The 57,119-nt window shown below is 68.7% G+C and carries 48 protein-coding genes; 37 read left to right on the top strand and 11 right to left on the bottom strand.

The annotated features are described in order from the left end of the window. Positions 1-180 precede the first annotated feature (180 nt). The 23 genes from pilA to HNV26_RS12440 all read left to right on the top strand — a co-directional run bounded on the left by pilA (position 181) and on the right by HNV26_RS12440 (position 30,437). Positions 181-828 carry a type IV pilin protein PilA gene (gene pilA / locus HNV26_RS12550; RefSeq protein ID WP_171441008.1) on the top strand — a complete coding sequence of 216 codons (648 nt, stop codon included), beginning with the start codon at positions 181-183 and terminating at the stop codon, positions 826-828. A 93-nt stretch (positions 829-921) separates the two neighbouring features. Beyond that, positions 922-1,842, top strand: coding sequence for an ABC transporter (locus HNV26_RS12545; protein WP_253816508.1), 921 nt, complete (start codon positions 922-924; stop codon positions 1,840-1,842). Continuing rightward, a complete protein-coding gene (locus HNV26_RS12540) occupies positions 1,839-2,813 on the top strand; it encodes an ABC transporter ATP-binding protein (protein ID WP_171441007.1) in 975 nt (324 codons plus the stop codon). The genes HNV26_RS12545 and HNV26_RS12540 overlap by 4 nt, the downstream gene beginning before the upstream one ends. Next, a complete protein-coding gene (locus HNV26_RS12535) occupies positions 2,813-3,580 on the top strand; it encodes an ABC transporter permease (protein WP_171441006.1) in 768 nt (255 codons plus the stop codon). Before HNV26_RS12540 ends, HNV26_RS12535 begins: the two co-directional genes overlap by 1 nt. A 23-nt stretch (positions 3,581-3,603) precedes the next feature. After that, positions 3,604-4,611, top strand: coding sequence for a prepilin peptidase (locus tag HNV26_RS12530; protein ID WP_171441005.1), 1,008 nt, complete (start codon positions 3,604-3,606; stop codon positions 4,609-4,611). Between the two features lie 16 nt (positions 4,612-4,627). Next, positions 4,628-5,749 carry a sensor histidine kinase gene (locus tag HNV26_RS12525; protein ID WP_171441004.1) on the top strand — a complete coding sequence of 374 codons (1,122 nt, stop codon included), beginning with the start codon at positions 4,628-4,630 and terminating at the stop codon, positions 5,747-5,749. 73 nt (positions 5,750-5,822) lie between these two features. Then, positions 5,823-7,247, top strand: coding sequence for a sigma-54-dependent transcriptional regulator (locus HNV26_RS12520; RefSeq protein WP_171441003.1), 1,425 nt, complete (start codon positions 5,823-5,825; stop codon positions 7,245-7,247). A 214-nt stretch (positions 7,248-7,461) separates the two neighbouring features. Further along, a complete protein-coding gene (gene pilM, locus HNV26_RS12515; protein WP_090490332.1) occupies positions 7,462-8,544 on the top strand; it encodes a type IV pilus assembly protein PilM in 1,083 nt (360 codons plus the stop codon). Positions 8,545-8,571: 27 nt separating this feature from the next. Then, complete coding sequence (locus HNV26_RS12510; RefSeq protein WP_141254836.1) at positions 8,572-9,249, top strand: PilN domain-containing protein; 678 nt, start codon at positions 8,572-8,574, stop codon at positions 9,247-9,249. A gap of 15 nt (positions 9,250-9,264) precedes the next feature. Beyond that, positions 9,265-9,891: a type IV pilus inner membrane component PilO gene (locus HNV26_RS12505; RefSeq protein ID WP_141254837.1), complete on the top strand. Its 627-nt coding sequence runs from the start codon at positions 9,265-9,267 to the stop codon at positions 9,889-9,891. A gap of 43 nt (positions 9,892-9,934) precedes the next feature. After that, on the top strand, positions 9,935-10,498 hold the full coding sequence (locus HNV26_RS12500) for a pilus assembly protein PilP (protein ID WP_171441002.1): 564 nt from the start codon (positions 9,935-9,937) through the stop codon (positions 10,496-10,498). 57 nt (positions 10,499-10,555) lie between these two features. Beyond that, a complete protein-coding gene (locus HNV26_RS12495) occupies positions 10,556-13,270 on the top strand; it encodes a type IV pilus secretin PilQ (RefSeq protein ID WP_171441001.1) in 2,715 nt (904 codons plus the stop codon). 39 nt (positions 13,271-13,309) lie between these two features. Further along, positions 13,310-13,972 carry a hypothetical protein gene (locus tag HNV26_RS12490; RefSeq protein ID WP_253816507.1) on the top strand — a complete coding sequence of 221 codons (663 nt, stop codon included), beginning with the start codon at positions 13,310-13,312 and terminating at the stop codon, positions 13,970-13,972. Positions 13,973-14,032: 60 nt separating this feature from the next. Beyond that, on the top strand, positions 14,033-14,395 hold the full coding sequence (locus HNV26_RS12485; RefSeq protein ID WP_011555721.1) for a roadblock/LC7 domain-containing protein: 363 nt from the start codon (positions 14,033-14,035) through the stop codon (positions 14,393-14,395). Between the two features lie 134 nt (positions 14,396-14,529). Continuing rightward, the gene (gene efp / locus HNV26_RS12480) at positions 14,530-15,108 is read left to right on the top strand and encodes an elongation factor P (protein ID WP_141593732.1); all 579 of its coding nucleotides are present in this window, start codon (positions 14,530-14,532) and stop codon (positions 15,106-15,108) included. Between the two features lie 43 nt (positions 15,109-15,151). After that, positions 15,152-15,751: an acetyl-CoA carboxylase biotin carboxyl carrier protein gene (accB, locus tag HNV26_RS12475; protein WP_171440999.1), complete on the top strand. Its 600-nt coding sequence runs from the start codon at positions 15,152-15,154 to the stop codon at positions 15,749-15,751. A gap of 73 nt (positions 15,752-15,824) precedes the next feature. After that, entirely contained in the window at positions 15,825-17,210 is a 1,386-nt protein-coding gene (gene accC / locus HNV26_RS12470) for an acetyl-CoA carboxylase biotin carboxylase subunit (protein ID WP_140865974.1), read from the top strand. A gap of 188 nt (positions 17,211-17,398) precedes the next feature. After that, on the top strand, positions 17,399-20,557 hold the full coding sequence (gene sgmX / locus HNV26_RS12465; RefSeq protein WP_171440998.1) for a type IV pili formation protein SgmX: 3,159 nt from the start codon (positions 17,399-17,401) through the stop codon (positions 20,555-20,557). Between the two features lie 27 nt (positions 20,558-20,584). Then, positions 20,585-21,529 (top strand): ExeA family protein, encoded by a 945-nt coding sequence (locus tag HNV26_RS12460; protein ID WP_171440997.1) that lies wholly within the window; start codon positions 20,585-20,587, stop codon positions 21,527-21,529. A gap of 5 nt (positions 21,530-21,534) precedes the next feature. Then, positions 21,535-25,464 carry a translocation/assembly module TamB domain-containing protein gene (locus tag HNV26_RS12455; RefSeq protein ID WP_171440996.1) on the top strand — a complete coding sequence of 1,310 codons (3,930 nt, stop codon included), beginning with the start codon at positions 21,535-21,537 and terminating at the stop codon, positions 25,462-25,464. Between the two features lie 14 nt (positions 25,465-25,478). Beyond that, complete coding sequence (locus tag HNV26_RS12450) at positions 25,479-28,562, top strand: POTRA domain-containing protein (protein WP_171440995.1); 3,084 nt, start codon at positions 25,479-25,481, stop codon at positions 28,560-28,562. 17 nt (positions 28,563-28,579) lie between these two features. Then, entirely contained in the window at positions 28,580-29,095 is a 516-nt protein-coding gene (locus HNV26_RS12445) for a hypothetical protein (RefSeq protein ID WP_171440994.1), read from the top strand. A 22-nt stretch (positions 29,096-29,117) separates the two neighbouring features. Beyond that, positions 29,118-30,437: a lysophospholipid acyltransferase family protein gene (locus HNV26_RS12440; protein WP_171440993.1), complete on the top strand. Its 1,320-nt coding sequence runs from the start codon at positions 29,118-29,120 to the stop codon at positions 30,435-30,437. Here HNV26_RS12440 and HNV26_RS12435 read toward each other — a convergent pair. The 7 genes from HNV26_RS12435 to HNV26_RS12405 form a co-directional block, all read right to left on the bottom strand. Then, a complete protein-coding gene (locus HNV26_RS12435) occupies positions 30,428-31,696 on the bottom strand; it encodes a spinster family MFS transporter (RefSeq protein ID WP_171440992.1) in 1,269 nt (422 codons plus the stop codon). The two genes, HNV26_RS12440 and HNV26_RS12435, sit on opposite strands and share 10 nt — an antisense overlap. Beyond that, complete coding sequence (locus HNV26_RS12430) at positions 31,693-32,628, bottom strand: Ppx/GppA phosphatase family protein (protein ID WP_171440991.1); 936 nt, start codon at positions 32,626-32,628, stop codon at positions 31,693-31,695. Before HNV26_RS12430 ends, HNV26_RS12435 begins: the two co-directional genes overlap by 4 nt. 14 nt (positions 32,629-32,642) lie before the next feature. After that, complete coding sequence (locus tag HNV26_RS12425; protein ID WP_171440990.1) at positions 32,643-33,827, bottom strand: aminotransferase class V-fold PLP-dependent enzyme; 1,185 nt, start codon at positions 33,825-33,827, stop codon at positions 32,643-32,645. Between the two features lie 97 nt (positions 33,828-33,924). Next, entirely contained in the window at positions 33,925-35,217 is a 1,293-nt protein-coding gene (tolB, locus tag HNV26_RS12420) for a Tol-Pal system beta propeller repeat protein TolB (protein WP_171440989.1), read from the bottom strand. Next, the gene (locus tag HNV26_RS12415; protein WP_171440988.1) at positions 35,214-36,002 is read right to left on the bottom strand and encodes an energy transducer TonB; all 789 of its coding nucleotides are present in this window, start codon (positions 36,000-36,002) and stop codon (positions 35,214-35,216) included. The genes tolB and HNV26_RS12415 overlap by 4 nt, the downstream gene beginning before the upstream one ends. Positions 36,003-36,005: 3 nt before the next feature. Further along, positions 36,006-36,473, bottom strand: a complete 468-nt coding sequence (tolR, locus tag HNV26_RS12410; RefSeq protein ID WP_140794764.1) for a protein TolR — start codon at positions 36,471-36,473, stop codon at positions 36,006-36,008. Positions 36,474-36,485: 12 nt separating this feature from the next. Further along, positions 36,486-37,196 (bottom strand): MotA/TolQ/ExbB proton channel family protein, encoded by a 711-nt coding sequence (locus HNV26_RS12405; protein ID WP_011555704.1) that lies wholly within the window; start codon positions 37,194-37,196, stop codon positions 36,486-36,488. 194 nt (positions 37,197-37,390) lie between these two features. On the opposite strand from HNV26_RS12405, the gene HNV26_RS12400 reads away from it, so the two are divergent. Both HNV26_RS12400 and murI read left to right on the top strand, forming a co-directional pair. Beyond that, entirely contained in the window at positions 37,391-38,392 is a 1,002-nt protein-coding gene (locus tag HNV26_RS12400) for a hypothetical protein (RefSeq protein ID WP_253816506.1), read from the top strand. Positions 38,393-38,497: 105 nt separating this feature from the next. Then, positions 38,498-39,313: a glutamate racemase gene (gene murI / locus HNV26_RS12395; protein WP_171440986.1), complete on the top strand. Its 816-nt coding sequence runs from the start codon at positions 38,498-38,500 to the stop codon at positions 39,311-39,313. Positions 39,314-39,388: 75 nt separating this feature from the next. Here the strand turns inward: murI and carF are convergent, their stop codons facing one another. Further along, entirely contained in the window at positions 39,389-40,234 is an 846-nt protein-coding gene (gene carF / locus HNV26_RS12390) for a plasmanylethanolamine desaturase (protein WP_171440985.1), read from the bottom strand. A 226-nt stretch (positions 40,235-40,460) separates the two neighbouring features. On the opposite strand from carF, the gene HNV26_RS12385 reads away from it, so the two are divergent. The 10 genes from HNV26_RS12385 (at position 40,461) to HNV26_RS12340 (ending at position 51,570) form a co-directional block, all read left to right on the top strand. Beyond that, entirely contained in the window at positions 40,461-41,027 is a 567-nt protein-coding gene (locus HNV26_RS12385; protein WP_090490308.1) for a RomY N-terminal domain-containing regulatory protein, read from the top strand. A gap of 160 nt (positions 41,028-41,187) precedes the next feature. Next, positions 41,188-41,880 (top strand): cell division ATP-binding protein FtsE, encoded by a 693-nt coding sequence (gene ftsE, locus HNV26_RS12380; RefSeq protein ID WP_011555699.1) that lies wholly within the window; start codon positions 41,188-41,190, stop codon positions 41,878-41,880. Beyond that, on the top strand, positions 41,877-42,779 hold the full coding sequence (locus HNV26_RS12375) for a cell division protein FtsX (RefSeq protein ID WP_171440984.1): 903 nt from the start codon (positions 41,877-41,879) through the stop codon (positions 42,777-42,779). Before ftsE ends, HNV26_RS12375 begins: the two co-directional genes overlap by 4 nt. Continuing rightward, positions 42,776-43,909, top strand: a complete 1,134-nt coding sequence (locus HNV26_RS12370) for a murein hydrolase activator EnvC family protein (protein ID WP_216612155.1) — start codon at positions 42,776-42,778, stop codon at positions 43,907-43,909. The genes HNV26_RS12375 and HNV26_RS12370 overlap by 4 nt, the downstream gene beginning before the upstream one ends. Positions 43,910-43,978: 69 nt before the next feature. After that, positions 43,979-44,839 carry an alpha/beta fold hydrolase gene (locus HNV26_RS12365; protein ID WP_171440982.1) on the top strand — a complete coding sequence of 287 codons (861 nt, stop codon included), beginning with the start codon at positions 43,979-43,981 and terminating at the stop codon, positions 44,837-44,839. A gap of 57 nt (positions 44,840-44,896) precedes the next feature. After that, positions 44,897-46,273 (top strand): S41 family peptidase, encoded by a 1,377-nt coding sequence (locus tag HNV26_RS12360; RefSeq protein ID WP_171440981.1) that lies wholly within the window; start codon positions 44,897-44,899, stop codon positions 46,271-46,273. A 69-nt stretch (positions 46,274-46,342) separates the two neighbouring features. Beyond that, positions 46,343-48,157 carry a PEGA domain-containing protein gene (locus HNV26_RS12355; protein ID WP_171440980.1) on the top strand — a complete coding sequence of 605 codons (1,815 nt, stop codon included), beginning with the start codon at positions 46,343-46,345 and terminating at the stop codon, positions 48,155-48,157. A 35-nt stretch (positions 48,158-48,192) separates the two neighbouring features. Further along, on the top strand, positions 48,193-48,501 hold the full coding sequence (locus tag HNV26_RS12350; RefSeq protein ID WP_253816505.1) for a hypothetical protein: 309 nt from the start codon (positions 48,193-48,195) through the stop codon (positions 48,499-48,501). A 239-nt stretch (positions 48,502-48,740) separates the two neighbouring features. Further along, positions 48,741-49,721, top strand: a complete 981-nt coding sequence (locus HNV26_RS12345) for a D-alanine--D-alanine ligase (protein WP_171441023.1) — start codon at positions 48,741-48,743, stop codon at positions 49,719-49,721. A 325-nt stretch (positions 49,722-50,046) separates the two neighbouring features. Further along, a complete protein-coding gene (locus HNV26_RS12340) occupies positions 50,047-51,570 on the top strand; it encodes a cellulose synthase family protein (protein ID WP_171440978.1) in 1,524 nt (507 codons plus the stop codon). A gap of 68 nt (positions 51,571-51,638) precedes the next feature. Here the strand turns inward: HNV26_RS12340 and HNV26_RS12335 are convergent, their stop codons facing one another. Continuing rightward, positions 51,639-52,163, bottom strand: a complete 525-nt coding sequence (locus tag HNV26_RS12335; protein ID WP_171440977.1) for a hypothetical protein — start codon at positions 52,161-52,163, stop codon at positions 51,639-51,641. 83 nt (positions 52,164-52,246) lie between these two features. Between HNV26_RS12335 and HNV26_RS12330 the strand changes: the two genes are divergently transcribed. Further along, a complete protein-coding gene (locus HNV26_RS12330; protein ID WP_171440976.1) occupies positions 52,247-53,296 on the top strand; it encodes a PEGA domain-containing protein in 1,050 nt (349 codons plus the stop codon). Between the two features lie 51 nt (positions 53,297-53,347). On the opposite strand, the gene HNV26_RS12325 is transcribed toward HNV26_RS12330, so the two are convergent. Next, positions 53,348-53,944: a hypothetical protein gene (locus HNV26_RS12325; protein ID WP_171440975.1), complete on the bottom strand. Its 597-nt coding sequence runs from the start codon at positions 53,942-53,944 to the stop codon at positions 53,348-53,350. A gap of 53 nt (positions 53,945-53,997) precedes the next feature. Here HNV26_RS12325 and HNV26_RS12320 point away from each other — a divergent pair, with 53 nt between their 5' ends. Further along, a complete protein-coding gene (locus tag HNV26_RS12320; RefSeq protein ID WP_171440974.1) occupies positions 53,998-55,812 on the top strand; it encodes a M1 family aminopeptidase in 1,815 nt (604 codons plus the stop codon). Between the two features lie 9 nt (positions 55,813-55,821). On the opposite strand, the gene ftsY is transcribed toward HNV26_RS12320, so the two are convergent. After that, a partial coding sequence (gene ftsY, locus HNV26_RS12315) for a signal recognition particle-docking protein FtsY (RefSeq protein ID WP_171452799.1) occupies positions 55,822-57,119 on the bottom strand: 1,298 nt, incomplete at its 5' end.

Below are 57,119 nucleotides of genomic sequence, written 5' to 3'. Positions count from 1 at the left end.
CGACAGTTCTCGTCAGAAGCACTGCCGAATTTTGTCAGCCCTGCACCTGAATCGCGTTGCTGGAATCTCCAACTCTTGAAATTCAGCGGTGTTAGCGTGTGCCAGTGGTCTGGCACATCGTGTGCTAACGCTATCCGCGGGCGCAGTGCCCCCCTGTCGCAACCTTCCTTGAGGACTCCCATGCGCGTCTCGCGATTCAACCCCCGCAACCGTGGCTTCACGCTCATCGAGCTCATGATCGTGGTCGCCATCATCGGCATCCTGGCCGCCATCGCCATCCCGAACTTCATCAAGTTCCAGGCCCGCTCGAAGCAGTCCGAGGCGAAGACGAACCTCAAGGCGCTCTTCACCGCGCAGAAGTCGTTCTTCTCCGAGAAGGACCGTTACTCCAACTTCGCCAATGAAATCGGCTTCTCGCCTGAGCGCGGCAACCGCTACGGCTACATCATCAGCGTTGGTGCCGCTGGTGCCGCTGACGAGATTCGTAATGCTGCCGACATTGCCCCTCCGGGTGGAGGCATCGCTAGCATCTCCTACGACTCCTTCCGCTTCAACGGGGCGGCGGCGGCGCCGACCTTTGATGTCACGAACTTTGCTGCGGTTGGTGCTGGTGGCTGGGATGGCACCGTGTTCGGCGTGCAGGAGGAGTGCCCGAACTGTAACTTCCTCGCTGGCGCCTCGGGCAACGCGGACAATGAGCCGGGCCTGGACAACTGGGTGATCGCTGGCTTCGAGGGTGATGGTCAGCTGTCGGCCTGCTCCGAGGATTCCACTGTGTCCTCTGGTACGCCGTACAACGACAACAATGACGTGGCCTGCGACGAGTAGTTTCGCCTGACGCGGAATGGGCGGTGGTTGAACCACTGTTCTTCGGGCCGCCTTCCTGTGCAGGAGGGCGGCCTTTCGCAGTTCTGGAACCCCATGTTACTGACGCGGCTCGTGGTGTTGGTTCTGGCAGTAGGCTCTATCGCCTGGATGGCGGAGAAACCGGCCAGGCCCTTGCGGACCCAGGATGGTCCCATCCTTCCTCGCAGGGAGTTGCTTGAAGTCCTGGGCGCGGCGCAGAGGCCGCTGCTGGCGGACTTCTATTGGATTCAAGCCATCCAGCAGGTGGGGCGCGCCAATACGGCCGCTGAGTATCGCGACGTGTTCTTCTACTCGGACTTGGCGACCGACCTCGACCTGCGGTTCCGGTACGTCTATGAGTGGGGCGCCATCAGCACTCCCTTCAATCTGGGGCGGGAGCAGTGGGTGAACGTGGACCTGTCGTCCCGGTTGCTCACCAAGGGGCTGACCGCGTTCCCGGATGACCGTCGCTTCTTGTTCCAACTCGCCTATAACAAGATGGCGTACGACAAGGAGTACAAGATCGCCGCCGACCTGCTCATGCGGCTGTCGAAGTTTCCGGATACGCCGCGCCATCTGCCCCAACTCGCGACGCGTCTCTATGCCCAGGCAGGTAACTTCGACACGGGCCTTCAAATGGCGGAGATGCTGCTTGAGAGCGCGGAGGACGAGGAGTCGCGTGCCTTTTATGCGCACCGGATCAAGGAAATCCTGCGTGAGCGTGTTCTGACCCAGATTGACGCAGCCATCACTGCATATGAGAAGGAGCGCGGCGCGCGTCCGAAGAAGGTTCCTGACCTGGTCATCACGGGGTATCTGAAGCAGATGCCCGAGGACCCTCTGGAGGGGCAGTTCTTCATCGACAGGCACGGGCGCGCACGCTCGACATCGGGACTCTACAGGTTGGAGATGTACGACCACGCGAAGAAGCAAGAGTTGAGGGAAGATCTCGCGGCGGGGGGAATCCAAATCGATGAGACGGAGGATTCTCCATGACGGCGACACCTGCTTTGAGTCTCCCTGTATCCATCCGTGGGTTGTCCAAGACGTACCGGGTGGGCTTCTTCCTCAACAAGCACGTCAAGGCGCTTCAGGGGCTGGACCTGGAGATCGCGCCCGGGCAGGTCTACGGGTTGCTGGGGCCGAACGGCGCGGGGAAGTCCACCACCATCAAGATTCTCATGGGCCTGGTCCGGGCCTCCGAAGGGCAAGCGCTGCTCTTTGGAGAGCCCCCGGATCGGCCGCACGTGCGGCGGCAGGTGGGCTTCCTCCCTGAGAACCCTTCCCTCTACGAGTACCTCACCGGGCGGGAGTTCGTGACGCTGGCCGGCCGCATCTTCGGCATGAGCGGGCATGACCTCGACCAGCGTGTGGAGCGCGTGCTCGGTGAGGTGGGAATGGGCAAGGCCTCCGACCTGCAGATTCGCCGTTACTCCAAGGGCATGGTGCAGCGTACGGCGCTGGCCCAGGCGCTCATCAGTGGGCCTCGGCTGCTGGTGCTGGATGAGCCCACCTCCGGTCTGGATCCCCTGGGCCGCAGGCAGATGCGCGACCTCATCCTGGCCGAGCGGAAGAAGGGGACAACCATCCTCTTCTGTACCCACATCATTTCCGACGTCGAGTCCCTCTGTGACCGCGTGGTGGTGCTGGTGGGAGGGCGGCGCGTTCAGGAAGGGAGCGTGCAGGAACTGGTGTCCGCGAAGGCTCCCTCCGTGGAGATGGTCGTGCACGGGCTGCCGCTGGAGCAGCTCCAGTCCCTGGGGTTCACGTACGAACAGGCGCAGCAGTTGGACAGCCGCGTCCTGCTACGGGTTCCGGACGCGGAGTCCCACAGTCTGCTCCAGGCGGTCATCAACAAGGGCGGGCGCGTCAGCCGCGTGCAGCCCGCGCGTTTCTCGCTGGAGGACCTCTTCCTGGACGCGATGAAGCAGGCCGGTGATCAGATGGTCGGCGGGGAGATTCAGTGATGAGTGCCTTCATCGCCATGGCGTGGAACGGGTTCCGCGAGGCACGCCGCAACCGGGTAACGGTGCTGGTGGGGGCCTTCGCCCTCCTGCTGCTCTTCGCCACGACGCTTGTCACCGAGGTCACTGTCAGCACCTTCGACCGGGTGGTGACCGACTTCGGACTCGGGGTGATGAGCCTGCTGCTCGTCTTCCTCTCCATCTACCTGTCGTCCGGACTCATCAGCCGGGAAATCGAGCGGCGGACCATCTTCTTGATGGTCTCCAAGCCGATGTCCCGGACCCGGTTCCTGCTTGCGCGGCTCGCGGGCAACATGCTCACCCTCGGGGTGTTGCTGCTGGCCATGACGCTGCTGTTCTGGGTGGAACTGGTGCTGCATCGCTCGCCCATCACCCAGCCGCAGTTGGCTGCGTTGTGGGGGCTCTACCTGGAGCTGTTCGTTCTCACCTGCGCGGGCTTCCTGATGTCCACCTTCGCCAGCCAGCTCGTGTCTGCTCTCGTGACGACAGGGCTCTACTTCGCGGGCCACCTTTGCTCGGACATCTACAACCTCGGCGTGAAGTCAAAGGTCGAGCTCGTGCAGTGGGTCAGCAAAGCGACCTACTACTCGCTGCCCAACCTGGAGCGGCTCAACTTCCGGCCTCGCGCCACCTATGCCATCGACGTGACGGCCGCCGAGTTGGGCACCGCCACGCTCTACGCATTGGGCTGGGGGGTGTTCTTCTGCGTGCTGGCTTCAATCGTGTTCGAGCGGCGCGACTTCCGCTGAAGCTCGGGTAGGATGCGTCCCCTGTGACGCATTCCTCCCTGCCGGGATACTTGGGGCCCTTGTTCGCCGTGTTCCTGTTCGTGCTCGGCTTGTGCGTGGGCAGCTTCCTCAACGTCGTCATCGCCCGGGTTCCGCTGGACCAGAGCATCGTTCGCCCGCGTTCGCGCTGCCCCAGGTGCGGGCACGTCCTGGCCTGGTACGAGAACATCCCGCTGCTGTCCTGGCTGGCACTGCGGGCGCGTTGCCGAGGCTGTGCCGCGCCCATCTCCGTGCGCTACCCGCTGGTGGAGCTGCTGACAGGGCTTCTCTACTTCGCTTGCCTGCGCCGCTTTGGCTGGACGTACGAGCTGCTCCCGGCGTTGGTGCTCGTGTCGCTGCTGGTGCCGCTCGCCTTCATCGACCTGGACCACTGGATACTGCCGCTGTCCATGACGGTGTCGGGCATGCTGGCAGGGCTCGTCCTCTCGCTCCCGCTGGGAATGGAGACCTTCCGTGACGCGCTGATTGGCGCAGCGGTGGGTTTTCTTTCGTTCCGGCTGATGGAGTACGTGGGCTGGAAGGTGTTCCAGCGGGAAGCCCTGGGCGCGGGGGACAAGTATCTCGTTGCCATGCTAGGGGCGTTCCTGACGTGGCGCGCGCTGCTGGGGGTCCTCTTGTTCGCCTCCATGCAAGGGGCCGTGGTGGGCATCCTGATGCTGCTGCTGACGGGGCGTGCGGGGCCTCGTGCTGAGAATGCGCAGGAGGAACCCGAGGGGGAACTTCCCCCGCTCACGATGACCTGGGAGTTCATGCAGCCAGGTCTCCCGCTCTGGAAGCGATTGCTGCTGGTCCCCTTGTGCATCCTGGTTCAGCCCATCCCCGACGCCCCTTTGGACGAGGCGGGAGAAGAGGAAGAATGGGTTCCCGAGCGCACCAGCATTCCCTTCGGGCCATGGCTGGCCCTCGCAGGGCTGGAGCTTCTGCTGCTGGGGCCTTGGCTGTCACGTGTCCTGCCCGCGGACATCGCCATGATGCTGGGCGGCCTGCCATGACGGGAGCGGGGGCGCGATGAAGTGGCGGATTGCCAGCGTCGCGTTCCTGTTGGGCTCTCTGTCGTCGGGGCTCACCTGGTTGTCCGTGCAGCCAGTGCTCCTCCGTCTGCTGGACGCGCTCCGTCGCTGGGTGCCCGAAGGGAGCGCGGAGGACGAGGCCCTGTCGCGGGTTCGAAGCATCCTTCCCTGGGTGTTGGGGCTGGACCTGGTTGCGTTGACGGTCCTCACCTACGTGGTGTTGGACCTGATGGTGGGACGCCCCCTGCGCCGCACGGAGGCGGTGGTCGAGCAATTCGGACGGTTGGAGTGGGAGCCGCACCTGGTTCCGACTCAGGGCGGTACGCTGGTATCCCGCATCCAGCGCGCGCTGAATCGGATGGCGGAGGCACTCCGTGAGGAGCAGGCGCTCACGCGCGCACAGATGGCGTCACTCCGTGAGTCCAACGCGCAGTTGGCTCGTACTCAGACGGAGTTGGTGGCCTCGGAGCGGTTGGCGACAGTCGGACGCTTGGCGGCCGGCGTCGCGCACGAGGTGGGCAACCCCCTGGCAGGAATCCTCGGCTACGTGTCCTTGGCCCGGGCCAAGGCGCATACGCCCGAGCTGAAGGACTTCCTCGAGCGTATCGACCATGAGGTGCAGCGCATCGACCGCATCATCCGGGGCTTGTTGGACCTGGGGCGCCCTGGCACGGCCGCGCTGGGCCCGGTGGATACTGCCGCAGTGGTGGAGACCTGCGTGCGCCTGGTCCGCGCCGCACCGGAGCTGACGGGGGTGACCGTGGAGTTGGCGTTGGAGCCCGGGTTGCTCGCCAGGGCGGATCCCGGACCGCTCTCGCAGATCGTCATCAACCTGCTGCTCAACGCCGCCCAGGCCATGGGGGGGCAGGGGGTCGTACGGGTTTCCACGCGGACCGCGGCTGGCGAGGTCCGGCTGCACGTGGAGGATTCTGGCACAGGCATCCCCGAGGACGTGATGCCACGCCTGTTCGAGCCCTTCTTCACGACCAAGGGGCGCGAAGGAACGGGACTGGGACTGGCGGTGTCGCAGCGGCTGGCGCAAGTCATGGGGGGCCGGCTCGAAGCCGAGAACGTCCCGGGTGGAGGAGCCCGCTTCACCGTGTGCTTGCCCGTACTCTGAGGAAAAGGAGTGGCTGTGCCGGTCAGGAGCTATCGGCCCCTTCTCGGGTGGGGGATGATACGCGTAGACGGCCATGCCCCTGTTCCGCACCATTCTCGTCGCCGATGATGAGCCTTCCATCCGGCACATCCTTACGTTGGTGCTTACCGGCCACGGCTATGAGGTGCGCGCGGTGGCCGATGGCGAGGACGCGCTGAAGGAGCTCGCCGCTCGTGACTACGACGTGCTCCTGTGTGACGTGCGCATGCCGAGGAAGGACGGACTCTCGGTCCTGCGTGACGCGTTGGTGGCACACCCGGCGCTCACCGCGGTGGTGATGAGCGCCTATGGCTCACAGGAACAGGCACTCCAGGCCGTCGCCGCCGGCGCATTCGACTACGTCCAGAAACCCTTCAAGCCGGACGAAATCGTCTTCGTTCTCCGAAAGGCAGAGGAGCGGGAGCGGCTGGTCCGCGAGAACCGGCGGCTGAAGCAGGCCAAGCTGCCTTCAACACCCGACGGGCACATTCTGGGAGAGAGCCCCGCGCTGCACGCACTGTTGCGCCAGGTGGCGCGGCTCGCGCCGGTGGACACCACCGTCCTCATCAGTGGCGAGAGCGGCACGGGCAAGGAGCTCATCGCGAGGGAGCTCCACGTGCGCAGTCCCCGCGCGCCCATGTCGTTCGTGGCGGTCAACTGTGGCGCCATTCCTTCCGGCCTCATCGAGAGCGAGCTGTTCGGTCATGCGAAGGGCGCCTTCACGGACGCGCGCACCGCCAAGCGAGGCCTCTTCGCGGAGGCGGATGGGGGCACCCTCTTCCTGGATGAAGTAGGAGAGCTCCCTCTGGCTGCCCAGGTGAAGCTGCTGCGTGTCCTCCAAGAGGGGGAAATCCGCCCGGTAGGGGAGAACCGCGTCGAGAAGGTGAACGTGAGAGTGGTGGCTGCAACACTGCGCGACCTGTCCCGCCTGGTGGCGAAGGGAGAGTTCCGCGAGGACCTGTACTACCGCCTCAACGTGGTGAACCTTCGCGTTCCACCTCTGAGGGAGCGGCGTGAGGATGTTCCGCTGCTGGCCCGGGCCTTCATCTCTCGTTTCAACCGCGAGTTGAACCGCGAGCCTCCCGTTGCGGGGCTCACCGCGGAGGCCGAAGCGCTCCTGCAGTCGTACGCGTGGCCGGGAAACGTTCGCGAACTGGAAAACGCCATGGAGCGTGCCGTATTGCTGGCGGACGAGCCGCTCATCCTCCCGGCGAACCTGCCCGAAAGGCTGTGGGCCACGCCCCCACCTGGGGCTCAGGGGGCGATGCCTCAAGGGGAGCAGGTGCTACAGGATGGTGGCGACCTGTCGCTCAAACGCGCCATCCGGGAGCTGGAGGAGACCTACATCCGGGCCGCCCTCCGGAAGACGAAGGGCAACCGTACCCGGGCCGCTGAGTTGCTGGACATCAGTCACCGAGCGCTCCTCTACAAAATCAAGGAGTACGGCATCGATCCGGACGCGGAGGCGGAGCGTGGGTGAGCTGCGGGGTCGGTCTGGAACCTGGGCCCACCTGCCGACATTTGACGGAACGCGCCGGAGGCCGGAAAATCGGGCCTCCGCGACGGTGTTGAGGGGCCCGGCGCTGTAGGTGGTGCGAGGCTCCCGTTCGTCCGGAGGGCAGGCGGGTTCCAGGCACTTTTTAGGAGGGGTTGACGGCCAGTGCTACGCTGGCTGCCTCTCGACGGAGTCACGCATGGCGAAGGGCAAACTGGTACTCGGCCTGGATATCGGATCGACGTCCATCAAGATGATTCTCCTCAAGGAGCAGCGCAAGCGTGGCGAGGTCATCTACGCGCTGCAGAGCTTCGGGATGAAGCCACTGCCGCCAGAGGCCATCGTCGACGGCGCGCTGATGAACTCCACGGCCATCGTCCAGGCCGTACAGGACCTGATGTCCGAGCTGAAGGTGAAGGGCAAGGACGTGGCCATCGGCGTGTCCGGCCACTCGGTCATCATCAAGAAGATTCAGATGCCCCGCATGTCCCAGGACGAGCTCGAGGAGAGCATCCAGTGGGAGGCGGAGCAGTACATCCCGTTCGATGTGAAGGACGTGAACATCGATACGCAGATCCTGGATGGCGGCGGCAACGACGCCACGGGCCAGATGGACGTGCTGCTGGTGGCCGCCAAGAAGGACATGATCAACGACTACACCACGGTGGTCTCCGAGGCGGGCTTGGCTCCGGTGGTGGTGGACGTGGACGCCTTCGCCGTCCAGAACATGTTCTCCGTCAACTACGACGTGCCGGACCGCGAGACGGTGGTGCTCATCAACGCGGGCGCCTCGGTGGTGAACATCAACATCATCTCCAACGGCGCGACGGTGTTCACGCGCGACGTCACCATCGGTGGCAATCAGTTCACCGAGGAGATCCAGAAGCAGCTGAACGTCTCCTACGAGGAAGCCGAGGCGCTGAAGATTGGTGGCAACGGCGCGGACGCGGACGCCGTCGTGCCCCAGGACGTGGAGCGGGTGCTCTCCAGCGTGGCGGAACAGGTCGCGGGTGAAATCCAGCGCTCGCTCGACTTCTACGCGGGTACTGCCGCCGACTCGAACTTCAGCAAGGTCTACCTGTCGGGCGGCACGGCGAAGATTCCCGCGCTGTTCAAGACCATCGAAGCTCGTACGGGCGTGCCGGTGGAGATCCTCAACCCCTTCCGCAAGATTGAAGTGGACAACCGGAAGTTCGACCCCGCGTTCATCATGGACGTGGCGCCCATGGCCGCGGTGGCCGTGGGATTGGCGCTCCGGCGCCCGGGCGACAAGCTGGCCTGACCGGACCACCCACTGGAGACGACGCACATGATGATTCGCATCAACCTGCTGCCCGTCCGGGCGGTGAAGAAGCGCGAGATGGGCCGGCAGGTGCTGGTCCTCTTCGCGGTGGTCCTGATTGGCGCTGGGGTTGCCAACTATCTCTGGTACGACAACCGGGAGAGTGAGCTCGTGGCGCATCAGCAGAGCGTCGCGGCGGCCAAGGCCAAGATCGCCGAGCTCGAGAAGATCATCGGCGAGGTGAAGAACATCAACACCCGCAAGGCCGAGGTGGAGAAGAAGTTGGCCGTGCTGGATTCGCTGCGCAAGGGGCGCAACGGCCCCGTTCGCATGATGGACGCGCTCGCGTCCGCCACGCCGAAGAAGGTGTGGGTGAGGACCTTCGCTGAAAGCAACAACGCAGTGGCCATCGACGGTTCCGCGGTGAGCCACGATGAGGTCGCGGAGTTCATGCGGGGGCTCAACAGCGTTGTTTGGACGCCCAAGGGCATGGGCCGCCTGGTGGACCGGCGGCGAGAGACCAAGACCTCGCGAGTGGAATTGCTGACCGCGGAAGCGACCATCGAAGAGTTCCCGGATGCGCAGGTCACGCCATTCTTCACGAACATCGATTTGAAGAACGCCACGCAGACCAAGGCGACGCAGGCCGGTATGCCTGTGCTGGTCGATTTCAAGATCACTCTGAAGTCCAACTACGCCATCTGAAGAAGGCCGCTCGCCATGGACAAGTACCTGGATCAATTCGTCAAGGCGCCACCGGCCATCAAGTTCGGTGGGTTGGCTGCCGCCGTGGTCATGCTCACCGCCGCCAACTTCTTCATGGTCATCCAGCCGACGGAGCAGGCCATCGAGGCCACCATCGCCCAGCGGCGGAAGCTGGACATGGAACTGGCAGACAAGAGTGAGATCGCTCAGAACCTCAACGAGCGTCGGCGAGAGATGGACGTCCTCGAGCAGAAGCTCTCGGAGGCCCTGACCGAGTTGCCCGAGCAGCGTGACATCGAAGAGTTGCTCGCGCAGATCAACGACATCGGGAAGAAGAGCGGCCTGGAAATCGCCAGCGTGACGCCGGACAAGGAGTCCGTCGGGGGCGGGGAGTTCTTCGCGCGCATCCCCATCAAGATGACGGTGAGCGGCAACTACCACGAGATTGCCCTCTTCCTTCAAGAGATGGCGAACATGCGCCGCATCGTCAACGTCAACAACATCAAGCTCGATTCGGCTGCGCTCAAGAACGAGAAGGTCGTCCTCCAGAGCAGCTTCCTGGCCACGACGTTCCGGTTCGTGGACCAGAAGAGCGTTCCCGCAGCTGACGCGAAGACCAAGAACGTCAAGGCGAAGAAATAGAAACTTGATCCGCCCAAGAAGTAGGGCGACAAGGGGATTGAGGATGAAGACGTTCAAGGCCACCATGACCACCGCAATGCTCGCCTTGGCGCTTGCTGCCTGCGATGAGGCGCCCCCCCCGGCGCGCGCGGCCGCGAAGCCCAAGGTTGCAGTACCCGCGCCGGTGAAGGCCGTCACGCCGGAGCCCCTGGCTCAACAGCTTCCGGCAGTCACCTACACGTACAATCCGGTGGGAAAGCGTGACCCGTTCCGGAGCCCCATCGAAGACATTGGCCCGGTGAACGCGAACCCGGTCTCTGCTTGCAACGAGCCGCTCTGCGCTTTCGACCTGGACCAACTGAAGCTCGTGGCTGTCGTCACTGGGGATGCCAGTCCGATGGCGATGGTCGAGGACCCGGCAGGGCGTGGGCATATCGTGCGTCGTAACACCCGGATGGGGCGTCAGGGCGGCAAGGTGACGCAGATCCTCCGTGACTCGGTAACGGTGACAGAGGTGTTCTCGGGCAACGGCGAGATCATCAAGAATCCGGTGATGTTGCAGCTGAAGCCTGATGCGAAGCAGGACCCCGCCTACAACATGATGACGGGCAGGAACTTCGGAGAGTAGCGCCCTCCAAGGCGCTCCCGCGGGCGGTGGCCCGCTTCCAACTTGTTGAGGGGACGCATGCTCGAGGAGAGCGCTGTGACGAGGGGCAAGTGGCTTTTGGCGACCGCGTGGGCGGTCGTTCTTGTGGGCGCCAGGGTGCATGGCGCCGAGCTGAATACACTGCGGGGACTGGACGTGTCCCGCACGGGTTCGGGCGCCCAAGTGGTGGTGACCGGCACCCGGCCACCCACCTTCACCGTATTCCGGCTGAGTGGGCCGGAGCGCCTGGTGGTGGACCTCTCGTCGGCGGATGCGACGGGGATCAAGGGCCACCACGATGGTTCGGGGCCGGTTTCCGGAGTCGTTGCCTCCCAGTTCTCGGACGAGCGCGCGAGCGTGGGCCGGGTGCTGCTGGCGCTCGACAAGGCCTCCCAGTACGACGTCCGCGCGGACGGCAACCGGGTGGTCATCTCGGTGGACGGTGCGTCTCAGGTTGTTCCCGCCGCCGCAGCGGAACAGCGCGCGGAGGCTCCGGCAAAGCCGGGCGTCAACACCACGTCCGTGGACGTGAAGCCGAGTGCTTCCATGGTGTCCTCTCCGTCGGAGCCGAAGCGGGCTGATGTCGTGGTTGCGAAGACGGCTCTGCCCGAGAACGTCGTGGCCGCGGAAGCGGATGAGCGCGAGGTTGCGAACCCGGCCCGACGCATCACCGCCATGTCGTTTGCCAACGACACGCTGCGAATCCGGGCAGACGGTGAGATTGCCCGGTACGAGGTCCTTGAGCTCGCGGATCCGCCTCGACTCGCCGTGGACTTGTTTGGCGTGGGGCTGGCGACTCGTGCGCCGCGAGTGAACTCGGGCGCTCTGCGCGAGGTCCGCGTGGGCGCGCACTCCGACAAGGTGCGCCTGGTCCTCGACGTCCGCGGGACGATGCCTGCCTATCGCGTTGACCGCGCCAGCCGTGGCCTCGAGGTGGTGCTTGGTGGCACGGTGGCTCGCAATGCCGGGCCGGTGCCTGCCGCGGAGGTGGCTGTTGCGTCTGTCACGGAGGTCGAGCCGCTTCGTCAGGCGCCGGTGAAAGCCGAGTCCTCTTCCCTGGTGGAAGTGAAGGACCTCCGCTTCGAAGAGAGCAGCGCTGGCGGCCGTGTCGTGATGAAGCTGTCGGGGACGGCGGCCTGGAAGGTCGATCGGCCGGACCCTCGCAGCGCGGTGTTGACGCTGGATGGTGCCCGTCTGCCCAAGAAGCTGGAGAGGAGCCTCGACACCAGCGCGCTGGAGACGCCGGTGAAGATGATCAGCGCCTTCAGCGTGCCGGGTGAGGGCAGCAAGGTTCGTCTGGTGGTCGCCGCCGACGGTGCCATCGAGGAGAAGGTCTCCCAGAGTGGGCGCACGTTGACGTGGCGTCTCGATGTGAAGGGCGTGAAGACGGAAGAGGTCGCGGTCGCTCAGCGGACTGCGGGTTTCACCACGGAGGCTCCGGCATACGCCGCTGAAGGCGCACCGCAGCAGGCTCGCTACCGTGGTAAGCGCGTGTCCTTTGAGTTCAAGGACATCGACATCCAGAACCTCCTGCGTGTCATCGCCGAGATTTCAAAGAAGAACATCGTGGTCGCCGACGACGTGAGTGGCAAGGTGACCATCCGGCTGCGCAACGTTCCCTGGGACCAGGCCCTGGACCTCGTGCTGCGCACCAAGGCGCTGGGTAAGGAAGAGTTCGGGAACATCATCCGGATTGCTCCGCTCAAGACCTTGGAGGAGGAGGCCCGGCTGCGCCAGGAGCGAAAGAAGTCGCTCCAGCAGCAGGAGGACCTGATGGTCAACCTCATCCCGGTCAACTACGCCGTGGCCTCCGAAATGGCGGCGCGGGTGAAGGATGTGCTGAGCGAGCGAGGCTCTGTGACGGTGGATCAGCGGACCAACGTCCTCATCGTCAAGGATGTGCGCTCCAGCACGGAGCGGGCCCGTTCGCTGGTCCGTAGCCTGGACACGCAGACGCCGCAGGTTCTCATCGAGAGCCGCATCGTGGAGGCGAACACGTCCTTCAGCCGCTCGCTGGGTGTTCAGTGGGGTGGTCAGGCCCGCGCGGGGCAGGCCACCGGAAACTCCACGGGCCTCATCTTCCCGAACAACCTGGCCGTGACGGGCGGATCATCTGGTTCCGCACCCGGCCTCCCGGACAATCCGAACTTCGCGGTGAACCTGCCAGTGGGTGTTGGGCAAGGCGCTGGTGGCGCCATGGGCTTCACGTTCGGCTCGGCGGGTGGTGCGCTTCAGCTCAACCTGCGTCTGTCCGCGGCGGAGAACGAGGGCACGGTGAAGACCATCTCCGCGCCCAAGGTGACGACGCTGGACAACAACACGGCGCGCATCAGCCAGGGTGTGTCCATTCCCTTCAGCCAGACGTCCGCGCAAGGTGTGAACACCACGTTCGTGGAGGCGCGGTTGTCGCTGGAAGTGACGCCGCACATCACGCAGGACGGCAGCGTCCTGATGTCCATCAACGCGTCCAACAACCAGCCCGACCCGTCCAGCACGGGTGCCAACGGTCAGCCTTCCATTCAGCGCAAGGAAGCCAACACCCAGGTGCTGGTGAAGGATGGAGACACGACGGTCATCGGTGGCATCTATGTCCGCCGCGGCGCAACGCAGGTCAACGCGGTGCCGTTCCTGTCGAGGATCCCGGTGCTGGGATTGCTCTTCAAGAACAACTCGGAGGTCGACACCCGGCAGGAACTGCTCATCTTCATCACGCCCCGCATTCTCAACCGGCAGACCATTGCGCAGACTCTGTAAGGGTTTCCCTTGCGTCCTCTTGCAGGAGAGCGTTCGCTCATGAAGAACTTCTATCTCGCGGTGCCGTTGGCACTGGCCATGACTGGATGCGTTGACAGTGCCCCGGACATCCAGCTTTTCAACGCGTTCATTCCGGATGCTTCCTGTGCGGTCAACCAGTCCGGGGTCGCCAGTCCTGGCGGGTCACTGGACCTCGCGACGTCGGGCCGTTACCTGGCTGCATTCCAGGTCCGGAACAGCCTCTCGACTCAGGAGGTCGTCGTTGGTGAAGCCCCCGTTACGGGCGGTGGCGACGAGTCTTCCATCTACGTCAACAACGTCGAGTTGAACTACGAAACGCAAGGCACGGGGCCGACGCTCAGGAGTGACGTCTACCCCTACTACTTCAACCTGCCAGCGAACGCGACGCAGAGCAGCAGCGCGGTCCTGGATCTGCTGGGGGCCAATGCGAGCGCTGACCTCGCCGCCTATTTCGGCGGTGGCGGCACTGCGCCCGTAAGCGTCGTCGTTCGGCTGAAGCTGATCGGAAAGACCGTCAACGGCAAGTCGACCGAGTCGAACGAGGCCACGTACCCCGTTACGTTCTACAATTCGGGCTTCACCTGCCCGGCAGGAACGCAGCTCGAGCCCACTGGGCCCTGCGGGCTTCCGGGTGGGCAGGATGGCTTCCCTCCCGAGTGCACCGAGCCCGAGGAAACGTAGTCCCAATGTCCGCCGGGGCCCTTGACCGGGCCCCGGCCGTTTTTCTAAGAGCCTCTGCCCATGTCCTTCCGCACGCACCTCGAGTCGGTGGTCAACCAGGTCGAAGGAGCCCTCGCGTGCAGCGTGATGGGCTTTGACGGCATCTCCGTCGACACCTTCCAGAAGGATGAGAGCGCCGAACTGGACCTCAACGGCGCCTGGGTGGAGTACGCCAACCTCCTCACCCAACTGCGCAACGCCGCGGAGACCCTGAAGACGGGCACCGTGAGCGAGGTCAGCGTCAACAGTGAGAAGGTGCTGACCGTGATGCGGCTGGTGTCACCGGACTACTTCCTGGTGCTCGCCCTTCACGCGGATGGCAACTTCGGCAAGGGGCGCTACGTGCTGCGCGTCACCGCTCCCAAGGTGCGTGCCGAGCTCTAGTCGGGCGCCCGTCCAGCAGTCATCCAGGCGACGCTTCCGCCGCTGCTTTCCCCTTCCATGGAAGGGGCGCATGGGCTAGACACCCCGGACTTTTCAAGCTTTCGCTGCTGCGAGTCTGTAAGGAGTCGGTCCCCATGGCCGGTGTCATCGATACGTCCGAGTTCCGCAAGGGTCTGAAGATCGAAATCGACGGTGAGCCGTTTGAAATCGCCGATTTCCAGCACGTCAAGCCCGGGAAGGGCTCCGCGTTCGTGCGCACCACGATTCGCAGCCTCCTGACGGGCCGCGTGCTCCAGCCCACGCTGAAGTCCGGTGAGAAGGTGGGCAAGCCCGACATCGAGGAGAAGGACATGCAGTACCTCTATGTCCAGGGCGAGGAGTTCTACTTCATGGACACCCGCAACTACGAGCAGACCTTCCTCGGTGAGAAGGTGCTCGGAGAGGCGAAGAACTTCCTGAAGGAGAACATCAACGTCAGCGTCCTCTTCTACAATGGCAAGGCCATTGGTGTGACGCTGCCGAACTCCGTGGACCTCAAGGTCACCCAGTGTGACCCGGGCATCCGCGGTGACACCGTCTCCGGCGCGTTGAAGCCCGCCGTCCTGGAGACCGGCTACACCGTCAACGTCCCGCTCTTCATCGAAGAGGGTGACGTGCTGAAGATCGATACGCGCGACGGTAAGTACCTGACGCGCGTGGCCACCAGGGGCTAGTTCGCAGCTCGGCAGCGACGCCGGAGGGAAGGGGACGCGAGATATGGCAACGAAGCGCAAGTCGACCCGGGCCCAGGCGCCCGCTCGGACGGAGGCCGCCTCGAGCGGTCCCGCTGACACGGGTGGCACGTCCCTGGACGTGGATGCCCTGCGGCAGATCGTGGAGATCCTCGAGTCCTCGGACGTCACGAGGCTGGTCTGGAAGCGCGGCGAGGAGAAGCTCTTCATCCGCCGCGGCCAGGGCCCCGAGACGACCATCGTCCACCACGCCGCGCCGGCTCCCGTCGCCGCGAGTGTTGGGGTGGAGTACACCGCCCCGGCCGCTCCTCGCGTTGTCGCTCCGCCGTCGGCCGCTGCTCCCGCGGCGCCGGCTCCGGCCGCCGAGAAGCCGGTGGAGAAGCCTGGCCACCAGGTGACGAGCCCCTTCGTGGGGACGTTCTACCGGACCCCCGCGCCGGACCAGCCTCCCTTCGTGGATGTGGGCTCCATCGTGAAGAAGGGCCAGGTGCTCTGCATCATCGAAGCGATGAAGCTGATGAACGAGATTGAGTCCGAGGTCTCCGGCCGGGTGGCGGAAATCCTCGTGGAGAACGGCCGGCCGGTGGAGTTCGGTCAGGCGCTGTTCCGCATCGAAGTGGCCTGAAGATGAGGCTGGCGCGCCGCCCGTATCCCACGGGCGAGCCGCTCCTCATGACGGCCCTGACGGAGACACCCACGTGTTCAAGAAGGTGCTGATCGCCAACCGCGGGGAGATTGCCCTGCGGGTCATCCGCGCCTGCCGGGAGTTGGGCATCGCCACGGTCGCGGTGCACTCCACGGCGGACGCCAACGCGCTCCATGTCCGCTTCGCAGACGAGGCAGTGTGCATCGGCCCGCCGGCGTCCAAGGAGAGCTACCTCAACGTCCCGCAGCTGCTGTCCGCCGCCGAAATCACCCGCGCGGACGCCATCCACCCGGGCTACGGCTTCCTGTCGGAGAACGCCGAGTTCGCGGAGGTCTGCGAGAACTGCAAGATCCGCTTCATTGGCCCCCGGCCGGAGATGCTGCGGATGATGGGCAACAAGGTGCGCGCCCGTCAGGCCGCGCGCGAGGCTGGACTGCCGCTGCTGCCCGGCAGTCCTGGCACCGTGAAGGACCCGCGTGAGGCGGAGGCCTTCGCCCGCGAGATTGGCTTCCCCGTCATCCTCAAGGCGGCCGCCGGTGGCGGCGGCAAGGGGATGAAGATCGTCCGCGAGCCCGGTGCGCTGGCGCAGGCCTTCTCCACCGCCCAGGCGGAGGCCGTGGCGTCGTTCTCCAACGGCGACCTCTACATCGAGCGCTACGTGGAGAAGCCGCGCCACATCGAAATCCAGATTGTGGCGGACGAGCACGGCAACATCGTCCACCTCAACGAGCGCGAGTGCTCGGTGCAGCGACGGCACCAGAAGCTCATTGAAGAGAGCCCGTCCCCGGCGCTCACGCCGGAGTTGCGCAAGCGCATGGGCGAGGTGTCCGTGAACGCCATGCGCAAGCTCGCGTACAACAACGTGGGCACCATCGAGTACCTGCTCGACGAGCGCGGCGAGTTCTACTTCATGGAGATGAACACGCGCATCCAGGTGGAGCATCCGGTGACGGAGCTCGTCACGGGCGTGGACCTGGTGAGCGAGCAGATCCGCCTGGCCTATGGGGAGCCCCTGCGCTTCACGCAGGAGGACATCCAGATTCGCGGCCACGCCATAGAGTGCCGGGTGAACGCCGAGGACCCGATTACCTTCGCCCCCTGGCCCGGGAAGATCACCGGCTACAGCGTGCCGGGCGGCTACGGGGTGCGCGTGGACTCGGGCGCCTACGAGAACTACACGGTGCTGCCGTACTACGACAGCCTCCTGTCGAAGCTCATCGTCCACGCGGAAGACCGTGCAACGGCCATCCGCCGCATGCAGCGCGCCCTGGGCGAATACGTCGTGGAAGGCATCCGCACCAACATTCCGTTCCACCGGGCCGCACTCGCGGAAGAGTCCTTCCAGGAGGGCAATTACGACACCCGGTTCGTGGAGCGTTTGCTCGCGAGTGAGACGGGCTCCCGGCGGCTGAAGAAGGCCGTCGAAGAGACGCCGTAGCACCCATCCACGTGGCGTGGATTCCCGCTTGTCGGGCCGCCACACGAGCAGGTGATCCGGCCCGGGGGGAGCCGGGCCGTTTCTTGACCCGCGTCGGAGCTTTCCGTTAGCCTCCGACACTCCCCCTTGCTGAGGATGGAAACCCGCGAAGTTCAAGGGGTTTCGGCCTGCTGGAAGCCCACCGCTCGATGGACAAGAACAAGATCATCGAAGCCGCCGCGAAGCTCGTCGCGAAGGGCGCCTACGACAAGGCCATCAAGGAGTACCAGAAGGTCCTGGAGGTCGATCCGAAGGACATCCGGGTCCTCCAGAAGATGGGGGAGCTGTACCAGAAGAAGAACGACAACCCGCAGGCCGCCCATTTCTTCACCAAGGTCGCGGAGAGCTACTCGTCGGACGGCTTCTTCCTCAAGGCCGTCGCGCTCTACAAGCAGGTCCTCAAGCTCAATCCGAACCTGCTGGAGGTGAATCTCAAGCTGGCGGAGCTTCACCAGCAGCTCGGGCTGATGTCCGAGGCGATGGCGTACTTCCAGATTGTCGCCAACCACTACGACAAGGCGGGCGACACGAAGTCGTCGCTCGATACCTTGAAGAAGATGGTGGATCTCGACCCGGAGAACGTGGCGTCGAAGATCAAGCTGGCGGAGCTGTACGCGCGCGAGAACATGCCGCGCGAGGCGGCCCAGGAGTTCAAGCGCGCCGCCGAGTACCTCAAGCGCAACAGTCGCGCGGATGACTGGCTCCGCGTGGCCGAGCGGCTGTCCGCGCTGGAGCCGGACAACCTTCCGTTGTCGAAGGAGCTGGCTACGTCGTACCTGCAGCGCGGCGACCAGAAGCGCGCGCTGGCGAAGCTGCAGGTGTGTTTCAAGGCCGATGGCCGCGACGTGGAGACGCTCACGCTGCTGGCGCAGGCGTTCCAGGGGCTGGGCCAGACGTCGAAGACCATCTCCGTCTACAAGGAGCTGGCCAAGATTCATCAGGAGCGCGGCCGCGTCACCGAGGCCGAGGCTGTCTGGACGCAGATTGAAGTGCTGGACCCCGAGGACCCGGACCTGGTCGCGCGCCGCGCGCCCGAGCCGGCGGCGCCCCAGCCGACGGCGGCACCTCAGCCTGCCCCGCGCCCCGCGCCCCAGCCCGCGGCGGCAGCGCCGGCGCCCGTGGCACCTCCCGCTCCGGCGGGGATGGGGCGCGAGCAGCTCTCCAAGCTGCTCACGGAGACGGACGTCTACGTCAAGTACGGGCTCCACGACAAAGCGCTGGAGCACCTGCGCAAGGTCTTCTCCGTCGAGCCGGAGAACCTCGACGCCCACGAGAAGGCGTATCAAATCTACGTCGCGTCCGGGAACATGGCCCAGGCGTCGGAGCAGCTGCTGAATGTGCTCCGCCTGTGTACGCGCACGGCCGATGTGCAGCGTGCGCAGCCGTACCTGGCCACCATCCTCCAGGAGAATCCCGCCCATCCCGAGGTGCCCGCGTTCCTGTCCGTGCTGCGCACGACGGGACCCGTGGTCGCCGCGCCGACGGTGACCGTGGTGGAGTCGGTGGGAGAGGACGCCATCCTGGTGGACTCCAGCGACGACGAGATTCTCGTCGCGCCGCCGCCAGAAGACGCGCTCCTGCACCCGCCCGGTGACGAGCTGGCGCTGACCACGCTGCCCTCGAGCGATTCGGACGAGGTCATCGAGGAGGACAGCGACTCCGCCGTCATCAGTGAAGAGGCGCTGGTGGGCGAGGCCATCACTTCGGGTGAGTTCGAGGTGTACGGCACGCCCGATCCGGAGGACCTGGCGGCGGCGTCGGTGGACGAGACGCTGGTGACGGACGACGACCCGCTGGTGCTGTCCGACGAGCCGGGCCTCAGCGTCACCGATGACGAGCCGCTCATCGCTTCCAGCGATGATGATGATGACCTGGCTGCCGCGGCGGCGTACTCGCTCAACGACGAGTCGCTGGTGGACGACGGCGCCGCCACGTCCATGGAGGCGCTGTCGCTCGGGGACGACGACGAGCCGCAGCCCACGCAGATGCACGCGCCCACGCAGGCGCTGCTCGACGAGGCCTCGCCGGATACGCTCCAGGTTCCCGCGCTGGACTCGCTGGACGTGCCTGCGCTGGACGACGAGGCGCCCCCACCGCTGGACTTGGAGAACGTGCCCACGCGCGTGGGCGCCGCCCCGTTGACGGCCGCCGACCTGGACGAGGACCCGTTCGGGGCCCCCGCGCTGGGTGACCCGATGGAGTTCGAGGAGCCCACGGCCTCGCACGCCATCGTGGCGATGGACGACGAGTCCTTCGTGGAAGACGCGCCGGAGCTGTCCGCGGACGAGTTGTCCGAGCCGGTCGCCTACGAGGAGCCCGCGGTCGAGCCCGAGCCGGAGCCGGAAGTCGAGGCCGCCGCCGATGAAGAGGAGCCCGCGGCGGAGGAGTGCGACGAGGCGTCGTTCTTTCTCGACCAGGGGCTGCTGGAAGAGGCGCGCGAGATTCTCGAGACGGTGATGATTGCCTTCCCGGGCCACGCGCGCGCAGCCGAGCTGATGGAGCGGCTGGAGGCGGCGGAGGCGGGAGGCGGCGCGGAGCAGGAGGACGCGGCCGCGGAGCCGGCGCAGATTCCGAGCGTGCAGCCCGTCACGGACGGCTACGAGGACGCCGAGGAGACCACGGGCGAGCGTGACGCGTTCGACCTCGCGGCGGAGCTGGCCGGGGAGATTGACAACTTCGGCGATGACGCCGGGGCTTCCGCGTTGCCCGCGGAAGAGGACTTCCAGTACTCGGTGGAGGAGGTCTTCTCCGAGTTCAAGAAGAGCCTGGCCAAGGTGGTGAAGCCCGAGGACGTGGACACGCACTACGACCTGGGCATCGCGTACAAGGAAATGGGCCTGCTCGACGACGCGCTCCACGAGTTCGAGGTGGCCCGCCAGGGCAGCGCGGGCGGCAAGCGCGAGCTGGACTGCATCACCATGATGGGCATGCTCCAACTGCTGCGCGGCGACGCCTCCGCGGCCGTGGAGGCCTTCCGCGAGGGGCTGGGCAACCCCCACGCCACGGGCGAGGCGGCCAAGGCGCTCGGCTTCGAGCTGGCGGCGGCCTACGAGGCCCAGGGGGATGCGGGCAAGGCGCTCTTCCACTACCAGCGCGTGGCTGGGATGGACGGGAAGTACCGCGATGTCGCTGGGCACGTATCCCGGCTTGCGGCTTCCGTGGCGCCGGTGGAGGATCCGCTTCCGACGCCTTCTGGCAATGGGGCCCAGGCCACCAGCAGTCCTCCCGCACCCGCGGGGGCCGCGGCGCCCACCACTCCGATACCAGCGGCTGGCGCGTCCAAGGCGCGCAAGGTCGGCTACCTGTAGTTGCACCCCGCGAGGTCCGGCGAGCCCATGACTACGTACCTGGACTTCTTCGAGCTGACCCAGGAGCCCTTCTCCAACGCTCCCGTCAGCCGCTTCTATTACAACTCGGCGCAGCACTCGCAGGCGCTCACCCGGCTGATGCACGCCGTGAGCTACATGAAGGGCCTGTCCATCCTCGTCGGTGACATCGGCGCGGGGAAGACGACGCTGGCCCGCCGCATGCTCGACTCGCTTCCGGAGTCCGAGTACGAGGCCGCGCTGCTCGTCATCATCCACTCCGGCATCACCGCCAACTGGCTGCTGCGCCGCATCGCGCTGCAACTGGGCGTGGAGAATCCGGCGCAGGAGAAGCTGGCGCTGCTGTCGCAGCTGTACCAGCGGCTGCTCCAAATCTACGAGTCCGGCAAGAAGGCCGTCGTCCTCATCGACGAGGCGCAGATGCTGGAGACGCGCGAGCTGATGGAGGAGTTCCGGGGGCTGCTCAACCTGGAAGTGCCGGAGCGCAAGCTCATCTCCTTCGTCTTCTTCGGCCTGCCGGAAATCGAAAAGAACCTGAAGCTGGACCCGCCGCTCGCGCAGCGCGTGGCCATGCGCTACCGGCTGGAGCCCTTCACCGCCGAGTCGACCGAGGCGTACGTCAAGCACCGCCTCCGGCTCGCGGGCTGCCCGCGCATGCCCTTCAGCCCGGAGGCGCTGCTGGCCGTACACCAGCACTCGTCCGGCTCGCCCCGCGTCATCAACACGCTGTGCGACAACGCGCTCTTCGAGGCCTTCCTCGCGCGCGAGCAGACGGTGTCCGCGGAGCTGGTGCATCGCATCGGGAAGAACCTCGGCCTGCTCGGGGTGAACACGCCCGCTGGGCAAGCGGCCGAGCGGCCGAGCTCTTCGGCGTCGACGCTCCCCAGGACGACGGGCAGCAAGGTGGACCTCGCGGAGATCGACCGCTACCTCGAAGGGCTGGGTAAGCTGTAGCGGCTTTGTCCTCTCAGAGCCGCCACGGTGCGCGCAGGGCGCTGCTGTTGGTGCTCCTCGTCTTGTCGGGGAGCGTGCTCCTGTTGCGCATGCCGGAGAGCTGGGAGGTGGCGTGCACGCTGGGCCGCCGGCACCTGCCAGACGTGGTGGGCCTGGACGTGGGGCTCGGCCGCTGCGAGTTGGACCCGCTGGGCTCCCGCGTGGTGGTGCACGGCTTCTCGTTGTTCCTCCCCGGCACAGACTCGCCGCTAGTAGCCGTGGACAGGGCGGAGGTGCAGCTCGGCTTCCTCCAGCCGCTTCAGGGCCGGCTGACGCTGGCCCAGGTGAAGGCATCCCGGCCGCGCGTGGCGTTGGATTTGTCTCAGCCCTCGTCGCCGTCGGAGCCCAAGTCCAACTTCTGCTTCCTGGAGCCGCTCGAGCACCTGCGCGTGGCGAAGCTCGACATCTCCGGCGCGGAGCTGCGCCTGGCGCTGCCTGAGGGCCGGCGCGTGGAGGTGGACGAACTGGACGTTCGCTGGGACGAGCAGTGGGGCGTCATCGAGCTGGACGTGGAGGCCCGGCGCGGCCGGGTGCGCCTGGGCCCGGACGGACGTGAGCTGGCGCTGGGGCAGCTGGTCATCGCGGGCGCGTTGGACCCGGACGAGGCCCTGCTGGAACTGGAGCGCGCCGAGGTGTCGCTGGACGACATCACCACCACGGTGTCCGGCCGCGTGGATTCGCTGTGCGCGCCGCGCCTGGCCCTGGACGCGCAGGTGTTCCTCCCGCTGCGCGCGCTGTACCAGGCGCGGCTGATTCCCAGCCCCGCGACGGGGCACCTCTGGTCGCGTGTGTCCATCGCGGGGAAGGTGGCGTCTCCCGCGGTGTCGCTGGAGCTGTCGGGCAACAGCCTGGGCTACGGGGACTTCGGCCCGACGAACCTGCACGCGCGCCTGTCGTACTCGGGTGAAGACGTCCGGCTGGAGGAGCTCACCCTGCCCGTGGGCGCGGGCAAGGTGCGCGCGACGGGGCGGCTGGGGCTCACGCCAAACTTCCCGCTGGAGGTGTCGTTGACGACGGAGGACGCGTCGTTGGGCCGCATCCTGGACCGGGCAGGGGTGAAGGGCTCCTGGGTGGACTTCCCGGCCACGCTGGACGCGCGGCTGTCCGGCAACCTGCTGCCGCGCTTCTCCCTGTCAGGGCCGTTGGACCTGCGGACCGGGAAGTTCGTGTTGGCCACGCACGCGTTCGACACGCAGCCGAAGGACGGCCTCACGATTCTGGAGTTCGACAAGGCCCGCGCGCAGGCGCAGGTGAAGCTCCAGGCGGACCGCGTGGCCTTCAGCCACGTCAACGCGGAGGTGGGTCACTCACGCGTGACGGGCGACGTCGTGCTCCTGCTGGCGGGCGGGTTGGGCCTGGACATCCGCGGGCAGGGCGACGTGGACCTTGCGGACTTTGGCCACATCGCGGGCCTGCCCTGGGCCGGAAGGGGCCATGCCACCTACGCGATTACCGGCCCCGCGTCAGACGTGAGGGTGGAGGCGGGGCTGTCCTTCCGCGACTTCGAGTTCTGGAATCTGTCGCTGGGGGTGATGCAGGGGAAGCTGGCCTACAAGGACAGCCTGCTCACGTTCCCCGCCTTCTCCGGCCAGAAGGGGCGCACGCAGTACTACGGCAAGGCGGGGGTGTCTTTCGGGCGGCTTCTCAACCTGCGCCTGGAGGTGAACGTCCCGCAGGGGCGCAACGAGGACCTGGTGGACGTGGTGGCGGGCCTGAGTCCGTCGCTCGCGGTGATGCAGGGCACGCTGGGTGGAACGGCCACCGGCCGCGTGGAGGTGGACAGCCCCGTGGAGAAGCTGGAGGGGCTGGTGGCGTTCGACGTCAAGGACACCACCTACCTGGGCCGGCGCATGGGCGACGGCGCGGCGCGGCTGCGCTTCGTGGACGGCAAGGCGATGGTGCTGGAGCGCACCACCCTCACGGGGCCGCTGGGGCGCACCTGGGCGGAGGGCACCTTCACGTTCGAGGGCGGGCTGGACTACCGCTTCGGCGGAGACGGCCTGTCGCTGGCCGAGGCGGTGGACCCGGAGCTCGCCGAGCGCATGGGCATCCAGGGCACCATGGTGATGGACGGCGTCGTGTCGGGCACCGCCGACGTGCCGGTGGTGGACGTCACGCTGCGCGCGCCGCGCGTCACCTTCGCCGAGCGGAACCTGGGCGCCATGGACCTGACCGGGCGCATGGTGGGGAAGAACTTCGAGGTGTGGGGCCACCCCTTCCGGGACGCCACCGGCCGCATCCGCATGAAGGTGCAGGACAACTGGCCCTATGAAGCCCAGGGCTCGTTCTCGTTGCCGGAGATTCGCCCGCTGCTGCCGGACGCGCCGCTGTGGGCGGGCGTCAGCGGGGCCCTGTCGGGCACCGTGAGCGCCAAGGGCCTGCTTCTGGAGCCCGCGGGCTCGCAGGTGAACGCCACCGTGGAGCGGCTGGTCCTCTCCCGTGACGATTTGCGCGGGGAGAACGCGGGCCCCATCGTGCTGGCGTACGCGGCCGGGCGGACGGACGTGCAGCCCTTCCGCTTCACGGGGCAGCACGTGGACCTGTCGCTGGGCGGGTGGATGAGCCCGCGCGGCCTGAACGTGACGCTGCGGGGCGGGTTGGATTTGCGCCTGCTGGAGTCGTTGATGCCCGCCGTGGTGGAGCGCTCCTCCGGGCGCATCACCGTGGACGCCGAAGCCTCCGGGACGCTGGAGAAGCCCTCCGTGGTGGGCTCCGCGGAGCTGTTCGACATGCGGCTGGCGCTGCGGGACTGGCCCGTCCAGGTGCGCAACATGGCCGGGCGCGTGGAGCTGACAGGCCAGCGCGTGCTGGTGGAGCACCTGCAGGGCCAGCTCAACGAAGGCCGCGTGTCCGCGCGCGGCGACGTGCGGCTGGAGCGCTTCCTGCCGCAGCGGCTGGGCCTCACCATCCAACTGGACGAGGTGCCCTACCGGCTCACGGAGGACCTGCCCGCGACCTTCTCCGGCCTGCTCCAGGTGATTGGCCCGCCCAAGGGCTTCACCGTCACCGGTGGCATGGACATCGTGAAGATGCGGTACCAGAAGGCGCTGGACGTGGATGCGCTGCTGAAGACGATGCAGAAGCGCACCACCCACCTGGCGGCGGGGTCGTCCTCGTCGTCCGGTGAGCCTCCGAAGCCCTGGGTCATCTGGGATGTGAACGTCCACTTCGGCGACGTCCGCGTGGACAACAACCTGGCGAAGGCCCGCCTGCTGGGGGACGTGCGGTTGACGGGGACGGACCTGCGGCCGGGACTGCTGGGCCGGGTGGAGCTGGCCGAGGGCAGCCAGGCGTTCTTCCGGAACAACCCCTTCACCATCAGTCAGGGGCAGCTCGAGTTCCAGGACCCCACGCAAATCGACCCTGTCTTCGAGGTCCAGGCCCAGACGCAGGTGCGCGAGTACATGGTGAAGCTGCACGCCTTCGGCAAGCCGTCCGACCCGCAGATTCTCCTCTCCTCGGAGCCGGCGCTGGTGGAGGGTGACATCGTCTCGCTCCTCACGCTGGGTTTCACCTCCTCAGACCAGGATACCGCGGCCTCGGCGAGCGCCGGCCTGGCGGCCGAGGCCCTCTTCAACGTGTCGGGCCTGGACCGGCAGCTCCAGCGCTTTCTTCCCAGCAATCCCGTGTTGAGGGATTTGTCCCTGCAGATTTCGACCACCTACAACGACGCCACCCGGCAAGCGGAGCCCACCGCGCAACTGGAGTCGAAGTTCCTGAGCGAGCAGCTTAAAATCGGTATGACGCAACCCGTGAGCGGGCGCGGCACGCGGGCGCGGGCCGAGTACCGTTTCGATGACCGACTCTCCGCGCAGGCCCAGTGGGACAACGAGAACAACGACGCCTCGTTTGGAAACCTCGGGCTCGAGCTGAAGCTGAGCTGGGAGGTCGAGTAGGCCGGGCCCTCGCGGTGCTGGCGCTGGTGCTCTGCGTCCTCGTGCCGGGCGCGGCGCGCGCGCAGGCGGACGACGGCGGTGGCTTCGGCGCCGAAGTCATCGCCGTGGAGCTGCACCTGTCCGGAGGCGCGGACGCGCAGGGCCTGAGCGACCTGGTGGCGGTGCGCAAGGGGCAGACGCTGACGCCGGGCGCGGTGCGGCGCTCGGTGGAGCGGCTGTGGGCCACGGGCCGCTTCACGGACGTGGTGGCGCGCACGGAGCCGGTGCGAGGCGGGGTGCGGCTGATGTTCCAGCTCACGCCCGTGTCGCGGCTGGCGCGGCTGCGCTTCGAAGGCAACTCCGTGCTGTCGGACGGGGAGCTGCTGGAGGCCAGCGGCCTGCTGGAGGGCGGGCCGCTGGACGCGGAGGAGCTGCAGGGCGCGGTGTCTTCCGTGCTCCAGGCGTATCAGCGCAAGGGGTACGACTCGACGAGAGTCTCCGTGACACAGGAGCCGGTGACGGATGGCATCGCGGTGGTGCTCACCGTGGACGAAGGCCTGCCCACGCGGGTGCGGCAGGTGACCTTCTCCGGCAGCCCTGGCCTGCCGCTGTCCCGGTTGCTGGAGGTGCTGGCGCTGCATCCGGGGCAGGTGTTCGACCGGGCGCGCCTGTCCAGCTCACTGGAGGAGCTGCGCACGTTGCTGCGCGGCGAGGGCTATTGGCGAGCGCAGGTGGGGGCGCCGGCGGTGCTGGTGGAGGGCAGCTTCGCGTCGGTGGCGGTGCCCCTGATGGCGGGGCCTCGCTATGGGGTGCGCTTCCACGGCAACCGCCACTTCCCGCACGGCGTGCTGGAGCGCGTGCTGGCGCACGACGTCTCGGAGCCCATGGACGAGGTCGTCGCTGGCCGGCTCGCGCGACGCATGGAGGTCTTCTACCGCTATCGCGGCTTCCACGACGTGCGCGTGCGGCCGCGTGAGGTGCTGCGTCCGGATGGCGAGGTGGCGGCGCTGGTGTTCGACGTGGAGGAGGGGCACCCGCTGCGCGTGGCCGACGTTCGCTTTCACGGCAACCGCGGGCTGCCGGTGGAGGCGCTGCGCGCGCTGCTCGCGGAGCAGGTGCTGGCGGGCATGACGCGGCCGGAGCTGGACCTGCGGATGCTCGACGACCCGCTGAACACCGAGGGGCGTCACGGCCTGGAGCTCCCGGGCGTCGCGCCGCCGCCGCCAGCGTCCACCGTGTACGTGGAGGACGCGTGGCTGGAGGCCGTGGAGGCCATGAACGAGGCCTACCGCGAGCAGGGCTTCCTCTCCGCGGTGGTGGCGTTCCGGGGCCTGACGGTGGATGTGGTGGGGCGCACGGCGGTCGCCGACTTCGACGTGGAGGAGGGGCCTCAGGCGCGCCTGGTGAAGGTGGACTTCGAGGGCGTGCCACCGGGCCTGACGGCCTGGGTCATGGGCCAGCGCATGCGCGAGGGCGCGCCGCTGAGCTTCGACACGGTGGAGTCCTCGCGTCAGGCGCTGGAGCAGGAGCTGGGGCGGCAGGGCTACCTCTTCGCGCGCGTCACCACGGAGACGGGCGTGGGTGAGGACGGGACGCAGGCGACCGTCATCTTCCGCGCGGACGCGGGCCCGCAGGTGAAGGTCGGGAAGATTCTGGTGCAGGGCCTGACGCGCACGGACCCGGACCTGGTGCTGGCCAACCTCGCGGTGGAGGAGGGCAAGCCCATCGCGCTGGATGAGCTGACGGAGGGCCAGCGCCGCCTGGCGCGTCTGGGCGTGTTCCGTCAGGTGGACATCGCGCTGGCGGACCCCACCCGGCGCGAGGACACCAAGGACGTGCTGGTGACGGTCCAGGAGCGACCCCGGTTGGATGGTCAGGTGTCCGGTGGCTACTTCCTGGTGGACGGTCCCCGCATCACGCTCGACACGGCCTACCGAAACCTGGACGGTCTGGGGCTCAGCCTGCTGGCGCGCGGGAAGATCAACTACGCGGGCTGGAGCGCGGAGGCGCTGTCTCAAGACAGGCGCATCGCCTGCCAGCAGACGGTGCCCGGAGGGGGCCCGGCTCCAGGCTGTGACGTGGAGCTCCAGGGGCTCAATGGCCTGGGAGGCCGGGGCAACCTCGCGTTGGCGCAGCCCCGGCTGTTCTTCCTGCTGCCGCTGCAGGTGGGGGCCCGCCTGGACCTCATTGGCGAGCGCGTCCACCGGCCTTCCTATGTGTCCTCGCGGTTCGCGGCGGCGGCCGCCATGGACTGGGCCGCGGCGACGTGGCTCAACCTGTCGCTGTCCTACGAAGTGGAGAACAACCGGCTGCGCTCGCGCGCGGGCGTGCTGGAGCTGCTCAACCGCGCCGACCGGGAGCGGCTGCGCTACCCGTTCGGCGACTTCGCGCTGCATTCGTTGCGGCCCTCCGTCACGCTCGACTTCCGGGATGACCCGGCCAACCCGCGCCGGGGCGTGGTGTTCGTCTCCAGCGCCGAGTTCACCCGTGGCTTGAGCGTGCGTCCCACGGACGTGGCGGGCAACCGCGTGGATGCGTACCCCATCGACGGCGTGAAGCTGTCGGGCAGTCTCAGCGGCTACATCCCGCTGGGGCGGCGGGCGAGCGTGGCGCTGTCCGCGCGCGCGGGCACCATCATCCCGTTGGAGGAGCAGGCGCAGGCCATTGGCTCGAAGCTGTTCTACCTGGGCGGCTCGTCCAGCCTGCGCGGCTTCCGTGAGGACGGTGTGCTGCCGGAGGACGTCCGCGGCGCATTGCAGCAGCGGCTGCGTGACTGCCGCGCGCTGATTTCGCCGGCAGGGTGCTCCGCTGAGCTGAAGGCCGTGCTCGCCGGGCAGGTCCCCGCGAGCCAGGGTGGCGAGCTCTTCACCCTGGGCAAGGCGGAGCTGCGCCTGCCGGCTCTGTCCTCCGTGGACCTGGGGCTCTTCTTCGAGGCGGGCAACCTGTGGCTGGACCGGACGCAGTTCGACCCGGGCCGGCTGCGCTACACGGCGGGCGCGGGCCTGCGCTACGTGACGCCCGTGGGGCCGCTGGCCTTCGACGTGGGCTTCAACCTGGACCCGGACGAGTCGGTGAACGAGGCCACCACGCAGTTCCACTTCAGCATCGGGACGTTCTGAGGGAGGCGAGGGTGCGCATGCGCTGGCCGCGGTGGATGGTGGTGGGCCTGGGGCTGCTGGTGGCGGCGGGCTGCCGGACCACCTCCGCGTCCTCACAGGGGGCGGCGCGGCCCAAGTGGATGCCTCCAGAGGGAACGTGCCCCCGGGGCGCCTTGCTGCAGATGGAGCGCCTGGGCCTGAAGCCCGGGGACAAGGTCCCCGTCATCGTGGATGCCATCCAGGACCACCCGGGCCCGGCGCGCTACAACTACAGCTTCGTGATTGCGCTGCCGCGCGAGCAGGGAGAGCAGCAGCTTCCCGGCGCGCGCATCGGTGGCCGCCTGTACGTGACGAAGCACCGCGTCTTCGGCCGGTATGACCGCATCTTCCTGCCGGAGGCCGGGGCGATGTCGGTGCCCTTTTGCGGCATCCTCCTGGACTCGCGCTGGGACAAGGACGGCGAGGGCCTGATTGCCTACCCGAGCCCGATGAAGGGCTTCTCCGTGGTGCAGGACAACACCGGCGTCATCCAGGTGGTGGACCGGTATCCCTGAGACGTGGAGTACAGTCTCCGCCGTGTTCTACGCGTGCGTGCGTGCGGTGGTGGCGCTGTGTCTCCGACTCTTCTACCGGGTGAAGGTGAATGCCCCGGCGCTGGAGCCGGACGGCCCGGTGCTCTTCGTGGGCAACCACCCCAACGGCCTCATCGACCCGGCGCTGGTGTTCATCCTCACGCGGCGCAAGGTGACCTTCCTGGCGAAGGCGCCGCTGTTCCGGATGCCCGTCATCGGCTGGCTGTTGAAGGGGTTGGACGCGCTGCCGGTGTACCGGAAGCAGGATGACCCGGCGAAGATGGGCGGCAACGAGGGCACGCTGGAGGCCGCGAAGGGCGCGCTGGTGCAGGGGCGCGCCATCACCATCTTCCCCGAGGGCAAGAGCCACTCCGCGCCTGGGCTCGCCGAGCTGAAGACGGGCGCGGCGCGCATCGCCGTGAGCGCGGCGAAGGCGGGGGCTCCGGTGCGCATCGTCCCCGTGGGGCTCACCTACGCGGAGAAGCACGTGTTCCGCAGCGAGGTGCTCATCGACGTGGGGCCCGCCATCGACGTGCAGGCCTTCCTACCCGCGGACGCCGCGGCGGAGCCCGATGCCGTCCGCGCCCTCACCGAGCGCATCGCCAGCGGGCTTCGCGCGGTGACGCTCAACCTGGAGCAGTGGGCGGACCTCCCGCTGGCGCAGCTGGCCGAGCAGCTCTTCGCCTTCAAGCAGGGTGGGGCGCTCGACGCGGAGCGCCTGCGACTGTGGGCGCGCGGCGTCCAGATGTTCCGCGCCCAGGAGCCGGAGCGCTTCGAGTCCCTGCGCGCGCAGCTCGCCGGCTTCCGGCACCGCATGGCGCTGGTGCAGGCGACGGGGCTGGAGGACCTGACGCTCGTGTACCGGCCGGGGAACGTGGTGCCCTTCGTGGTGAAGAACGTGCTGGCGCTGGTGCTGGGCCTGCCGCTGTTCGCCCTGGGGCTGGGCCTGTTCTGGCTGCCCTACCAGTTGCCCCGGCTCGTCAGCCGAAACGTCGAACTGGACGTGCAGGCCACGGTGAAGTTCCTCACCGCCTTCGTGGTGGCGCTGGTGTGGTGGGGCGTGCTGACAGCTGGCGCGGCGGTGTGGGGCAGCGCGCTCCTGGCCGTGGCCGTCTTCCTCGCCGTGCCACCGCTGGCGCTGTTCACCCTCTACTTCGCCGAGCGCTGGGAGTCGCTCCAGCGCGACATCCGCGTGTTCTTCACGCTGGGCAACCGCGCGCGCCTCAAGGGCCTGCTGCTCGCGGATGGCGAGCGGCTGGCCTCGGAGATGGAGCGCCTGGCCGACGAGTACCGGCCAAGGCTGGACGCCGCCGCTCAGCCCTGACGCGCGAGGGGCACGGCTTCACGGAAGAGCCGGGCGCCCAGCAGCAGCGCGAAGCCGCCGAGGAGCACGGGCAGGGCATTCACCGCGATGGCGGTGTGCAGGCTGGACGCATCCGCGATGCTGCCGATGAGCGTGGGCGAAATCGCGTCACCCAGCAGGTGGATGCACAGCACATTCAGTCCCATGGCGAAGGCGCGGAACGCGGGCGGCACGCAGTTGACGATGGCCGCGTTGATGGGGCCGCTGTTGAGGAAGATGAGGAACTGCGCCAGGGCGATTGCCGCGAAGGTGGGGCCCACGGCCTTCAGGCTCACCGCCAGGTACATGCACGGGGCCGCCAGCATCAGGCCGATGCCGGACATCCACAGTCCGCCGCCTTCGCGCTTGCGGTCCAGCTTGTCGCCGAGCCAGCCGCCGGCCACCGTCCCCAGCAGGCCGGCCACCGCCGTAATCGCGCCGAAGATGAAGCCCGAGCTGTCCTGCGCCAGGCCGCGCTCGCGCACCAGGTACGTGGGCATCCAGAAGCCCAGGCCGCCAATGGAGAACGTCATCAGCGTGTACCCTGCCGTCACCGCCCAGAAGGCCGAGTTCCGCGCCAGGCCCTTCAGGCCCACCATGAAGGGCAGCTTCGCCTGCGCGTCCGGCCCATCCATGGCGCCGCGCTGGGGCTCCGGCATGAAGAAGGCCATGGCGCCCAGAATTAGCCCGGGCACGCCCCCCGCGAAGAAGGCGACGTGCCACGAGTAGGCCTGCGTCAGCCACCCGCCCAGGCCGTAGCCCGCCGCGGCGCCCACGGGGATGGCGATGTAGAAGAACGCCAGCATCCGCGTGCGCTGCGTGCGCGGGTACAAGTCGGAGATGATGCTGGGCGCCACGGCGCCGTAGCCGGCCTCGCCGATGCCAATCACCGCGCGGGCCAGGAGCAACGCGCCGAATGAGGTGGCCAGCCCGCTGGCCCCGGTGGCCAGGCTCCAGAGCACCACGCCGCCCACCACCAGCAGCCGCCGTGGGTAGCGGTCCCCGAGGAACCCGCCCAGCGGCGAGGCCAGCATGAACACCACGATGAACATGGTGCCCAGCAGGCCGGACTGCGTGTCGTTGATGCCGAATTCCTTCTGGATGTCCGGCAGCGCCACCGCGACGATGTAGCGGTCGAGGTAGTTGACCAGGTTGATGAGGGTGAGGATGAGCAGCGCATAACCCGCGTTGCTGGCGGGCACGGCGGACGCGGCCGGTGAGGCCGCGGGTTGGGCGTTCATGGAGAGGTGGCTCCGGCTCCAAAGCGGTGCGCGAGAAGGCCCCAGCGCAGGCCCCTGTCACTGACGCGGCAGGCATCCAGTCCCAGCGCCTTCACCGACTCGAGCAAGATGAGGGCGCCCGCGGGGATGACGTCCGCGCGCTTGGGCTGCATGCCCGGCAGGGCGCGCCGCGCTTCCAGCGGCATGGCGCACAGCCGGTCCGCCAGGGCGGACAGCTGGCCCAGGGACAGCGTGCCGCCGTGGACCTGCTCCGCGACGTAAGGGTGGATGGCGTGCTGCACGGCGTACAGCGTCGTCACCGTGCCCGCGACGCCCACCAGGGCCGCGCCGGGCGGCGGGGCAGGGAGGGTGCGGAAGGTGTCGCGCAGGTGGGATTCGATACGCGCGCGGTCCTCGGACGTCATCGGGTCAGCGCCGACGAAGCGCTCCGTCATGCGCACCGCGCCCACGTCGAAGCTGTGGCGGAAGTCCACGTGGCCGCCGCGGTTGCCGTAGATGAACTCCGTGGAGCCGCCGCCAATGTCGAGCACCAGCAGGGGGCCCGCCGCGTCCGACGCGAAGTCCGAGTGCACCGCGGCGAAGGACAGCTCCGCCTCCATGGCGCCGGAGATGATCTCCACTGTCACGTTCGCGCGCGCCTTCGCGGCGGCGAGGAACTCCGCGCCGTTCTCCGCGTCACGCGCGGCGCTGGTGGCGGACACGGCGATGCCTTCCGCGCCCAGCTCGCGCGCCTCGCGAGCGAAGGACTCCAGCACCTGGAGCGTCGCCTCCATGCCTTCAGCGGAGAGCTTGCGCGTCGCATCCACGCCCCTGCCCAGGCGGGTGATTTCCGCGCGCTCCCGCACGGCCTCGAAACGGCCCTCCGGGGTGCGCTCCGCGACGAGCAGGAGGACGGAGTTGCTGCCAACATCGATGGTGGCGAAACGCGACATGCGCGGCAGCCTACTCAACGCAGCAGCGCTTCCAAAGCATCGCCCAGTGCCTGGTAGTCGGCGGGGGTGTTGTAGAGCTGGGCGGAGAGACGCACATGCCGGTGCGGCGGACGGGGCCAGGGGGTGATTTGCGCCTCGATGCGGTATTCATCGAACAGGCGCAGGTGGAGCGGGTCCACGTAGAGCGGGGGCTGGGGGACTTCGGGGAGTCCGTCCGGCAGCGTCACCGTGGCCATGCTGCCGACCATGTCCTCGGGGCAGGTGGGCTGGGTGCCCAGCCGCGCGCACAGCTGGTTCTGCGCCGCCAGCACCTTGGCCCGGTTCGAGGCCATGACCTCCGGCCAGCCGCCGGGAAGCAGCCCGCCCATGAAGCGAATCACCTCGGGAACGCAGAGCACGGCCGAAGGGTCGTGCGTCCCCGTCCAGTCGAAGTCCAACCGGAAGCGGGAACGGTCCGTCCGCCGGGAGTTGTGCCCGTGGCTCACGGACAGGGGCTTGATGGCGGGCTGGAGGTCGCGCCGGACGTGAAGGAACGCGGCGCCCTTGGGGGCGCACAGCCACTTGTGGCAGTTGCCCGTGTAGTAGCCGGCGCCCAGCGTGCGCAGTGACAGCGGCAGCATGCCCGGCCCGTGCGCGCCATCCACCAGCGTCTCCACGCCACGCTCGCGCAGGGCAGCGACGAGTTGCTCCAGCGGCATCACCAGGGCCGTCTGGCTGGACACGTGGTCCACCAGGAACAGGCGCGTGCGCGGGGTGACGTGGGGCAGCACGGCGTCCACCACCGACTGCGCGGACGGCACCGGCCAGGGCAGCTTCGCCACCACCACCTTGGCGCCCCACTGCGACGCCACGAAGTCCAGCGCGTTGCGGCTGGCGTTGTACTCGTGGTCGGTGGTGAGCAACTCGTCGCCAGGGGCGAAGCGCAGCGAGCGCAGCACCGTACTCACCCCCGCCGTCGCGTTGGGGACGAAGCCCAGGTCGTCCGCGTCCACGTCGAGGAAGGTGGCGAGCACGGCGCGGGCGTCATCCAGCAGCGGCTCGATTTCACGGTGGAGGAAGCGCACCGGCTCGGCTTCCAGGCGCGCGCGCAGCTCGGACTGTCGCTGGAGGACGGCGGTCGGGCAGGCGCCGAACGAGCCGTGGTTCAGGAAGACGACTTCGGGGTCCAGGCTCCAGTGGCTGCGGAAGGGCGCGCTCATGCGGGAGGACTCGACCTGAGCGCGCCCTGGCTGTCAACGGACGTCCCGGTGCCGGGGGGCGGGGCGCTCGCTGGCGCCCCACAGGCCCAGGGGCCGGCTACTGCGCCTGCGGCAGCGGCGCCCAGTCCGGCGTCTGGTAGACGCCCTTCTCGGCACGCAGCGGCAGCTGGTTGTTGCCGTCCGCCGTCATCACATAGAGCTGCGAGCCGCCGTTGCGCGTGGACGTGAAGACGATGAGGCGCCCGTTGGGCGAGAAGGCGGGCTCCTCGTTGCTGCCCTGGTCCTGCGTGAGGCGCGTCACCTTGCCCGTCTCCACGCTGACGGTGAAGAGGTCGAAGGCGTTGCGCTCGTCGCGGGCGGTGAAGACGATGAGGTCTCCGCGCGGCGACCAGTCCGGGGTCTGGTTGTAGTTGCCCTGGAAGGTGAGCCGCCGCACGCCCGTGCCATCCGCGTTCATGATGTAGACCTGCGGGCTGCCGCCCCGGTTGGACACGAAGGCGATGCGCTTGCCGTCCGGCGACCAGGTGGGGCTGGTGTTGAGCCCGTAGGGCGTGTCGGTGAGCGCGCGCGCGCCGCTGCCGTCCGCGTTGGCCACGTACACCTGGGCGCTCTCGCCCTCCGCCAGCGAGTACGCGATGCGCTTGCCGTCCGGAGAGAAGGCCGCGCCGGTGGCCATCTGCCCGCCGGAGATGACGGCCTTCGCCTCACCGCCGGGGGACTGCACGTAGATGTCCGGGCGATTCTTGCGGTACGTGGTGAAGGCGACCTGCGAGCCGTCCTGGCTCAGCGCGGGCAGGATGTTGATGCCGCCCTTGGTGAGCGCCCGGGCGTTGCCGCCGTCCCAGTCCGCCACGTACACGTCCCGGTTGGTGCCCGCCTTGCGCACGTAGGTGATGCGGGACAGGAAGGGGCTGGGCTCGCGGGTGAAGTGCCGGTAGAGCGCGTCCGCCAGGCGGTGCGCCAGCAGCGAGGCGTTGTCGGCGGGCGCGTCCTTGGACACCTTCAGGTCCTCGCGGCCGGTGCCCACGTTGAACAGGCGCAGCTCCCCGCGCAGCACGCCGGCGTCCTGCGCCAGCGACACCTTCACGAGCGCTTCGGCGCCCACGTCCGCCCAGCGGCTGAAGTTGATGCTGGCCGCGGCCATGCCTTCCTTCGCGTCCGCCGTGAAGCCCTTGCGGTCCAGCACCTGGAGGATGCCGGAGGCGGCCAGGTCGAAGCTGAAGGCCGAGTCGAAGGGCGCCACCAACGCCTTCGCGCCATCGTTCTGCGTCAGGGGCGCGGGCACCGCTACGGGCAGCGGGCGGAAGTTGGCGCCGGAGATTTCGATGGTGGGCGCCTGCGCGAGCGCGACGACGGGGAGGAGCAGCAGGGAGAGGAGCAGGGCTTTCATAGGGCGTTGAACACCAGGTTGACGCCGCTCTTCTGCAGGGCGTCCCGGAGATGGTCCGGTGGAGGAGAAAAGGGCGCGGCCTTGCGCACGGCCGTGACGACGGCCGAGTCGAAGAGGTCGTTCCCACTGGCCTTGGTGAGATTCACGTCCAGCACTTCACCCGTGCGGCCCAGGCGCACCGCCACCATGGCCTTGAGGTGCAGCCGCTCGGATTCGGGGATGGTGTCCGCCACGCTGTAGTGGCGGCGGACCTGCGACTGGAGCAGGCCGAAGTAGCGCTCGCCTTCCGCGGTGGCCGAGTCGCCGTCCGGGTCGCCGTCCTCGGCGCCCTCCGCCTCCTCGGGCTCGGCCGCCTTGGCCGTCTTGTCGAAGGCGCCGAAGAGCCGCTTGCGCCGGTCCTCGCCCGTCGTCTCGCCCTTCTGCGGCGTGGGCTTGGACGTGGAGGGCTCCGGCTGCACACCCGGGATGGGCACCGCCACCTTGGCGGGCGAGGGCTCCGGGGGCGGGGCCTCCGGAGCGGGCTTGGGCGCGTCCACCTTCTTGGGCGGAGGTGGCAGCTGCTCCTTGCGTGGCAGCAGCTTGGAGTCGCGCGGCTTGCCCAGGCGCACCAGCGTGGCGCGAATGGGCTTGGTGTCCAGGTCCACCTTGGGCGTGGCGGAGAAGCGCGCGTACGCAATCGCCGCCACCAGCACCAGGATGTGCCCCACGACGGACGCCACCACGAAGCGCGACAGCCGCGTGGAGCGCGTGACGAGCAGGCTGTGGCTTACCGCGGAGGGCGTCATGGGCTAGCGCTTCGCTTCCTTCGACTTGCCTTTGCCAGTGTTGGACGTCCGTCCCCCGGTTGACGGGTCCGTGATCATGCCGACGTTGCCAATGCCCGCGCGCTGGGCCGCGGCCATGACCTCCACCACCACACCGTACGGCACGTCCCGGTCCGCGTGGAGATAGACTTCCTTGTCGGCCTGCGCCTTGGCGTTGGCGGCGAGCTTCTGCTCCAACTCCTCCAGCGCCACTTCCGCGTCACCGATGTAGACCTTGCGCCCCGCGTCGATGGAGAGGACCAGCTTCTTCTCCGTGGCCTCCACCGGCGCGGCCTTGGTCTCCGGCAGGTTCACCTTCACGCCCTGCTGGATGAGGGGCGCCGTCACCATGAAGATGATGAGCAGCACCAACATCACGTCCACCATGGGCGTGACGTTGATTTCGCTCATGGTGGTGCGGCCACCGCCGCGGTTGCCTCCGCCCATTCCCATGGTGGCTCCCGGCTACCGGAAGAAGTGACGCTTGATGATGTTGAGGAAGTCCGCAGAGAAGTTCGACATCTCCGTGTCGAACACCTTGATGCGGCTGACGAACGAGTTGTAGGCGACCACCGCCGGAATCGCCGCGAACAGGCCGGCGGCGGTGGCGAAGAGCGCGTTGCCCACCGGCGCGGCCACCGTGGCCAGCGTCGCGTTGCCCTGCTCGGCAATCTGGTTGAACGCGCTCAGGATGCCGATGACCGTGCCGAACAGGCCCACGAAGGGCGACGCCGCGCCCACGGTGCCCAGGAAGGACACCCGGTTCTCCAACTCGGTGATTTGCGCCGTGGAGGCACGGTGGAGCGCGCGCTCCACGTTCTCGATGCCGCCCAGCCGCTCGGCCAGCGCGCCTTCGGTGCCGCCCTCCTTGGCTTGCGCCAGCTTGGTCAGCTCTTCGTAGCCGGCGCAGAAGACCTTCGACAGCGGCGAGCCGTCGAGCTTCTGGGCCGTCTGGTAGATGGCCTCCAGGCGAGAGGCCTTCCAGAAGGTGTCGAGGAAGGTGAGAGATTGTGCGCGAGCCTTGGCGAGCTGGGACGCCTTCATGGCGATGAGGGCCCAGGAGGCCACGGATACGCCCATCAGGAGCAGCAGGACTGCCAGCTCGATGAGGGAGGCGTCGCGGATGATCTCCACGTAGTTCATGGCGCCAAGCGCCAGGGGCAGGTGGGGCGTCATGGGGAGCAGCGCGTAACACTCCGATAAGACAGGGTCAAACAATGGGGAAACGGTTGGTTGCTTGAGCTCGATTGCCCAGGGCAGTGAATAATTCCCGCCGCCGCCCGTCGGATGGAGCAGAAGCGGGCCGAACACCTCACTGCCCCACCGACAGGTGCCCCATGAACTCCCGGTTGCTGGTCGCATTCCTCTGCTTGTTTGCGATCCTCCCTGGCTGTGTCGTCCATGAAGAGCCGTGCTGCGATGTGCCCCGCTACGAGGGGGATGTGACCTTCCGCTGGAGCTTCGGCGGCCAGCGCTGCGACGACGTCCGCGCGGTCCATGGCGTCAACGTCATCATCCCCGGCGAGGTGCTGGCCAACGACGGCCGCTACAACTGCCAGGCGAACGGCTTCGACGGCATCGTCCTCCACCGATTCGCGCCGGGGACCTACTCGTTCCGCCTGGAAGGCGTCGGCTACGGCAATGAGTTGCTGTTCGAGACCCAGGGGAGCTTCACCGTGGACGGCAACGTGACGGTGAACGTGGACCTGACCCCGACGGGCGCTCCGCCGTCCTTCGCCTACCTGAGCTGGCTCTTCCCGCCGAACAGCTACAGCCCCAGCCCCAACTGCAACCAGGCGGGGATCACCCACGTCGAGGCGAGCGTGGATGGCGGTGACTGGGCGCGCTTCGAGTGCTGGGAAGGGCACGCCGCCAACCAGGTTCGCACGCCGTACCTGGACCCGGGCTACCACGGGTTGGAGCTCGTCGCCGTCGATAGGAATGGCCTGCCCTGGTACTACTTCGGGGGCGACATCCTCACCCAGTTGGGGCAGCCGACCGCCCACACCGGGTCGATGTGGGCCATTGGCGGGGCCTCTGTCCGGTGGGAGCTGCGCTCGCGTCACGGGTACCGCCAGACCTGCTACGAGGCCGGCCTGCAGCGCGTGGGCATCAACTTCCGCAACTTCTACACGGGAGAGCTGGTGTACGGCGACGTCGGTGACTGGCACGACTGCGTCGACGGGCCGAACGAAGCCTCGGTGGTGGTGTACCAGTTCCTGCGGCCCGGCCGTTACGTGGTGGAGATGTACGCCAGCGCTCGCGATGGCCGCGAGTACTTCTCGCCGGACAACTCGCCCGTCATCGACGTGGTCGCCCACCAGTTCCCGGGCCCGAACGCCTCGCTGCCGGTGTACCTCATCGAGGACTGAGCGCGGCAGGTGGGCTGGGCAGTGAGCGGAGGGCCGGGATGAGGCATCCCGGCCCTTCGTGCGTTCAGCGGGGCGCTGGCATCAAACGTGATAGGGACACGCTCCATGCGGCAAGGCAGCCACAGTCCCATTGGTGTCTTCGATTCAGGCGTCGGAGGGCTCACCGTCCTCAAGGCCCTCATGTCCCGGCTCCCCCACGAGAGCACGGTGTACCTGGGGGACACCGCGCGGGTGCCCTACGGCACCAAGTCCGGCGAGGTGGTGACGCGCTACTCGTTGAAGAACGCGGAGTTCCTCCTGGAGCGCGGCATCAAGCTGCTGGTGGTGGCGTGCAACACCGCCTCGGCCGTGGCGCTGCCCGCGTTGGAGGCGGCCCTGCCCGTGCCGGTGGTGGGCGTCATCCTCCCCGGCGCGCGGGCGGCGCTGGCGCGTACGCAGGGGGGCGGGGTGGGTATCATCGGCACACCCGGCACCATCCGCTCGGGTGCCTACCAGCGTGCCCTCGAGTCCGCGGACCCACGGGTGCGGGCGAAGGCCCGCGCCTGTCCGCTCTTCGTGCCGCTGGCGGAGGAGGGGTGGACCACGGGCGACGTGCCCCTCCTGGTGGCGCGCGACTACCTGGCCGAGTTCACCCGCGACGGCGTGGACACCCTGGTGCTGGGCTGCACGCACTACCCGCTGCTCAAGGGCGTCATCTCGGAGGTGGTGGGGCCCCAGGTGGCGCTGGTGGACTCGGCGGAGGCCACCGCGGACGCCGTGGCCGCGCTGCTGTCGGAGCGGGACGGACTGGCGCCGGCGTCGCGCGGCACGCCGGAGCACGCGTACTTCGTCACCGACGTGCCGGAGCGCTTCATGGAGGTGGGGGCCCGCTTCCTGGGCCGGCCCATCACCGCGGCGGAGCAGGTGGACCTGACCTTCTGACGGGAGGCGCGCCGCGGACGCACGAACGCCCGCCGCGGCAGGCCGGGCGGGCGGGCGTTCTGGTACGGCGGAGGACTACGGGCGCGTGGAGGCGGGCTTCTCCTGCACGGCGGCCTGGGTGAGCAGCTCCTTGGCCGCTTGGACCACCGGGGCCTCGCTGCCACCCGCGGCGACCACCAGCGCGCGCGCCGCCTCCGCGCCGATGTCGTCCTGGCGCGGCAACAGGCCCGTGGCCCAGGTGATGAGTCGCTCGGCGGTGGGGAAGAAGTGGACCATCGTCAGCGGCTTGTTCATCCAGCCCACGGTGATGCAGTAGTACTTGTTGTACGGCTTGGTGTGGTGAATGCGGTGGTGGTCGGGGGGGAGGATGAGGTGCACGCGCTGGAGGAAGCCGACGAGCGCGGGCGGCGAGTCCATGTGCGACCACTTGTGGAACTGGTTGGTCGCCATCACCCAGAAAATCATCGCGCCGAGAAAGGACGCGCAGAACACCCAGCCCGGGCTGCTCATGGGCAGGCACAGGGCGATGATGGCCACTGGCAGGGAGATGAGGCAGTTGTTGCCGTTGGTCTCCACGAAGTCGTGGCGGGTGATGGCCTTCTCGTCCACGTGGTGCTCGCGGAAGGGGCGGATGAGCGCCTTGCCCAGCAGCGGCATCTCCGTGGAGCCCCACGTGTCGCCCATCCAGTGGACGAAGCCGGAGACGAAGTCCGCGGCGAGGTAGCCCAGCAGCACCGCGCTGAGCAGCAGCCACGTGCTCGCGTAGGGGTTGCCCCACAGCCGGTACACCAGCGCCACCTCCAGTGAGACGAAGGAGACGATGGCGGCAATCTCCATCGCGCGGATGGCGGGCGAGTACCCCTGGGCCAGCACCTGGGCGTCTTGCTGGCGCACCTTCTTTTCAATCTCTTGGGTCTTCATCCGGGCGTCCTCGCCGTTCGTGGGGGTGTCGAGAACCCCGTCCGTCAGCCTGTACGTATCCCAGCCGCTTTCAGCTTTTCAACGGAACTGCCGGGCAATCGCCGTGGCCTGCACGGTTGGTGGGCCAGGGAGTCACTCGTGTGCGTGTGGCAGCACGAAGGATGCGAGCAGGTCACGCTTACCTTGTGTCGTGCGGATGCGGCTGCTACGGTCCGCGACTTCGGCGATGACGAAAACCTTCGAAAAAGCCGTCACCGGCTTCAATCACAACATCAAGCACAAGGGGAAGGTCTACCACGTCCAGACCGAGGACTCGGGCGTCAACAACCCCCACATCATCACCCACCTGTTCGTGGGCGGGAACATCCTCGCGTCGAAGAAGACGTCCTACGCGGACATCCTCAACGCGGAGAACCTCGCGGAGGTCGTGCGTGAGTTGATGGAGGAGCAGCACAAGGAGATGCTGCGCAACCTCATCAACGGGGTGTACGACAGCTACGAGTCCACCGCGCGCAGCTACCAGCCCGGTCAGCTCGCGGCGGACACGGACCCGGCGCAGGTGAAGCTGCAGCCCGGCCAGTCCATGGCGCAGCGTCCGCCTCCGCCGCCTCCTCCCGTGGCGGTCCCCGCGCCCGTGGTGGTTCCTCCGGAGGTCGCCGCGGCGCGCGCCCTCAAGGAGAAGCCGAAGATCAACGAGATTGGCGTGGAGACGCTCTTCGGCGAGGACCTCATCTCGGAGAAGAGCCTCGACGAGGTCATCCTCAGCTACCTGGCGGGCGAGGGCGAGCAGTAGTCGCCCACGCGCGCTTCCGGATGTGGGCGCCTGGCGGGCCCGTCCGGACATCGCTCCAGGTACTCGCGCAGCCTGGGCGAGCGGGGGGAGTCCCTCTCGCGGGGCGTGCGTGGGGGATGCCGCCCGGGCGTGGTAGGTTGGCGGCCTTCCGCTCGCCGCCATGATTCAGTTCTTCCACGTATACAAGGCGTATCCCGGCGACCCACCGGTGTTGTCGGACATCAACCTCAACGTGGAGAAGGGCGAGTTCGTGTTCCTCACGGGCCCTTCGGGCGCGGGGAAGACGACGCTGCTGAAGCTCATCTTCTGCGCGGAGAAGGCCACCAAGGGGCAGATTCTCGTGGGCGGCCGCAACATCGCCCGCATCCGTGAGTCCGCGGTGCCGTACCTGCGGCGCAACATCGGGGTGGTGTTCCAGGACTTCAAGCTGCTGCCGCACCGGACGGTGGAGGACAACGTGTCCTTCACGCTGGACGTGTTGGGTGTGCCCCGCGCGGAGGCGCGCGAGAAGGTGCGGCGGATGCTCAAGCTGGTGGGGCTGGAGCACAAGGCGGGCTCGTTCCCGCTGCGCCTGTCGGGTGGAGAGCAGCAGCGCGTCGTCATCGCGCGGGCGCTCGTCAATGACCCCACCATCCTCCTGGCGGACGAGCCCACCGGCAACCTGGACCCGGCGCTCACCGTCGAAATCATGGACCTGCTCACACAGGTCAACGTGCGCGGGACCACGGTGATGGTGGCCACGCACGACGCGACGCTGCTGTCGCGCTACCAGAAGCGCACCGTGCGCCTGGAGCGCGGGCAGATTGTGTCCGACGAGGACGGCGTCAAGGCGGCGCGCCGGATGGTGGTATGAGCGCGCTGTCGAAGGTGACGTACTTCTGCCGCTCGGCGGCGGTGGGGCTGAAGCACTCGCCCTTCGTTCACTTCATCGCGGTGACGACCATCGCCATCGCCTTGTTCTCCGCGGGCATGGCCCGGGGCGCGGCGCGGGTGCTGGACAACCTCCTGGCGTCGCTCGGCGGCGAGGTGGAGGTGACGGTGTACCTGGCGCCGGAACTGGACGCGGACGAGGTCCACGGCGTGCGCGCCCGCGTGCTGGCGCTCAGCGGAGGAGAGGTGACGCTGGTGTCGCCGGACGCCGCGCTCTCACGGCTGCGCACGGAGCTGGGCGACCTGGGCGAGGCGTTGGCGGAGCTGCCGGAGAACCCGCTGCCGGTGTCGCTGGAGCTGCGCGTGCCGCCGGAGCGGCGCAACCCTGACGCGCTCCTGGCGTTGGCGAAGGCGCTGCGAGCGGCGCCTGGCGTGGCCGGCGTGGACTATGGCGAGGCGGCGGTGCAGCGGCTGTCCGCCATCGCCCGGGCGCTGCGCTTCGGCTCGCTGGTGGCCTTCGCGGTGGTGCTGGGCGCCACCGTGGTCATCGTGGCGGCGACGCTGCAGTTGGCCATCTATTCGCGGCGCGGCGAGATTGAAATCCAGAAGCTGGTGGGCGCCACGGACCGCTTCGTCAAGGCGCCCTTCCTGCTGGAGGGGCTGCTCCAGGGCGTGCTGGGCGCGGCGGTGGCGCTCTTCGGGCTCTGGGCCTTCGGCCGGGTGCTGGGGCCCACGTTGGGCACGCTCTTCGCCTTCCTGTTGGGGCCCGGCGTCGCGGCGCCGTGGGTGGAGCCCCGGCTGGCGCTGGAGCTGCTGTGCGCTGGCTGCGGCCTGGGACTGGGCGGCAGCTTCGTCGCCGTGGGGCGCTTCCTCCGCGTATGAGCCGGCGCCTGCTCCTCCTGGCACTGGGGCTGTGGGCCTCGACGGCCGCGGCGGCGGCTCCGGCGACGGCGGCCGAGGAGGCTGAACGGGCCGCGGTGCGTGATCGGCTGAGCGCGCAGCGCGCGACGCTGGCGCTGGTGGAGGCGAAGAAGCTCTCCGTGCTGGAGGGCGTGGAGCTGATGCAGGAGATGGCCGCCTTCTCCCGCCGGCGCGTGCGCTCGCTGGAGGGGGACCTGGCGGTGTTCCGCCGGCGCGTGCTGCTGGCGGAGCGCGAGCAGGCCGTCCTGGCGGAGGCGCTGCGGCTGCAACTGCGCCGGCTGTCTCCGCGCCTGCGCACGCTGTACCGCCTGATGCGCCGCCGCCCGCTGGAAGTGCTGCTGTCGGCCGAGGACTTCGCCGCGCTGGTGTGGCGTGCCCGGGCGCTGGAGGCCAGCATGTCCGGCGACCTGGAGCTGCTGCGCACCGTGCAGCGGGTGGCGCGGCTGCAGCGTCAGGCGACGCGCGAGCTGGAGCGGCTCCATGCGTCGCTCGCCGCGCGCATGGCCTTCCTCCAGGAGCAGGAGCGGCTGGCCCGCATGCAGCAGGAAGGGCTGGAGGAGGTGGTTGGCACGCTCGCGGGCGAGGCGGAGCTGGCCCGGCGCGCGGTGCGCGAGCTGGAGCAGGCCGACGCGGAGCTGACGCGCATGGTGCAGGACCTGAAGGAGCTGCCCGCGACGAGCGGCTTCGGCGCGCTGCGAGGCAGGCTCCCCCGGCCCGTGGCAGGCATCGTCGAGGTGGGCTTCGGCAAGGTCGTCAACCCGCGCTTCAACACCGTCACCGTCCAGAAGGGCCTGGACATCCGCGCCGCCGCGGGTACGCCGGTGCGGGCCGTGGCCGAGGGCACCGTCGCCTACGCCGGCGCCCTCCGTGGCTACGGCAACCTGCTCATCCTGGACCACGGCGACGGCTACCACACCCTCATGGCCCACCTGGCCTCCATCACCCCCGAACTGGGCGGCATGGTGCTCCCCGGAGAGGTCGTGGGCGAGGTGGGGGACACCGGCTCTCTCAAGGGCGCCTACCTGTACTTCGAGGTGCGCAAGGGCGGGCAGGCGGTCGACCCCGCCCAGTGGCTGGCGCCCGGGCCCTGACGCGTTGCGGCAAGTTCGCGGACGCGTTGTTATTGTCGTGGGACCCTTCTGCGAGGAGCAGGCGAGCGCATGGACCTGATGGGCGGAATGCAAAAGGCGCTGCGGCACATGCTGGTGGCGCGAGGTGTCGAGTCCACGACAGTGCTGGTCGGTGGCCAGACGGTGCATCACTACGCATTGACGGGGCAGGGCAAGGGGCCGCCGGTGGTGCTGGTGCACGGGTTGGGCGGCTCGGCGAACGGCTTCGGACGCACGCTCTTCGGGATGGCGAAGCGCTTCTCGCGCGTGTACGCCCCGGACCTGCCGGGACACGGCTTCTCCGTGGAGTACTGCGGCGGCGAGGTGTGCGTGCGCAACCAGTTCGACGTGCTGCGCGCCTACGTGGAAGAGGTGGTGAAGGCGCCGGCCTTCGTGGTGGGCAACTCGCTGGGGGGCGCGATGGCGGTGAACCTGGCGGCGGAGTACCCCGAATGGGTCCGCGCGCTGGCGCTGGTGGCTCCCGCGGGCGCGCAACTGCCGGAGGCGGAGAACACCGCGCTGCTCAACTCGTTCGTCGTGAAGTCCCCGGCGGAGGCGCGTGCCTTCACGCGGCGCTTGTTCCACCGTCCGCCCCTGCCCGCGCTGCTGTTCGCCTACGAGCTGCGGCACTTCTACGACACACCCACCGTGCGGGCGCTGACCGCGGAGGCGCTGGCCACGCGCGCCTGCCTGGAGCCGGAGCAGGTGCGCAACCTGGCCATGCCGCTGCTGTTCCTGTGGGGCGGCAGTGAGCGGCTGCTGCCGTCGGAGACGCTGAATTGGTACCGCGCCCACCTGCCTGCTCATGCGCAGGTGCGCGTGGTGGATGGCTTCGGGCACGTGCCGCAGTTGGAGCGCCCGGACGAGTTGGTGTCGCACCTGGTGCGTTTCGCCGACTCGGCGGAGCTGTGAGGGCCGGGTAGACTGGTACGAGCCTTCCGGGGCCGCCCCGGGAAAGGACGTACCGACGTGACGGGTTCCTCCCAGCCATGGCGCGCGGCGCTGACCGCCTTCTTCCTCCTGAGTACTTCGTGGGCACAGGCCGCGGAGCCGCTCAGGAAGGACGCGGGGGCGGCGGGCCGCGCGGAGCAGGCCGAGCGCGACGACGCCACGTACCGGCAACTGGAGGTGTTCGCGCGGGTGCTCTCCTACGTGGAGAACAACTACGTGGAGTCGCCGGACCGCCAGCGGCTCATGTACGGCGCCATCCAGGGCATGTTGGAGACGTTGGATCCACACACGGTGTTCCTCCCGCCGGACGTGTACCGGGAGATGAAAATCGACACCTCGGGCGAGTGGGGCGGCCTGGGCATCGAAATCGCGCGTAAGGGCGAGCGCATTGTCGTGGTGGCGCCCATCGACGACACGCCCGCGGCGCGCGCGGGCATCAAGGCCGGCGATGAGCTGGTCGGCATCGACGGTGAGCGGACCGAGGGCATGGACGTGGGGCGCGCGCTCCAGAAGATGCGCGGCCCGGCCGGCGGGCGCGTGCTGCTGACCATCATGCGCGAGGGCTTCAGCGCGCCACGTGAGATCGCCATCATCCGGGACCACATCCGCATCGTGTCCGTGGAGGGTGCGCTGCATGGTGGCATTGGCCATGTGAAGGTGAAGAACTTCCAGGACCGCACCGACCTGTACCTCCGCAAGGAGCTGGACCGGCTGCGCGCGCTCAACGGCGGCAAGGAGCTGCGCGGGCTGGTGCTGGACCTGCGCAACAACCCGGGCGGGCTGCTGGACCAGGCGGTGGCGGTGAGCGACCGGTTCCTGCCGGGCAACCTGCCCATCGTCTCCACGCGGGGGCGGGATGGCCGAAGCGCCACCGTGGAGCGCAGCAAGGACCGCGACACGGAGAAGGACTACCCCGTCGTGGTGCTGGTCAACGCGGGCAGCGCCTCCGCGTCCGAAATCGTGGCGGGCGCGCTCCAGGACCATGGCCGCGCGACCATCCTGGGCGCGCCCACCTTCGGCAAGGGCAGCGTCCAGACGGTCATCGAACTGGAGGACGGCTCCGGGCTGAAGCTGACCATCGCGCGCTACTACACGCCCAAGGGCCGCAGCATCCAGGAGCGCGGCATCACCCCGGACTTCCTCGTCCCCGACGAGCCAGGAGGCAAGGTGCCGCGCGACGTGGTGCGGGAGAAGGACCTGCGGCACCACTTCCGCGCCGAGCCGACGGCGGCGACCGAGCCCGCCGCGCTGGAGCCTCGAGGGCTGCAGGAGAATCTCAAGCCCTGGGACGTCACCGCGAAGCTGGAGGACTATCCCTTGAGGGTCGCCCTGGACTATCTCCACGGAATGGCATCCGCTCCCGCGCGCACTCCATCCCGGGCAGCGGGTCGTTGAGGACTCCTTCTCACTTGCATTTCGCCGTGCAGTCCGTTTGATGCGCAACGGGCAAAAGGTGAACGAGAGATGCGACCTTCGAATGTGCGAGCGGTTCACGCCGCGTTGAGTGGATGGCTGGTGGGACTGCTGGCCGTGGGACCCGCGGCGGCGCAGACGCCGGTGTCCTCGCGGCTGGTACCCCGGGCCTTGAGCGCGGCGACGGCGGAGGCTCCGGCCGATGCGGCATCGGTCACCGTGGTGGCCATTGCGCTGGACGCGGCGGCCCGTGGCGACGCGGCCCGGCTGGCGCGCGAGGCGGAGCTGGCGGTGACGCGCTCGGGGCGGCTGAAGCTGGTGCGCCTGTCGGACGCGCTGGACGCGGACGGGCAGCGCGAGCGCCAGGTCCGTGATGCCGAGGCCGCCGAGGCGATGAAGGCGGGCCAACGCGCCTACGATGAGCTCGACACGGAGAAGGCGCTCGAGCACTTCGACAAGGCGGTGCGCGGCTACGAGGGCGCCGACCTCTCCCAGCGCTTCACCGAGCTGAGCCGCGCGCGGGTGATGAAGGCCGCGTCGCAGGTGGCCAACGGTGAGAACACCGCCGCGCAGCTGGAGATTCGCACCGCGCTGGCGCTGAACCCGGAGGCGCGCTTCTCGCCCAACTTCTTCCCACCGGAGGAGATGACCTTCGTGGAGAAGGAGCGCAAGGCGGTGCTCACCGGCCCCAAGTCCAGCCTGCGCGTGAGCACCGAGCCGGTACCGGCCCAGGTGTTCGTGGACGGCCAGTTCCGGGGCATCTCGCCGGTGGACGTCGCCGACCTCACGGCCGCGGACCACTACGTGACGGTGGTGGCGCCGGGCTACGCGCTGACGCAGCGCCGGGAGCGCGAGGGCGAGGTCAGCTTGTCGCTGGCCCCCGTGGCGGCGCAGAAGGGCCTGCAGACGTTCACCGAGCAGGCGGCGCGCAAGCCGGAGAGCCCGGAGCGCGACGCGGCCCTGCGTGAGCTGGGGACGCTCGCGGGCGTGTCCCAGGTGCTGGCGCTCCTGGTGCGCGGTGGCGCCGGGACCGCGCCGCTGGAGGTGACGGGCCTGCGGCTGGACGTGTCGGATGGCCACAACCAGGCCTACGCGCTGGGGACGGTGCCGCGCGGGGATGGGCTGGTGGATGGCTCGCAGGCGCTGCTGGCGCAGCTGGTGTCGGCGGATGCGCCGCGCCAGGGCGGGAAGCCGGTGACGCACTTCGCGGGTGGCGTCAGCAACACGCGCCGCACCGTGGGCTACGTGCTGATGGCCACCGGCGTGGCGCTGCTGGCCGGCGGCGTCTACTTCGGCATGGAGGCCTCCGCGAAGTCGGATGACTTCAAGCGCGCGGCGCAGAACAGCAGCCGCGCCCAGGACCTCAAGAGCACGGGCAAGTCGTACGCGCTGGTGGCCGACGTCGGCATCCTCCTGGGCCTCGCCTCGGCGGGCGCGGGCGGCTACCTGGCCTTCGCCAACGGCGGCGGTTCGAAGTCGACCTCCCGCGCGAGCCGGCCCGCGCCGTCGCCCGTCCCCGCGGCCGCGCCGCAGGACACGCCTCCCGCGCCGAAGGAGGCCCCCGCCGCGGAGAAGGAGCCGTTGCCCATGCCGCCTCCCGCGCAGACGGCGCCTGCCTCGAAGCAGAAAGAGCCCAGCACGTCCAACAAGCGCGCGCAGGAGGACGAGGCGCGCCAGCGCGAGGAAGAGCTCCGCAAGCGCCGTGAAGAGGTGGAGCGCCAGCGCAAGGAACTGGAGGAGCGGCGCAAGCAGGAGGAGGCCGCGGCGCAGCGCGAGCAGGAAGAGCGGCGGCAGGAGGAGCGGCGGCGACAGGAAGAGAAGAAGAAGCGGCCCGCACTCGACGATGACGATCTCCGGAACTACTAGCCATGCGCCGTCCCTTGCGAAACCTCGTTGCTTTCATGGCCCTGAGCACCGGGCTGTCCGCGTGCAGCCTCCTCGTCGACTTCGACGAGGAAGGGCTGCCCTGCGATGAGCTCAACCAGTGCCTGGAGGGCTACACCTGCGTCGACAACGCGTGTGTCCCCGACGACGGCGCGCCGTCCGATGCGGGCACCGATGGTGGTCTGAACACCGACGGTGGCTTGAACACGGATTCGGGAACCCCTGACCTGGACGCGGGCTCGGAAGCGCCGGACGCCGGGCTCCCGGACGACGCGGGCTCTACCGGACCGGGCCCTGTCCTGGAGCCGGAGTTTCCGACCAGCTGACCTGCCTCACCCGAGGTCCGCGGCTCGCGGCGTGGAGACGGAGCGGCGCCTGACGCGGGTCGCCCGCTCCGTGGCGCCCCGGCCACGCCGCGGCCCGGAGGACACGCCTGCTCTTCGCGCACGGCGTGGTCGAAGCCCCTCACCCGAGGCGGCTTCCGAGGGAGACCGCTCCGCGCCGCCCACCGCCGCGTTGCTGGCATCATCCATGCTCTGTGCTCCGCCCAGGAGGCAACATCGACATGGGCAAGCGCGTGGGAGTGCTGATGGGCGGGTGGGGCGAGGAGCGGGAGATTTCGCTCAAGACGGGAGAGGCCGTGGTGGCGGCGCTCGAGTCCCGGGGGCATCAGGTGACCCGCATCTTCGCGGGGCCGGGCCTGGACCGGGCCCTGCGCGCGGCCGAGCTGGACGTGGCCTTCGTCGCGCTCCACGGGCGCATGGGTGAGGACGGCCGGGTGCAGGGCCTGCTGGAGTTGCTGGAGCTGCCGTACACGGGCTCGGGCGTGCTGGCGTCGGCGCTGGCCATGAACAAGCCCTTCGCCAAGCGGCTCTTCCGCCTGCACAACCTGACCACGCCCCATGGCTACACGGTGGCGCGCGAGGACGCGTGGCGCGCCCTGGCCCTGCACGGCGACCTGGGCTTCCCGTGCGTGGTGAAGCCCGCGTGCGGCGGCTCGTCGGTGGGGCTGGCCGTGGTGCGTGAGCCGGAGGCGCTGGCGTTCGCGGTGGCGCAGGCCAGCCGGTTCGGCGGCGAGGCCCTGGTGGAGCGCTACGTGGCGGGCCGGGAAGTCACGGTGGGCATCGTCGGAGGCCAGGTGCTGGGCAGTTGCGAGGTGGCCACGCCGCGCGAGGGCTTCGACTTCGACGCCAAGTACAAGGGCGGGGCCGCGTACTTCTGCCCACCCCGGCTGTCTCCCACGCGCGTGGCCAACGTGGAGGCCCTGGCGCTGGCGGCCTACCGCGCGCTGGGGTGCCGTGGGCAGGCGCGGGTGGACCTGCTGTGCTCGGACACGGAGAACGACGTGGTGCTGGAGGTGAACACGCTGCCGGGCTTCACCCCCACCAGCCTGCTGCCGAAAATCGCCGCCAGGGCCGGGCTGGACTTCGCCGCGCTGACGGAGCGCATCCTGGCGCTGGCCACCCGGGACGAAGCCGGTGTCCTGGAGGCCCCCGCCGTGGAGACGCCGCCGGGCCTGGGCGCACCTCGCCGCGCGGTGAGCTGACCCCGCAGGTCGGTCAACCCCTGGCGTTGTTTCAACCCCGGCGCCAGGGACACAAGCTGGGTGTGTTGGGAGTGACGCAGGGTGTCAGCGCCCCGTGAACGGAACGTTCAAATCCGGGGAATAGTTTGACACGGCCTTGAACGCATTCCTATTGTCCCGCGCCGATCACTCCCCGAAGGTCAAAACCTTGTCTTTTCGGGTACATACGATGTGGGGGCTTGGACGACCCATCTCGCGCCGGTCCGCGCGAGACGGAATCAGCCGGGCCGCCCCGCACGGAAGGACCGCAGGCCCTCTGGGCTGTGGCAGGGGTTGAGCGTCACCGATGACCACCGTCGAGATCATCTTCCTGGGCGTCTATTTCAGTCTCTTGTGCGTGTTGGGAGTCTACGGCTCGCACAGGTACCGGATGGCGTTCCTGTACTACCGGCACAAGTTCAAGCTGCCGACGCCAAAGGGCAGGCTGGAGTCGCTGCCCAAGGTCACCATCCAGCTCCCCATCTTCAATGAGATGTACGTGGTGGAGCGCCTGGTGGATTCGGTGTGCCGCATCGACTATCCGCGCGACCTGCTCGAAATCCAGGTCCTCGACGACTCGACGGATGAGACGTGTGGCATCGCCCGGGCGTGCGTGGAGCGTCAGCGCCAGAAGGGGCATGACATCGTCTACATCCACCGCGTCAACCGCCAGGGCTTCAAGGCGGGGGCGCTGGAGAACGGCCTGAAGCTGGCGAAGGGCCAGTTCGTGGCCGTGTTCGACGCGGACTTCGTGCCCAGCCCTGACTTCCTGATGCGCACCGTGCCGTTCTTCTCGGACGACAAGGTGGGCATGGTGCAGGTGCGCTGGGGCCACCTGAACCGTGAGTTCTCGCTGCTGACGCAGGCCCAGAGCATCTTCCTGGACGGGCACTTCATCATCGAGCACACCGCGCGCAACCGCGCGGGCTGCTTCTTCAACTTCAACGGCACCGCCGGCATCTGGCGCCGTGACACGATTTCCGACGCGGGCGGCTGGCAGCACGACACGCTCACCGAGGACCTGGACCTGAGCTACCGCGCCCAGCTGAAGGGCTGGCAGTTCGTGTTCCTGCCCGAGGTCATCTCCCCGGCCGAGGTGCCGGTGGACATGAACGCCTTCAAGAGCCAGCAGCACCGCTGGGCCAAGGGCTCCATCCAGACGGCGAAGAAGCTGCTGCCCACCATTCTCAAGAGCGACCTGCCGCTGGTGGTGAAGCGCGAGGCGTTCTTCCACCTCACCAACAACATGGCGTACCTGTTGATGGTGCTGCTGTCGGTGCTGATGCCCATCAGCATGGTGGTGCGCTTCCAGCACGGCCTCTACGGCACGCTGTTCCTGGACCTGCCCTTCTTCCTCACGGCCACCGCCAGCGTCTGCTTCTTCTACGTGGCCGCGCAGCGTGAGCGCGGCGCGAAGGGGTGGGAGCGGGTGAAGTACCTGCCCTTCCTCATGAGCCTGGGTATCGGCATGGCCATCAGCAACGCCAAGGCGGTGGCCGAGGCGCTGCTCAACCAGCAGTCGGGCTTCGCGCGCACGCCGAAGACGGGCGCAGAGGGCAAGAAGGCCGTCACCGTCAAGAAGGCGTACCGGGGCAGCAAGTCGCTGCTGCCGCTGGTGGAGCTGCTGTTCGCCGCGTACTTCACCGGCGCGCTGTGGTTCGCCATCGACGCGCGCATCTACACGTCGGTGCCCTTCATCGTCCTGTTCCTGGCGGGCTTCCTGTACGTGGGCAGCTCCAGCCTCCTGCAGGGACTGTCCGGCCGGATGAAGCTGGTGGAGTCCACCCCCGCGGTGGACGCCGCCGACGAGCAGCCCCGCCGCGCGGCCTGAGCGGCCTCCTTCCTTCGGGAAGGCCGGGGGTGAGGCTGGCACCGCGCCGCCTCACCCCTTTCGCGTTTCTAGGTGCCCGCGTCCGGCGGGCCCCGCAGCAGCACCTGCTCCAGCCGCACGCTGGGGGCGCCCGACGGAGCGGGGCGGCAGTCCTCGTCGATGGAGGTGCTGGCCGCCGAGCGCAGCGTCAGGCCCGCGTCCGTACACCGCACCACCTCTGTCGGAAAGGTGACGGGGCAGGGCGTCCCCGCGCCGGAGAAGCCGGTGGCACGCGTTTCGCCCACGAAGCCCGCGGGGGTGCGCCGCAGGACGATGGACGGCGAGCCCGCGTCCGGGGCGTCCACCGCTGCCGAGTCATGTGCGCGGACGACGGCGAGTGAGAGTGTGCTGCCGTCATCGTCGCCGTAGTAGCGGAAGGCCGGATTCCCCGCGTGGTGGTACTCGCCGCCCTGGTTTTGCTCGCAGCCGGCGGGAATCTTCACCGCGGGTGGAGGCGGCGGCACGGGCTCCGTCCGGGGCGGCGCCTTCGCGGAACACGCGGTGAGGGAGAGGACGCTGAGGTGGAGGGCCAGTGTGGGCAGGACGCGGTGCATGGGGCGCGGATATTCTCCCAATCCGCAATGCCCTGGGACTCTGTTTGATTCCCTTGGGATGACTCTCTAACCTTCGGTTCGTCATGAGCCTCCACCGCATCGTCGTCTTCGCCCTGGTGACTGTCCTGGCCGCTCCTTCGGCCGTGCTCGCGCAGGATGACTTCCTGGCGCCGCTCACCTCGCCGTCGAAGCCCAAGGCGGGCAAGCCCAAGGTGGTGAAGAAGAAGCCCGCGAAGGCGACCGCCAAGAAGCCCGCGCGCGCGAAGGCGCCCGCGAAGGGAAGCAAGAAGCCCGCGGCCGAGGATGACCTGCTGCTGGCACCGCTGACGCCCGTGAAGACGGAGGTGCTCGTCCGGATGACGGGCAACGTGCGCGGCGCGAAGCTGTTCGTGGATGGGAAGGAGTTCGGCGTCCTCTCCTCGGCCGCCGTGCCGGTGGAGGTCCGCCCGGGCGAGCACCACCTGGTGGTGCGCCGGCAGGGCTACGCCGACTTCACGCGGCGCATCGACGTGAAGCCGGGCACGCAGGCGGAGGTGCTGGTGTCCATGGACGCCACCATGGGCTTCGCCACGCTGACGGCGGACGTCGCGGACGCGGTGGTGATGGTGGACGGGCAGCAGGTGGGCGCCGTGCCGCAGGCCAACGTGCTGCTGCGCCCGGGTTCGCGTGAGATTGAGTTCCGGGCCCCGGGCTTCAAGCCGGACGTGCACAACATCACCGTTTTCGCGGGCCGGACGTACGAGGTGACGGGCAACCTGCGGCCGCTGCTGGACACGTCCGTGGCCACCGCCGACGTGCCGAAGAACCCGGTGTTGGAGCCGTCCTCGAAGCTGGACCCCGACGACGAGACGGCCCCGGGCCTGTCGTTCGCGGGAGACCCGGAGACGCCCGAGGTGGAGGGCTCCAAGCCGTGGTACGGCCGCTGGTACGTGTGGGCCGGCATTGGCGCGGTGGTCGCCGCCGGCACGGTGGGCGCGGTGATGGCGACGCAGGGTGGTGGCGCCAGCCCGCTGAGTCCCGATGCGGTGTGCGGTCCCGCCGGGTGTGACGCCGTGCTCGGTGGCATCCGCTCGGTGCGCGGTGGAGGCGCGGGGCTTCAGGCGCCTGCTCCGGCCGGCGCGATCCGCTTCTGATGCGGTCGTGAATCGTCCCGCCCTCGACGAGGGCGGGACGGCGCGACGGTGCTACTGGTCGCGCAGGTCGTCGTTGTCGGCGCGCCTGCCCGGGGCGAGCAGCAGGTACACGTCGCTCACCCGTCCCACGCCCCAGGTGTCCAGCGCGGTCGCGCGGACCTGGAAGGGGCCGGAGTCGGGCAGCAGGTGGGTGATGTCCACTTCGCCCGCCTCGAAGTTGAAGGCGCGGCGGCCCACGCTGTCCACCTGCTCCCGGCCCATGTGGACCGCCTCGGTGAAGCCCACGGTGGCGCGCCGGGTCACCTGTCCACTGGCGTCCAGCACCTCCAGCAGCAGGAAGTTGTCCACGGCGATGCCGAGCGTGCCCTTCGCGTCGCCGTAGAGGCGGGCCCGATGTCCGTCGAGGCTCAGCGTGGGCGTCTGGCCGGTGGCGACGACGCGCGGCGTGCGCTCGCCTTCGGTGGCGTCCACCTCGATGTCTTCGCGCAGCTTGGTCAGCGTGTGTGTCTCTCGGGCGGGCGTGTCCAGCAGGAGCCGAACGGCACGGGGCTCGGTCGATGTGGAGGTGGGCGTGGCCGAGGCGGGCACCTGCCGCGCACAGGCCATCAGCCCCAGGGTGGCGGCCATGACGAGCGTTCGAGAATGCATGGGAGGTCCAGGGTAGATGAGCAGGGGTGTCCCGGGTCAATTAGCATGGCCGGATGCGGACCTTCCTCCATGGGTGCCTGCTGTGGTGTGTGCTCTCCGGGACGCCAGCGTGGGGCAGTGCGCCCGCGGAACCCCTGGCATCTCCCGAGGTGCAGCTGTGCCTCCAGCACTTGAAGCCCGCTGAGCGTGCGCGGGCCGCGAAGGCGCTGGGGCCCTTGGAGGAGCTGCCGCTCTACCGCGTGCAGTTGGAGGTGGACCCGGAGACCCGTGGGGTGAAGGGCCGGGTGCAGGTGGAGGTGCTGGCCCGGAAGCATCCGCTCACCGAGTTGTACCTGCGGCTGACGCCCAACGCGCAGGGCCGCCGGGTGACGCTGTCGGACGCGAAGCTGGGGGGCCGGCCGGTCAAGCTGGAGCGGCCGGAGCCCACCCTGTACCGCCTGTCCCTGGAGTCCGAGCCCGTGCCTCCGGGCGCCGCCGCGGTGCTGGACGTCGCGGTGGAGGGCCTGGTGCCGCGCGCCGCCGCGCCCTCGGGCGGCGGTGCGGGAGGCCTCCTCGGTGGCTTGATGGGCGGTGGGGGCGGGCGTCCTTCGGGCGGCGACCACGGGGCTTTCTCCGCCACGGCGGACTTCATCAGCCTGGTGGGCGTGGTGCCCCAGGTTCCGCCGGTGGGCGAGAACGGCCAGCCCTGGGATGGGCCGCAGGGGATTGGCGACCTGGGCCTCTATGAGCCGGCGCACGTGTTGGCCACCGTCACCGTGCCCACGGGCTGGGCGGTGCACGCCACGGGCGTGCCCATGGGCGAGGTCCCGGAGCGGGATGGACGGGTGCGCTACGCCTTCGCCGCCGCGGCGGTGCGCGACTTTCCCCTCTTCGTGTCGCGGGGCTACGCCAGCTCCACCGCCACGGTGAATGGCGTCACGGTGGAGAGCCACTACGCCGCGGCGGACCAGGCCGCGGGCGAGCGCGTGTTGAAGTACGCCACGTCGATGCTGGCGGAGTTCGAGCGCCGTCTGGGGCCGCTGCCGTACACGCACTTCCGCGTGGTGCAGGCGCCGCTGTCGGGGGGCGCGGGCGGCATGGAGTTCCCGGGGCTGGTCACCATCGCGACGCAGCTGTACCGCGGCGCGGCGGGGGCCTCCGAGATGCTGGGCGGCGGCATGCCGGGCATGGAGGACCTGGAGTCGATGCTGGGCATGCTGGGGCAGAGCGGGAGCGGGGTGCTGGGGCAGTTGAACGGCGCCATGGAGCGCACGCTGGAGTTCACCGTGGCGCACGAGGTGGCGCACCAGTACTTCGCGGGGCTCGTGGGCTCGGACCCCATCCTGGAGCCGGTGGTGGACGAGTCGCTGGCCCAGTACGCCGCGCTCCTCTACCTCGAATGGAAGCACGGCAAGAAGGTGGCGGAGTCGGTGCGCCAGGAGACGCTGGTGGGGCAGTACCACCTGTACCGGATGACGGGTGGGAAGGACGGCCGCGCGGACCGGCCCACGGGCCACTTCGCGGACGAGCTGGAGTACGGCGCGCTCGTCTACGGCAAGGCGCCCCTGCTGCACCACGCCTCGCGGAAGCTGGTGGGAGACGCCGCCTTCCTCAAGGCCCTGCGCGCCTACGTGGACACGTACCGCTTCAAGTGGACGTGCAAGGACTGCTTCACGAAGGAGCTGGCGAAGGCGAGCCCCGCCAACGCGAGCGCGCTGGAGCGGCTGCGCACGCGCTGGTGGCGGGAGGCGAAGGGCGACGAGGATTTGGGCAAGCCCCGTCTGGAGTCGCTGCTGGGGGGCTTCGAGGGCCTCGAGGCCTTCCAGGAGATGGACGCCCAGTCGAAGGAGCTGCTGGAGCAGCTCATCCCCGGGCTGATGGGGGAGTGACGCCGGCCCTCAGTCGAAGAGGGCGCGGACGAACTCGCGCGGCTCGAAGCGGCGCAGGTCGGCCACCTTCTCGCCCACGCCCACCCAGACGACGGGGAGCTTCAGCTCGTCGCAGATGCCGATGACGACGCCGCCCTTCGCGGTGCCGTCCAGCTTCGTCAGGGCGATGGCGCTGACGCCCACGGCCTCGTGGAACTGCTTGGCCTGCTGAATCGCGTTCTGGCCGTTGGTGGAGTCCAGCACCAGCAGCACCTCGTGCGGCGCGCCGGGCAGGGCCTTGTCCATGACGCGCTTCACCTTCTTCAGCTCCTCCATCAGCGGAGCCTTGGTGTGGAGCCGGCCGGCGGTGTCCGCGATGAGGACGTCCGCGCCTTCCTCCTTCGCCTTCTTGACGGCCTCGAAGATGACGGCGCTGGGGTCTCCGCCCTCGGCGCCCTTCACCAACTGGGCCTGGGCGCGCTCGGCCCACACGTCGAGCTGCTCGGTGGCGGCGGCGCGGAAGGTGTCACCCGCGGCCAGCACCACCTTCTTGCCCTCACTGGTGAGCTTCGCGGCCAGCTTGCCGATGGTCGTCGTCTTCCCGGCGCCGTTGACGCCCACCACCATGACGACGTGCGGCGGGCCGCCGCCTTCCAGGGAGCGCGGCACGGGCAAGTCACAGATGCGGGCGACCTCGTCGCGGATGAGGCCCTTGATGCGCTCGGGGTCCTTCAGCTCGTTGCGCTTGAGCTTCTCGCGGGCCACCTCCACCAGGTGGTTGGCGGTGCGCACGCCGATGTCGGCGGTGAAGAGGATTTCCTCCAGCTCCGCCAGGACGGACTCGTCCACCTGGCGCTGCTGGCCGAACAGGCCGTTGAGCCGGGCCATGAAGCCCTGGTTCCGGGTCTTGTCCAGGCCCTGGGCCAGGGTGCGGCCGGCCTCGGCCTCCACCTTGGCGCGCGCGGCGGCTTCCTCGGCGCGGCGGGCCTCCTCGGCGGCGGCGGCCTCGCGGGCGCGCTCCTCCTCCATCAGCCGCTGGGCCTCGACCTGCTCGCGCTTGCGGCGCTCCCGGGCCTCGTCGTCCGCGGCCTTCTTGGCGCGGTACTCGGCGCGCTTCTCCTCCTCCTCGCGCTCCTTGAGGGCGCGGGCCTCCGCCTCCAGCCGGGCGCGCTCGGCGGCGTCCGTGGCGGTGCGGGCGGCCTGGGCGGCCTCGGTGCGCTGGCGGGCCAGGGCCTCGGCGCGGTCGTGGGCGGCCTCGGCCTCGCGGAGCCGGGCGGCCTCCGCTTCGGAGGGGGGCAGCTCCACGCGCAGCCGGGGCTGCTCGGCGG

Origin of the sequence: Myxococcus xanthus (genome assembly GCF_013116825.1) — a bacterium.
Classification (GTDB): Bacteria; Myxococcota; Myxococcia; order Myxococcales; family Myxococcaceae; genus Myxococcus; species Myxococcus xanthus_B.
Note: the sequence above shows the minus strand (reverse complement) of the source record. Positions and strands in the feature narration are given on the sequence as shown.

Bases quoted from the DNA above. Each gene is read 5' to 3' on its own strand.
- HNV26_RS12430 (WP_171440991.1), bottom strand. From the start codon at position 32,628: ATGTCGCGTTTCGCCACCATCGATGTTGGCAGCAACTCCGTCCTCCTG.
- HNV26_RS12445 (WP_171440994.1), top strand. From the start codon at position 28,580: ATGCGCTGGCCGCGGTGGATGGTGGTGGGCCTGGGGCTGCTGGTGGCG.
- HNV26_RS12485 (WP_011555721.1), top strand. From the start codon at position 14,033: ATGTCCTTCCGCACGCACCTCGAGTCGGTGGTCAACCAGGTCGAAGGA.
- HNV26_RS12520 (WP_171441003.1), top strand. From the start codon at position 5,823: ATGCCCCTGTTCCGCACCATTCTCGTCGCCGATGATGAGCCTTCCATC.
- HNV26_RS12375 (WP_171440984.1), top strand. From the start codon at position 41,877: ATGAGCGCGCTGTCGAAGGTGACGTACTTCTGCCGCTCGGCGGCGGTG.
- HNV26_RS12405 (WP_011555704.1), bottom strand. From the start codon at position 37,196: ATGACGCCCCACCTGCCCCTGGCGCTTGGCGCCATGAACTACGTGGAG.
- murI (WP_171440986.1), top strand. From the start codon at position 38,498: ATGCGGCAAGGCAGCCACAGTCCCATTGGTGTCTTCGATTCAGGCGTC.
- tolB (WP_171440989.1), bottom strand. From the start codon at position 35,217: ATGAAAGCCCTGCTCCTCTCCCTGCTGCTCCTCCCCGTCGTCGCGCTC.
- HNV26_RS12525 (WP_171441004.1), top strand. From the start codon at position 4,628: ATGAAGTGGCGGATTGCCAGCGTCGCGTTCCTGTTGGGCTCTCTGTCG.
- HNV26_RS12545 (WP_253816508.1), top strand. From the start codon at position 922: ATGTTACTGACGCGGCTCGTGGTGTTGGTTCTGGCAGTAGGCTCTATC.
- HNV26_RS12490 (WP_253816507.1), top strand. From the start codon at position 13,310: ATGAAGAACTTCTATCTCGCGGTGCCGTTGGCACTGGCCATGACTGGA.
- HNV26_RS12510 (WP_141254836.1), top strand. From the start codon at position 8,572: ATGATGATTCGCATCAACCTGCTGCCCGTCCGGGCGGTGAAGAAGCGC.
- ftsE (WP_011555699.1), top strand. From the start codon at position 41,188: ATGATTCAGTTCTTCCACGTATACAAGGCGTATCCCGGCGACCCACCG.
- sgmX (WP_171440998.1), top strand. From the start codon at position 17,399: ATGGACAAGAACAAGATCATCGAAGCCGCCGCGAAGCTCGTCGCGAAG.
- HNV26_RS12500 (WP_171441002.1), top strand. From the start codon at position 9,935: ATGAAGACGTTCAAGGCCACCATGACCACCGCAATGCTCGCCTTGGCG.
- HNV26_RS12345 (WP_171441023.1), top strand. From the start codon at position 48,741: ATGGGCAAGCGCGTGGGAGTGCTGATGGGCGGGTGGGGCGAGGAGCGG.
- tolR (WP_140794764.1), bottom strand. From the start codon at position 36,473: ATGGGAATGGGCGGAGGCAACCGCGGCGGTGGCCGCACCACCATGAGC.
- HNV26_RS12495 (WP_171441001.1), top strand. From the start codon at position 10,556: ATGCTCGAGGAGAGCGCTGTGACGAGGGGCAAGTGGCTTTTGGCGACC.
- HNV26_RS12415 (WP_171440988.1), bottom strand. From the start codon at position 36,002: ATGACGCCCTCCGCGGTAAGCCACAGCCTGCTCGTCACGCGCTCCACG.
- HNV26_RS12325 (WP_171440975.1), bottom strand. From the start codon at position 53,944: ATGCATTCTCGAACGCTCGTCATGGCCGCCACCCTGGGGCTGATGGCC.
- HNV26_RS12385 (WP_090490308.1), top strand. From the start codon at position 40,461: ATGACGAAAACCTTCGAAAAAGCCGTCACCGGCTTCAATCACAACATC.
- pilA (WP_171441008.1), top strand. From the start codon at position 181: ATGCGCGTCTCGCGATTCAACCCCCGCAACCGTGGCTTCACGCTCATC.
- HNV26_RS12330 (WP_171440976.1), top strand. From the start codon at position 52,247: ATGAGCCTCCACCGCATCGTCGTCTTCGCCCTGGTGACTGTCCTGGCC.
- HNV26_RS12355 (WP_171440980.1), top strand. From the start codon at position 46,343: ATGCGACCTTCGAATGTGCGAGCGGTTCACGCCGCGTTGAGTGGATGG.
- HNV26_RS12540 (WP_171441007.1), top strand. From the start codon at position 1,839: ATGACGGCGACACCTGCTTTGAGTCTCCCTGTATCCATCCGTGGGTTG.
- HNV26_RS12365 (WP_171440982.1), top strand. From the start codon at position 43,979: ATGGACCTGATGGGCGGAATGCAAAAGGCGCTGCGGCACATGCTGGTG.
- HNV26_RS12505 (WP_141254837.1), top strand. From the start codon at position 9,265: ATGGACAAGTACCTGGATCAATTCGTCAAGGCGCCACCGGCCATCAAG.
- HNV26_RS12350 (WP_253816505.1), top strand. From the start codon at position 48,193: ATGGCCCTGAGCACCGGGCTGTCCGCGTGCAGCCTCCTCGTCGACTTC.
- HNV26_RS12460 (WP_171440997.1), top strand. From the start codon at position 20,585: ATGACTACGTACCTGGACTTCTTCGAGCTGACCCAGGAGCCCTTCTCC.
- accB (WP_171440999.1), top strand. From the start codon at position 15,152: ATGGCAACGAAGCGCAAGTCGACCCGGGCCCAGGCGCCCGCTCGGACG.
- HNV26_RS12370 (WP_216612155.1), top strand. From the start codon at position 42,776: ATGAGCCGGCGCCTGCTCCTCCTGGCACTGGGGCTGTGGGCCTCGACG.
- HNV26_RS12535 (WP_171441006.1), top strand. From the start codon at position 2,813: ATGAGTGCCTTCATCGCCATGGCGTGGAACGGGTTCCGCGAGGCACGC.
- pilM (WP_090490332.1), top strand. From the start codon at position 7,462: ATGGCGAAGGGCAAACTGGTACTCGGCCTGGATATCGGATCGACGTCC.
- HNV26_RS12340 (WP_171440978.1), top strand. From the start codon at position 50,047: ATGACCACCGTCGAGATCATCTTCCTGGGCGTCTATTTCAGTCTCTTG.
- HNV26_RS12435 (WP_171440992.1), bottom strand. From the start codon at position 31,696: ATGAACGCCCAACCCGCGGCCTCACCGGCCGCGTCCGCCGTGCCCGCC.
- HNV26_RS12335 (WP_171440977.1), bottom strand. From the start codon at position 52,163: ATGCACCGCGTCCTGCCCACACTGGCCCTCCACCTCAGCGTCCTCTCC.
- carF (WP_171440985.1), bottom strand. From the start codon at position 40,234: ATGAAGACCCAAGAGATTGAAAAGAAGGTGCGCCAGCAAGACGCCCAG.
- HNV26_RS12425 (WP_171440990.1), bottom strand. From the start codon at position 33,827: ATGAGCGCGCCCTTCCGCAGCCACTGGAGCCTGGACCCCGAAGTCGTC.
- HNV26_RS12320 (WP_171440974.1), top strand. From the start codon at position 53,998: ATGCGGACCTTCCTCCATGGGTGCCTGCTGTGGTGTGTGCTCTCCGGG.
- efp (WP_141593732.1), top strand. From the start codon at position 14,530: ATGGCCGGTGTCATCGATACGTCCGAGTTCCGCAAGGGTCTGAAGATC.